A 57,671-nucleotide genomic window follows, 5' to 3' on the forward strand; every position below is an offset into this window, starting at 1 on the left:
TCTTAACATTACAGAGAAAGACGTTGAATCTAACTGGGCTGGTCTTCGTCCACTCATTCATGAAGAAGGGAAAGATCCTTCAGAAATTTCTCGTAAAGATGAGGTATGGACATCATCTTCAGGCTTAATCACGATTGCCGGCGGTAAATTAACAGGTTACCGTAAAATGGCTGAACACATTGTGAATCTTGTACGTGATGGACTGAAAGAGGAAACTGGAAAAGATTTCGGACCATGTAAAACGAAACATATGCCTATTTCAGGTGGGCATGTAGGCGGTTCGAAAAATATGGCATCCTTTGTTCAAGCGAAAACGGCAGAAGGAGCATCCGTTGGTTTGACAGAACCGATTGCACAAAAATTAGCTGAGAAATATGGCTCAAACGTCAGCAATGTCTTCAAGCGTGTAGAGCAGCTTCAAGGGGAAGCAGACAAACGAAACATTCCCGCATATGTGTTGGCTGAACTTGTCTATGCGATCGAAGAAGAATTGGCTGTAACACCTGTCGATTTCTTCTTGAGAAGAACAGGCAGCCTATTATTTAATATCAATTGGGCAAAAACGTATGCACAGCCTGTTGTTGACTATATGGCAGATCGTTTTGGCTGGGATGAAGCGACAAAACAGAAACATCAAACTGAATTAGACCGACTATTCCATGAAGCAGTCGTACCGCTTGATGCTGAATAAGTAAAAAGCCGATCGTGTATCGGCTTTTTTTATTTTGTTCATCGTTTTTTCATATGTTCATGATATAACATGACATGAAGGATAATTCCATATAAAATAACAGTAGATGTTATTTTATTGATGATAAGAGCTGGGAGGACGACCATGAGTTGGAATACGAATTATGAGCGTTGGATCAATGAGAAGCACCTGGATACTGAACTAAGGGAATGGCTGGAGGCACATCAAGATGATCATCAAGCACTTGAAGACTGTTTCTACAAAAACCTTGAGTTTGGTACCGGAGGAATGCGCGGAGAAATTGGTGCTGGAACGAACCGAATGAATGTTTACACTGTTCGAAAAGCATCCGCTGGTCTTGCTGCGTATATTGCAGCACATGGAGAGGATGCAAAAAAAAGAGGCGTCGCCATTGCCTATGATTCACGCCATAAATCTCCTGAATTTGCGATGGAAGCGGCCAAAACACTTGCTTCACATGGCATTCAAACATACGTATTTGACGAACTGCGTCCGACACCAGAACTCTCTTTTGCAGTTCGAGAACTGAATGCCTTTGCAGGGATTGTTGTGACAGCAAGTCACAATCCGCCGGAATATAATGGCTATAAAGTATATGGAGAAGATGGAGGCCAAATGCCCCCATTTGAAGCAGATCAAGTCATTAAAGAAGTAGATGCCATCGAAAATGAATTAGCCATTTCAGTGGAATCAGAAGAAGTATTGAAGCAAAATGGTTTGATCCGTATGATTGGTGGAGAAATCGATCAAGCGTATATGGAAAAATTAAAAACCATTCGTGTGCACCCTGAGCTTGCAAAAGAAGTCGATGTCAAAGTGGTGTTTACCCCGCTTCATGGGACGGCGAATAAACCTGTCCGAAACGGACTTCAGGCCTTTGGTTATAAGCATGTGACGGTTGTACCTGAACAGGAAAAACCAGATCCGCAATTCTCGACGGTTACGTCTCCAAATCCAGAGGAGCATGCCGCTTTTGAATACGCCATCAAGCTTGGCGAAAAGCAAAATGCTGATATGTTGATTGCGACAGATCCAGATGCAGATCGATTAGGTATCGCTGTGAAAAATCATGATGGTGAATTTACCGTTTTGACCGGCAACCAAACAGGCGCCTTACTACTTCATTATTTATTATCTGAAAAACAAAAACTAGGTCAGCTGCCGCCTCGCCCCGTTGTGATGAAAACGATTGTGACAAGTGAGCTTGGGCGTGCTGTTGCCTCAGCATTTGGAGCTGACACGATTGATACGCTCACTGGCTTTAAATTTATCGGAGAAAAAATCAAGCAGTTTGAAGAAAGCGGAGAATACACGTTTCAATTTGGCTATGAAGAAAGCTACGGCTATTTGATCGGTGATTTTGCACGAGATAAAGATGCAGTTCAAGCGGCGTTATTAGCAGTTGAAGTCGCAGCCTTTTATAAAAAACAAGGCAAGTCATTATACGATGCTCTTGTTGATATTTTTAAGGAATTTGGATTTTACAGAGAAGGGTTAAAGTCATTAACCTTAAAGGGGAAAGTAGGAGCGGAGCAGATTTCTGCTATTCTTCATACCTTTAGATCAAACCCACCAGCTTCTATCGCCGGTCAGCGCATTACGGTCATTGAGGATTATCAATCAAGTCAAAGGCACCTTGTGGCTGAAAAGAAAGAAGAAACGATTCATCTGCCGGCATCAAACGTCCTGAAATATTTCCTTGAAGATGGCTCATGGTTTTGTTTACGACCTTCTGGTACGGAGCCTAAAGTCAAATTTTATATTGCAGTCAAAGGCACATCGTTAACAGACAGCGAAGAAAAGCTGAAACACTTATCAGAAGAAGTCATGAAAGTCGTCTATGACATTGTGGAAGAAACAGCTAAATAAAATATCACAAAGCCATCATGTCATGCATGATGGCTTTTTCTCAGTCAAAAGGATGAGAAAAAATCATCCTTTTTGAGAAAGAGCCGCACAGATGCTCATGGTATAATCAACATATTGATCAGAGAGGCAGTAAAAGCCGGGGGTACACACGATGGGAGAATACCAAGAAAAAGTCAAAACATTAAAAACGTTAAAAGAAATTGCTGAAAAGCTAAATGAAGGGATGGAAATGAAGGAAACGCTTCATGAAGTGCTTCATATGCTTATGGAAGTGACAGGCTTTCAAACAGCATGGATTTATTTTATAGAAGAAGACGGATCGTATGAACTAATGGCAGAAGTATGCTTACCTGAAGCGCTAGCAAAGCATCAAAAAGAGCTCATGTGTCAAAACGATTGCTATTGCATCAACCGCTACACGAAAGGCTCACTGCAATCAGCGACCAATATCATCAATTGTAAACGGATTGAAACGGCGATTGAGCAAAAGCTTGGAGATACAGAAGGAATTACCCATCATGCAACCGTTCCGCTCCAAGCATGTAAGCGTACGTTTGGCTTATTAAATGTGGCGGCAAAAGGGAAGGTCACATTTACACAGGAGGAGCTGAATCTGCTTGAAAGTATTGCACTGCAAATTGGTACGGCTATTCAGCGTATGAAGCTTGTGCAAAATGAGCAGCAGCATGCACTGCTAGAAGAACGAAACCGGCTTGCGCAGGATTTACATGATTCTGTGAATCAAATGCTGTTTTCCGTGAGTTTGACTGCAAAGGCAGCGCGTCAAATGACAAGTGATCAAAAATTAGGTGAAATGATTGATTTTATTCAGCATTTATCACAAGATGCCCTCATTGAAATGCGATCACTCATCTGGCAGTTAAGACCAAAAGGACTTGAAAAAGGATTTACGACAGCGATTGAAGAGTATGCACAGCTTTTAGGTCTAAATTGTTCATTGTCTTTATCAGGCTGTATGGAAATAGATCATTCAAAGCACGAGACCTTATTTCGCGTATGCCAAGAAGCTCTAAATAATTGCCAAAAGCATGCGGGTGTTGAGAAAGTAGAGGTCAAACTGGAGCAATCAGGAGATACGTTTGGTATGAAAATCATCGATCAGGGAAAGGGATTTCAGTATGATGAACAAATGAGTCTTCCTTCACTTGGATTGAAAGGGATGGCTAAACGTATTCGTAGGGTGGGAGGTACATTATGTATCAACTCTGAGCTAGGGAAAGGAACCACGATTCATGTGAAAGTCCCATTTTCTCAAGAAAGGAAGGGATTGTCATGAGAGTAGTCATTGCAGATGATCATCATATTGTCAGAAAAGGGCTGGTCTTTTTCTTGCAAACCCAGCCAGATGTAGACATCGTTGGTGAAGCATCCAATGGAGAAGAGGCACTACAGGTAGTGAGGCAGACAAAGCCTGACATTGTCTTGATGGATCTCTCTATGCCTGTAATGAATGGGATTGAGGCAACAAAGCAAATGACACTCGACATGCCGGAAGTCCGCATTGTCATCCTGACAAGCTATGCAGATAAGGACTATGTCATCCCTGCTATCCAAGCGGGAGCGAAGGCTTATCAGCTCAAGGATGTAGCACCTGAAAAGCTTCTCACGACAATGATTGAGGTGCAAAATGGTACGTACCAGCTAGATGGTCATATTACAGCGTTTCTTGTCCAGCACCTAACAGAACCTAAAGAGCAAAAATGGACATTGATGAACGAACTGACCAATAGAGAACGTGATGTCTTATTTGAAATTGCGAAAGGGAAAAGTAACAAAGAAATTGCCTCATCGCTTTTTATTTCTGAAAAGACTGTGAAAACTCACGTGTCTCATGTGTTATCAAAGTTAGAGCTGGCAGATCGAACTCAGGCCGCTCTATATGCGGTAGATTATCAAAAAAATCAGCCGAAAGAGCTGTTGTAAACAGTCATGGTGGACATTCCAAAAGACTTCATGAGTATCTCTCGTGAAGTCTTTTCTTCTTTATGAAAGGCGGTTAGTAAAAGGCTGAAAAGAAAACAAAGAGCTAAAATAAAGTTCATTTTAGCCCTTTGTCAACATCGAAAATCAACCTTTTCCTTTATGTGTACATCGGTTCAGCATATGCTTCAGCAACGGCAGCCTCTGAAGCATGGTCGATATACTGCAGGAGCCCATATAAACATTTTTCAACATCAGCATCGTTCCGGTTAAATTGATACGCATGTAAGAAATGCTCAATACGTTTTGAGAGCAAATCATCTTGCGTACGGACCATAAGAATAAGTAAATTATCCCATTGCGAGCGATGCGTATAATAAAGTGCTTTATCATAATCCGCCACATTCATTAAACCTTCTCCTTTCCCTTGAGAAGTCCTCATTAGTTTGCTCGGATCAGGTCGACTTTTTCAGGGGAAAAGTTGGTGTCTGCATAAACAGGGTACCGGGAATTATAGGCTGAATAAATGCTTGATGTATGAAAAAGAACCAACCAGCAAAACCTAAACAAAATAGACATGAAAGTGAGAATATTGATATTATGCACCCGAAATTATGGATGCTTTTTGCAGCAGGAATTATTTTATTTGGCAGTCTGATGATTCATCCATCTTCACAAGCAGCTGTGCAGCCGGCAGAGAATTGGGAAAGACTTGCGTATACTGCCTTGCAAGATGAATATGAAGGCGCCGCTTTAAACGATTATCATTACATTGGACGTACACAAGTGAATGAAGATCAAACAAAAGATGTGTTTCGCGTGACCGTGAAGGAAGGATCCACACGATTTGCAGCACATGCAGAAATTTATTTTCATCCAGTGACGGGTCATTTGATTAGTATTAACGTATTTCGGCTATAAAAAAGCACCTCTTTTAAAAAGAGGTGCTCCAGCTGAAAAGAAGATTTATTTCATGCTTCCTTGAAGATATGAGCGAATATCCACACCGAGTGAATCCGCTAAACGCTGTCCATAATCTTCATCTGCACGATAGAAGTTACAGATCGCAAGTAATTTCGTTTTTTCATTTACGTCTTTCAAGTCAGCTGTCAAGTTTTTGATCAATGCTTGTTTCTCTTCTTCAGAGTAGCTTCGATATTTTTCTCCAGCTTGTTTGAAATCGTTTGGTTTTTCGATTTTTTGTCTCACCATACGGTCACCGTGAAGAACCGGTTCACTTTCTTTGTAGTGAGGGTTTTCTTTTGGCTGATCGTCATAACGGTTTGGTTCATAGTTAATATGACCGCTTGGACGAGTTGTTGTCATAAAGCCATCTTGTTGGTTATTGTGAACAGGCGCATAAGGACAGTTCACTGGGATGCGCATGTAGTTTGCACCTAGGCGGTGACGCTGCGTGTCAGGATAAGAGAACAGTCGGCCTTGAAGCAGTTTGTCTTCAGATGCTTCAATTCCTGGTACTAGGGCACTTGGCGTGAAAGCAGATTGCTCTGTTTCAGCAAAGAAATTTTCTGGATTGCGGTTCAGTGTCATGCGGCCCACTTTTTGCAGCGGATAATCTTCCTCGCTCCACGTCTTCGTCGGATCACATGGATCATAATCTAGTTCATCATAATCACTGAGCGGCATAAGCTGAACGTAAAGATCCCATGCTGGATAATTTCCTTTTTCAATACGATCATACAAGTCTCTTGTCGCATGCTGGAAGTCGTTTGCTTGGATTTCTGCAGCTTCTTCCATCGATAAATTGCGAATGCCTTCTGATGGTCTCCAGTGGTATTTCACATATTTTGTTTCTCCGTATTTGTTTACCCATCTAAACGTATGAACACCAGAACCGCGCATTTCAGCGTAGTTCGCAGGAATACCTTCGTCAGAGAAGAGCCATGTGAGCATGTGAGTGGATTCAGGTGTTAACGTCATAAAATCCCAATAACGGTCAGGATCTTGAATGTTGGTTACAGGATCTGGCTTGAGAGAGTGAACCATGTCAGGGAATTTGAGTGCATCACGAATGAAGAAGATCGGCAAGTTGTTCCCAACTAGATCATAGTTGCCTTCTTCTGTATAAAATTTGACAGCGAAACCACGAGGGTCACGTAATGTTTCAGGTGAACCTTTAGGGTGAATAACCGTTGAGAAACGGACAAAAACGTCTGTTTGTTTTCCTTCTTCACTTAAGAAGGCTGCTCTTGTATGTTTCTCCATGCTATTTTCTACTTCAAACACACCATAAGCGCCGGCGCCCCTTGCATGAACAACACGCTCTGGAATACGTTCACGGTCAAAGTGTGCAAGTTTTTCAATCAAATGGTAATCATCAAGAAATGAAGGCCCTCTGTGACCAGCAGTTCTTGAGTTTTGATTATCGCCAACTGGCACGCCTTGATTCGTCGTCAAATTTTTATGATTAGAATTTGTCATTCTTTTTCTCCTCCTGTAAACAAAAAATGGTTTCTAGCAATCTATATACCCTAATTATATTGAATCAAACATGATAGTCAATATTTATTTATAATAATTTTAAATAAATTATTATTACAAGGAGGTAAAGAAAAAGACGAAAGAAATAAATTCTTTCGCCTTAGAGCAGAAGCTCTCTTAGAGCATCTTTGTTTTGTGTTAAATCACTTAATGTGTATTGGTCAAGAACGCGTAAATAAGCAGTGAGAGCTTCATGAAGTACGTGCTTTAATGAACAAATCGGGGAGATAATACAGCTGTTTTTCTTCGGATCAAAGCATTCAACCATGACTAAATCATCCTCTGTATAGCGGACAACCTCACCAATATTAATGCTTTCTGGGCTTTTCCCCAGCCTAATCCCACCATTTCTTCCGCGGATCGTTTCTACATAACCACGTTTTCCAAGATGGTAAATGACCTTTGTCAGGTGATTTTTCGAAATGCCATAAATATCGGCAATCTGCTGAATATTTGACAGTTCATTGTTTTCTCTCGAAGCTAAATAAATGAGTACCCTTAATGAGAAATCTGTATAATTCGTAAGTTTCATTTGGACGACCTCTAAACCTAATAGAGTTTTGTATCATCGTAACACATTTTAGACAAAAACTGTTCGAGAAAGTACTAAATGTGACAACATTTAAAACATGCATTTTAAATATTGCTTTTATAAGCTGTCATCCATTACGATAAAGATGTATTTAAAATACATCTTTTGAAAGAAGGAATAACGATGTTATCCACAGATCAAATGAATGCCATAAAACAATCAGCCCCTCTTCTAAAAGCTGAGGGAACAAAACTTGTGACTGTTTTTTATCAAAATATGATTAGACAGTACCCAGAGCTACTCAATCAGTTTAATAAAACAAATCTCATGAATGGAAGCCAGCCAGAGGCGCTTGCCGCAACACTCTATCAAGCTGCACTGCACATTGATCGCTTGGCAGACTTGTTACCTGCTGTGAAACAAATTGCCCATAAGCATGTCAGTGTCATGGTGAAAAAAGAGCAGTACCCAATCGTCGGATATCACCTTCTTGAAGCAATGAAAGAGGTATTTGGGTTATCAGAGGAAGATGACACATTGTTGGCTTGGAAGGCTGCATATGACATCATTGCGAATATATTCATCACCATTGAGGCAGAAATGATGGCTGAAAATGTGAAACAAACGGGTGGATGGGCAGATGTCAAACCGTTTATTCTGAAGAAAAAGAAACAAGAATCTCCATCACTCATTTCCTTTTATTTCGTACCAGAGGATGAATCTGAGCTACCAATGTATGAAGCTGGTCAATACATTACGGTGCAGGTAGATATGCCGGGTGAAGCCTATGTATGCAGCAGACAATACAGTTTATCAGATCAATATCACCCATCTTACTATCGCATCACCGTGAAACGAGATGGGCATGTCTCCACATTCCTGCATGATGAAATGAGAGAAGGCGATATTCTTCACGTCAGTATGCCGCAGGGAATGTTCTGCTTGCAAGATGACACAAAAGAACCCGTTTATTTGATTAGTGCCGGTTCTGGTGTCACACCAATGATTGGTTTAGTGAAAACAGCGTCGCATAACAATCAGCCATTCACGATGATTCATGCAGACAGACTAGAGGATGTAACCGCTTTCGAACAAGAGTTTGAACACGTTCTCACTTCATCTCCAGAGGGGCGTATTATCCTTTGTAACGAACAATTTGAAAAGAGTGGAAAGAGTGAGCTGGTTGAGAAGGTGGCTACGCGGATTGACCGACCTTTCCTTCAATCAGTCATTGGTGAAGGAAAAGGCCAATTTTATGTTTGCGGTTCTCCAGCATTTACTCAAGAGATGATCCTTATTCTAAAAGCGATGGACATCCCAGAAGAGAATATCCATTTTGAAGCGTTCGGCGGGCAGTCCATGAAAGAAATGGAAGTCGTCTAAACAACTGGCTGAACATCATGTTTTTTTAGGTACGCTCATATAGTAGGGATAAGTCCGATGAGGAGGGATGGTTTCCTTGAGCGTAACTGAAAAGCGTCTTTTACAACGAGCCATTGATGAAATTACAGAAATTGCAGAAGGATTTGGTCTAGATTTTTATCCGATGAGGTATGAAATCTGTCCCGCGGAGATTATTTATACATTCGGTGCATATGGCATGCCAACACGATTTAGCCACTGGAGCTTTGGAAAGCAATTTCACAAAATGAAGCTTCATTATGATTTAGGATTAAGCAAAATTTATGAGCTGGTGATTAATTCAAATCCTTGCTATGCCTTTCTCCTTGATAACAATTCGCTTGTTCAAAATAAACTAATTGTGGCTCATGTCTTGGCACACTGCGATTTCTTTAAAAACAACTGCCGTTTCCAAAACACAAAACGAGATATGGTGGAAAGTATGTCAGCGGCAGCAGAGCGAATTAAAGAATATGAACATATCCACGGTACAAAAGAAGTCGAGTCTTTTTTAGATGCTGTATTGGCATTGCAGGAGCATATTGATCCGTCGCTTGTTCGTTCAAAATTAAGCTGGAATCTCGACGATGAAGATGAATATGAAGAGGACAAACCAAAACGTCAAACGCCATATGATGATTTGTGGGGAATGGATGAATCAAAAACACGTGAGAAAAAGAAAACGATCAAGCAATTCCCCCCAAAGCCAGAAAAAGATATTTTGCTCTTTATCGAGGCACACTCCCGGGAGCTAGAGCCTTGGCAGCGGGATGTGCTGACGATGCTGAGAGAGGAAATGCTCTATTTTTGGCCACAGCTAGAAACGAAAATCATGAATGAAGGCTGGGCATCGTATTGGCACCAGCGGATTATGCGTGAACTTGATTTAGATTCAAGTGAATCGATTGAATTTGCCAAATTAAATGCAGGTGTCGTGCAGCCATCTAAGACAGGAATCAATCCTTACTATTTAGGGCTGAAGATTTTTGAAGATATTGAAGAGCGCTACGATCATCCATGCGAGGAATTAAAAAAAGCAGGAGTGACGGAAGGGTCCGGTCGCAGCAAAATGTTTGAAGTGCGAGAAATTGAATCAGACATTTCTTTTATTCGAAATTACTTAACGAAAGACCTTGTGATGAGGGAAGATTTGTACTTGTTTCAAAAGCAGGGGAGAGACTATAAAGTCATTGATAAAGAATGGAAGGCAGTCCGTGATCAGCTAGTCAGCATGAGGGTCAATGGCGGCTTTCCGTATTTGACAGTCATCGATGGTGACTATTTAAAAAACAATGAACTCTATATTAAACATTGGTATGAAGGCATTGAGCTCGATCTCAAATACTTAGAAAAGGTACTTCCATATTTGCATCAGCTATGGGGAAGAAGTGTGCATATCGAGTCAGTTCTTGAAGGAAAAGAAGTGATGTTTTCATACGATGGAAAAGGGGTTCATAGGAAGTATCTCACTTAATGATCAAAAAAGATGTCTACGACTAGACATCTTTTTTTGTGATTAGCACTTTATTGGTTTTTCAGCAGTTTGAAAATGTGTTTCGCTTGATCTGTATTTTCCATGAGCCCTTTTAGCTGTTCGCTTGTTGGTCCATAAGCATAAAATGGTACTTCATCCCCTGTATGACCTGATGTGGTCCAGCCTGTATGAGACCTTGTATTGATGACTTTTTCGATGGCAACATCAATTTGAACAGGATCTTTTGTTTCAGCTGCCTTTTGAATAGAGGCGATTTCCTCTTTTGTGAAATCAAGGTCGATGTATTGTTTGAGCGCAGTCTCGACCGTCATACCCTCTACAATTTTGTTTGCAATGAAATCAGGTGTCTTTTTTGCTGCTTTGACAGGCTGATAATCCCAGCTGCCCGAGCCGTCTGCCCCGAAGGAAAGGCCGCCAGTTGAATGATCTGCGGTCGTGATGACTAATGTGTTTTTATCCTTTTTTGCGAAACGAATGGCTTCTTCAAATGCTTTTTCAAAATCCTTCATCTCACTCATCGCACTGACAATATCGTGGTCATGTCCAGCCCAGTCAATTTGACTGCCTTCAACCATGAGGAAAAATCCTTTTTTGTTTTTAGACAGCTGTTTGATGGCTGAGGATGTCATGTCTTGCAAAGAAGGGGTCGTTTTATCACGATCAATTGCTTTATCGAGACCACCGTCAGCAAAAATGCCTAACAATTTTTGCTGTTTGTTTTTTTGTAAGTCAGCTTTATTGGTTACGTAACGATAGCCTGCTTTTTGAAATTCTTTCGTCAAATCACGATCTTTGCGGACAAAATCGATCAGTCCTCCGCCAAGCATGACATCGACTGTATGCTGTTTGCCAATTTTCTCATCGAAGAAATCATCAGCAATGGCTGCTGTGTTTTTTCTAGACACATCGTGGGCGGCATACGCAGCAGGTGTCGCATTGGTTAATTCAGATGTGACGACGAGACCAGTAGACTTTCCTTTGCGTTTTGCTTCTTCTAATACTGTTTTTAGTTTTTTGCCATTTTTGTTTACACCAATGGCGTTGTTGTATGTCTTTTGACCAGTTGCCATGGCTGTACCAGCTGCTGCTGAATCAGTAATGTTACTTTTAGAATCATCAGGGTATGTTTTATGCATGCCAGTGAGGTAAGGGTCAAACGCTGTTTGCTTGGAAAGATCACCGTTGTGTTTAAATGAGCGGTAAGTTGAAAGGTAAGGTGTTCCCATGCCATCTCCAATGAGCACGATCACATTTTGTACGTCATTTTTTGGTTTCTTTTTAGCCTCAGCTTTGTCAGCCTGTCCAAATTCAATTCCTGAAAAAATACCAATCGATAACACTGATGCGGCTGCGATTGCAGCTATTTTCGTTTTCGAGCTTTTCAACACACTCATTCATTTTGCCTCCTCATTGTTTATGTATCGCTCTCACGTTTACAATGGTAGAGCAGAAGTGTGGATTCCAAATGACAGCACCGTAAAGTTCACTTTAAAATTGTAAAGGTCCACTTTACATAGAATGAACCAAAAAGAGAAATGAATGTATGATTTATCTATGACAAGATGCATTTGTTTTGTCATGATTGTGTAATAAAAATGAAATAAAAAGAACCCTAAAAAAAAATAATTTTTGCCGAATTAATAAGCATAATGTCGTAGGAAGTCAAGACTATTTCTTCTGGTATTCGATCCTTATAATAGAAAGTAGATAAAAATTCGGATCACGATAGATACATACAGGAGGAACAAATGAAAAAACAATTGATCACAGCTGCAAGTGCAGTTCTACTTGGGACGACATTATTTGCCGGAGCTGCCTCAGCACAATCAGTAAAGGTTCAAAAAGGTGACTCTCTTTCTGTTCTAGCGAAAAAATACAAAACAACCGTAAGTAAGATTAAATCAGACAATAAACTGAAATCTAACACGATTTATGTTGGACAAACTTTAAAAGTGAATGGTACTTCTTCAAAAAAGGTAACGAAAACATCAAAAACAACAACAAAAGTAAAAGCGTCTTCAGCGACAGCCACTCATAAAGTTGTCAAAGGTGATACTTTATCTAAAATCGGCAAAAAATATGGAATGACAGTGAAAGAGCTGAAATCGTTAAATAAACTCAAAACAGATCTGATTAAAATTGGACAAAAGCTGAAAGTGAAAAAGACATCCAAAGTGAAACCAACACCTGTCAAAGAAAAAACAGTTGCTACTTCTTCTTTAAACACGTCTAAACTCGTAGCAGATGCGAAAGCACAAAACGGTACACCATATAAATGGGGTGGAACGACACCGAAAGGCTTTGATTGCAGCGGTTTTATGTGGTATATCATTAACAAACAAACAAAGATTTCAAGACAAACAACTGAAGGTTTTTGGGGATCAATGAAAAGCGTCTCAACACCTAAAGTTGGAGATTTTGTCTTCTTTACAACCTATAAATCTGGCCCATCTCACATGGGTGTCTACCTTGGGAACAACAAGTTTATCCACGCTGCTTCTGATGGTGTGACGATCAGCGATATGACTTCAAGCTATTGGAAGCCAATTTACCTTGGCGCAAAGACATTTGTAAATTAATAATGGATCTTAAGAGACTGCTTACTAGGCAGTCTCTTTTTTTGTATATCGTTTGCGCAGCTCAATCAGTCCTTTATCATAGCTCTCTATGAGTCTAAAGGCTTTTAAATAAGCAAAAGTGAAGACAAGTTATCAAAAGAATAATTTTATTTTCACTTTATAAAAATTATATCAAAAAAGTATAATTTTGTATGTTGTATAATAAATAGAAGAAGCCAAGCTATGATTTGAATAAAGATTGAAGAAAATCTACCCTGATGATTGACAAATATTTTGTTGATAAATAAGAATTTTCACTCTATTTCGAAAAAAAGTGTTTTCATTTTTTAATTTTCATATATAATAATTTTACGCCACTAATTTATTGCGCTAAATTAAATCTAAATATTCAGAAAATAAAGTGAATTACGAAGTGGTGGCGTCTTTAGACGGATACTAAGTTTTGGGAGTGATGGTATGAGCAATTCGTTGTTTAGAAAGAAGAGCATTTCAGAGCTAATTGCGGCAACACAAGGGGAAAAAGCGTTAAGAAAGGAATTAGGTTCATTTGACTTAACGATGCTTGGTATTGGAGCGATTATCGGTACAGGGATATTTGTTCTGACAGGTACAGGCGCCGTCACAGCAGGACCAGGACTTGTTTTATCATTTGTGATTGCAGGTCTTGCATGTTTATTTGCGGCATTGTCATATGCGGAATTCGCTTCCACAGTGCCAGTATCAGGATCTGTTTATACATTTACGTACGCATCTATGGGAGAATTTTTAGCGTTTATCATTGGCTGGGATTTGATATTAGAATATATGCTAGCCGCTAGTGCCGTTTCAGCAGGCTGGTCAGGCTACTTTGTGTCGTTTTTAAATGGGATAGGGATTCATATACCGGTTGAATTAACAGCAGCACCAGGTGGTTTAAAGGGTCAAGTGACATATTTTAATCTTCCTGCATTTATTATTTTAATGATCATCACCTTCTTGCTGTACTTCGGTATTAAAGAATCAAAACGAGTCAACAACATTATGGTCATTATGAAAATTGCGGTGATTCTGCTCTTTATTTTAGTCGCTGTGAAATTTGTAAAACCTGAAAACTGGACACCATTCGTTCCTTTTGGAACTTCAGGCGTGTTAAGTGCAGCAGCTCTCGTATTCTTTGCATTTATCGGATTTGATGCAGTTGCTTCTGCGGCAGAGGAAACAAAAAATCCATCCCGCAACTTGCCAAGAGGAATCATCACTTCCTTATTGATTTGTACCATGTTGTATGTGGTAGTCAGTGCCATCATGACAGGCATTGTTCCATTTATGAACTTTGAGGGAGTATCCCATCCAGTGTCTCTTGTTTTACAAGTAGCCGGTCAAAATTGGGTGGCGGGTATTGTAGATGTTGGGGCGATTTTAGGGATGACCACGGTCATGCTTGTCATGCTGTACGGCCAAACACGTGTCATGTTTGCCATGTCTCGTGATGGCTTGGTACCAAAGGTTCTTTCAAAGGTTCATCCAAAACATAAAACACCTTATATCAATACTCTTTTCTTTGGGACATTGTCAGCATTAATGGGTGGATTCATTCCGCTTGATGAGTTGGCAAGTCTAGTGAACATCGGAACACTTTCAGCTTTCATTTTGATTTCAGTTGCTGTCATTGTCATGAGAAAAACACAGCCTGATTTACCGAGAGCATTCAGATGCCCTGCAGTGCCGCTCATTCCAATCTTGGCTATTCTATCTTGCGGACTGCTCATTTATAAGCTTGGCACCATCACATTTGTTCGTTTCTTAATCTGGCTTGCCATTGGGCTTGTTGTCTATTTCTTATATTCAAGAAAGCACTCCGAATTAAACAAAAAATAAGAGTGTACAGAAAAAGCCAGTCAAGTATGACTGGCTTTTTAGTATTAAAAACCTAATTGAAGATCGACATCAATGGAGACGATCGCATAGACACAAACGATGACAAAAATATTCAGAACGACGCCTAGGAAACCTGGTCCAGTGCGGCCTTTTTTAATGAACAGTTCAATCACACCGAATGGAACTGCGGCCATTGCAAAAGGAAGCATTTGAAACGAATAAAATGTCACATTGCTGATAATGGCGAGGTTCAGCATGAGCAGCGATAAAATAGCGGTGCCGACCGAAATCCAGCCAAACACATTATGCTCTTTAAAAATTCTTACCAATTCCATAATTCCACCTCGCTCACTTTGGCCGTTTTAATGCGTTTTGTCTTCACAAATTTCTCTATTTCTTTAGAAGGACCTGTGACAACAGAACCGTAAACCGTGACACCATTTTGATTGATGTAGCGTATTCGGTTAGAGAGGTCAAGTTCAGGTCTGCCAGAGATCGTTTTTGCCCAGGATGGATGCTGGTTGACATAGGCGAGGGCATCTTTGAACTGATCAACCTCTGTTTTTGATGTGTGCTGAAGCTCTTTTAAAAATTCAGAGTCTTTCCCGGGAAAACCGATTGGACGCTGATTTCCACTTAATGAATCTTCTGTTTTTATCGCATTCCAAAGCACTTTCATATCATATTTTTTAGCAAATGAATACACGTCTTTCGGTGTGTATGCTTTGTCATAGGATACATACACTTCACTCACTGTTCCTTCAGGCAGCTTGTCTAAAGTGGTGAGTGTTTGTTTTTTAGATGTATCTGCCTGAGACGAAGGGTGCGTAAAGAAATCCTCCGTATTACGTGCACTGTCGCCATAATAAGAGATCGTAGGCTGCTTTAATTTATCGAAAAACATTTCAATTTGTTCACTGCCGATGGCTTCTGTTTTATTGCCAATTTGTTTTTGCAGCTTAAGTTCTGTGTTCATACCAAACAGTTTGACTTGCCCTTTTAAATCCTTCATATCAATGGCGACATTCGGTTTTGTTAGGGCGACTGTTACAGCGGCCGTTTCCATAAAATGATTGCCTTTACTGTCTGCTCCGCCAACGCCGTAGTATAGATAACTACCTAGTGTACAAAGCGGTAAAATAATCAGTGTAGATATGACAGCAAGCACAGAAATACGTAAATAGGACTTTCTTTTTCCGTATTGTAAAATGGCTTTTTGTTTTTCAGGACTGATGGAGAAGTCTGTCCAATCTGAGTCATTCAGTTCTTGACTTAAGCGTTTTTCATTTTCTTCGAGCTCTTCTTCAAACGCCATCATTTCTTCTTCATTCATCTCGCCATTATTATATTGTTCCCATCGCTTATTAAACTCTTCATTCATCATTAACACCTCTGTTATATAGTGCTTTTAGGCGCTGCCTTGCACGAAATAAAACACTTTTAAAATTTGCTTCAGTAATATTCATGACCTTGGATGCTTCTTTGTAATTCAGCTCTTTTAAATAATACAATGTCAACGCTTCCTTGTAGTTATCTGGAAGCTGCTCCAAATACATGTTGAGGACTTCTTTTATTTCAATCTGTTCAGCGGGACTTTGTACAGACGTTTGTAAAAGGCCGCCAATGAGATCATCCGATATGGTCACTTCTTTTTTATGTTTCCTGACATAATCAATAAAAGCATTTCGTGCCACCTGAAATAACCAAGGTTTCACTTTGCTATGGTCGTAGGAATGAATATGTATATAAGCACGCATAAAGGTTTCCTGCAATAAGTCCTCTGCCAAATGTTTGTCTTTTGTCATGGAGAGCAGAAACCTGTAAACATCGTTCATATACATTTGATAAATTTCATCGATCGTCACTGATTTTTCTCCCCTCTATGTTATACACGCATAAGAAAGGCATAAAGTTGCACGAAACTTCTCATAGGCCGTACATTACTCATCTCTTTCGCCGAATCAAAATCATTTCTCCTTATCATAGCGAAATTTGCATCATTTATAAAGTGTTTTCAATAGAACAAATCAGGAAAAAAACTCAAAAAACGACAATTTTGGAGACATTTCTTCCTCTATTCTCTCCTAAAAACACATGCTTGAATACAGAAGGAGCAGTAATCTTAAGTGAAAAGATGATTTTAGTGAACCGTCTCTATTTTATCAGTAGGAGAAAATTTTTAGTACCAGGTAATAAAAAATTTGTTATAATAGAAACAAATCCTTCATTCTTCAAACAAAGGAAGTGCACTATGTATAAATTTTCAGGCTATACCGTCAAAGCATTTTTTGCTCTCCGAGGCGGAATCAAAGTATATCAAAAAGAGAATCTGCCAACAGACCGGGGGTTTGTCATTGCTTGTACGCATGAGGGTTTTGTGGATGTTCTTGCATTAGGCGCAGGAATTCTTCCGTTTGAGATCCACTACATGGCGAAAAAAGAATTGTTTGCAAATAAATGGATCGGCGGATTTTTAAAGAAGATTCATGCTTTTCCAGTTGATCGAGAGAATCCTGGGCCAAGCAGTATTAAAACGCCCATTAAATTATTAAAAGAGGGGAAAATCGTTGGGATTTTTCCAAGCGGAACACGTACAACAGAAGATGTTCCTTTAAAAAGAGGGGCCGTTACGATTGCGCAGCTCGGCAAATCACCAATCGTACCAGCAGCGTACAAAGGACCTTCTAATGCAAAAAGCCTTTTTAAGAAGGGGAAAATGCGCTTAATTATTGGTGAACCGATTGAGCTGTCTGAATTTGATCATCTGCCGCCAAAAGAAAGATTAGGTGCGATGACAGAAGTATTAAACACAAGAATCAAAGAACTTGAAGCTAAGTTAATCGAAAAGGGATAAAGAAAACGACCACTTGCTAAGGCAAGGGTCGTTTTTTTCTTAAGAAGCGCCTTCTTCAGCTGCTTCTAATAGTTGTTCGTTTAGTTTTTTGACTTCGATGTATGCCACATGGTGTCCATCGACTTCATTAATGATAAATTCATAGCCTTGTTCACGAATCGCGTCATTTTTCTCGACTTCATATTTTTGTGTAAGGAACCAGCCGCCGATTGTGTCGACTTCTTCGTTATCAAGCTGAATACCTAGTAGCAGGTTGACTTGATCCACAAGAACCTTTCCATCAAAGATATAGTGGTCTTCTCCCAGTTTACGCACTTCGTTGATTTCATCAATATCGAATTCATCACGAATTTCACCGACGATTTCTTCAAGGATGTCTTCAACTGTTACAAGTCCTGCTGTACCGCCATATTCATCTGATAAAATGGCCATGTGTACACGCTCACGCTGCATTTTAAGCAGTAGATCATGAACAGGAACCGTTTCAATTACATGAATAATTGGGTTTACAAAATGTTCGATCGTATCACTTGTGGAACATTCACCACTAATACATGCAGTGAGTACTTCTTTAATATTCACAACACCGATAATGTTGTCTTTATCGCCATCTTCAATTGGATAACGTGTATATTTCTCGACCTTGGTCACTTTCAGCATTTCCTCAATCGTAATATCATGCGGGAAGCTGACAACTTCGGTACGAGGAATCATAATTTCTTTCGCCAGACGATCATCAAATTCAAAAATTTTATTCACATATTTGAATTCAGACTGGTTAATCTCGCCGCTCTTATAGCTCTCAGATAAAATAATCCGCAATTCTTCTTCAGAGTGCGCCATGTCATGCTCAGATACTTGTTGAAGACCAAATGCTTTCGTTAATAAACGAGCAGATCCATTTAACACCCAAATGAACGGAAACATCACTTTATAAAATATCATAAGCGGTCTAGCAAATAGAAGGGACACTTGCTCAGCCTTTTGAATGGCGAGTGTTTTTGGTGCAAGCTCTCCAACCACGACGTGTAAAAACGTCATAATACTAAACGCAATAATAAAAGTGACAATATGACTGGCTGATTGAGGAATCGACAGCTCTACAAATAGTGGAGCAAGCATGTGCGCAATTGTTTCTTCCCCTAACCAACCAATCCCAAGGGCGGTAATGGTAATACCGAGCTGACAGGCCGACAGATACTCATCAAGGTGAGTCGTGACATGCTTGACAGCAACTGCTGTTTTATTACCTTCTGCGATTAACTGATCAATTCTTGAGCTTCTTAAGCGAATGATCGCAAACTCTGATGCAACGAAAAATGCGGTTAAAGCTATAAGCAAAGCAACTATGAGTAAATTCACTATGTCCAATTAAGGCCTTCGTTCTGACTTTGAGAACGAAGGTAACACCTCCTGTTTAGTAAAAATTTTAACTTAACAGCAGTAAAAATGATTGGACAGCCGTCATTTTTTCAGGAGTAAGCTGCTCTTTTAGTTTTTCACGTTGTTCTGGCTGAAGCTGCTTACAACGTGCCAAAATGCGGTCCATATGCTCATTCATCCGATCGATATCAGAGGTTAAATGGACAAGTTCATCAGGATCTTCCTTTTGAGAAGGGAATTGTTCATCTAATCTGGATTTGATGTCAGAAAGAGCCAATCTCTGCTGTTTGCAAAGAACGATTAATTGTAATCGTTTTAAAGCATGTTCATCGTAATAACGATAATTAGAGCAAGATCTAACAGGCGCAAGCAACCCTAGATTCGTATAATAATCTACAGTTCGTTTCGTCACCTGTGCAATCTGTGCTAGTTCACCAATACGATACTTTTTCTCAGCCCCATCTGAACATCTCCTCCTAACCGTCACGTTATAGTTTATGAAAATAGTTTAATATAATTCGAGTCTGAAATACAAGATAATTGTTCAGATTTCCTGCCAATATGAAGAAACAAAGGGCATTTCCATCAATTTAGGTTGTCATCTCTAAAATACTGTAGCGATACAGGAATTTTCAGATTATTTATGGTAAGATAAAATGAATACCGTTTCATATATATGTAGAGAGACGGATTTTACGTGAACCGGAGGTGGTTAAGTGGGGCCCTCAAAGTAGTCTTATTTAATCAGTTAACCGTTTTGCAAAAGACAACATCATCAATCAGGAGGTGACTCCTTGTTCTTCTAAGAAAGAGCAAGGTTAAATGGACGATATTGTTAATCTGAGTATAGTCGGAGTTTTGATTGCTTTAACAGCTTTCTTTGTTGCATCTGAATTTGCCATTGTAAAGGTGAGAAGTTCAAGAATTAATCAGCTTGTTGCCGAAGGGTCCAAAAAGGCTATCATGGCGAAAAAGGTGACATCAAGGCTAGATGAATATTTGTCAGCCTGCCAGCTCGGTATTACAGTGACATCCCTTGGTTTAGGGTGGATCGGTAAACCGGCAGTAAAAGAACTTTTAGTTCGAGGTTTTGGTTTGACAAACATTCCTGATTCAGCAATCAGCCTGATCTCAGCAACACTTGCGTTCTCTATTATTACCTTTTTGCATGTAGTTGTTGGCGAGCTTGCACCAAAAACACTTGCCATACAAAAGGCAGAAAAAATGACGCTTTGGCTGTCAGGACCGCTGCATGCATTTTATATCCTTATGTACCCTTTCATTTATGTGTTGAACGGGTCAGCCCGTGTACTAACGAAAATGATGGGTATCGATATGGGGTCTGAAAAAGAACATTCCCATTCCGAAGAGGAATTAAAGATTTTATTATCTGAAAGCTTAAAAAATGGGGAAATCAACTCATCAGAGTATAATTATATGAACAAGATATTCGATTTTGATAATCGAATCGCAAGAGAAATTATGATACCGCGAAGAGAAATTTGTGCGATTCCAGAAGATATGCCGTTAGACGAAATACTGGCGATCATGACAAAGGAAAAGTACACACGCTTCCCCGTGTTTTCAGGGGATAAAGACCATGTCATTGGCATGCTCAACAAAAAGCAGCTCTTTGCAGATATTGTGTATCAAGGAGAAAAAGATCAACTGAAGCTTCAAGATTATATTTATCCAGTGATTGAAGTGATTGACACGATTCCAATTCAAGAGCTTCTCGTCAAGATGCAGCGCGATCGAATGCATATGGCGATTTTAACGGATGAATATGGCGGGACATCTGGACTTGTCACAACGGAGGATATTTTAGAAGAGATTGTTGGAGACATTCGAGATGAATTCGATGAAGATGAGCAGCCGGTCATTCAAAAGAGAGCGGAGCATCATTATATATTAGATGGAAAAGTGAGATTAGAGGAAGTTCAAGATTTGATCGAAATGTCATATCATGATGAAGAAATTGATACGATAGGCGGGCTAATCTTAAATGAGAACATTGATATCCGAGAAGGACAATCCATTTATCTTGATGATATTCGGATGAAGGTCTTGGAGATGGATGGACGCTATGTGAAAAAGATCGACCTGAAAAAAGGCGTCACATCATCAGAAAAAGAAAATACACGCACAGGGCTTGATATAAAAGAGCCGCTGTTAGTAAATGAAATGACCTTGAGCGAAAAATAAGCTCAAGGTTTTTTTAGGTATTTAGCCTCTTTTTTAAGAATGTATGTTCGTATATAATAAGAACAAACGTTCGTGAAAGGGGGATGGACATGCTCTGGTATGAAACAGCAAGTATCACGGAGAAAAAAACCTCAATGAAACGTATTGAGTTTCATTTAAAAAATTTCAAGAACTATCAAGCAGCCATTTTAAATATTGAAAGACAGCTTGAAAAGCGAAGTTCTCTCCAACATCATCATATGGCACGTCAAAAATTAGAAGAGCAGAAAAATCAGTATGAACTGATTGTTGCTTGTATTGAAACGGCTTTAAAAGAATTGGATGAAATAGAGCAGCAGCTCATTGATTATAAGTATTTTCGAGATTGGCGCATGGCAAAATGTGCAATCGAAATCGGCTATAGTGAGAAGACACTATTTTTAATGAAGCGCCAGCTGATGGATCAACTGCTCATCAGCCTAGCAGCCATCACAGATATTTAAAACAGAAGTTGTCCTATTTGATAAAACGCCGCAAAAAGGCATAAAGAGCCGATAATTGTCACAAGTAAATAGGCAGCAAGCTTTCCTATTTGACGCTGCATCAGCATCGTCGCAGATTCTACACTAAACGTAGAGAATGTGGTAAAGCCGCCAAAAAAACCGGTTCCTATGATCACTAGCAGTGGATGATTGGACGTTACAGCGCCTGTGAGAAAACCTAAACCGGCTGCACCTAATAAATTAATGAAAATAATACTGTACGGTAAAAGGGCATGGGATGGAGTTTTCTGGATTGTTTGGCTGATGAAGAAACGACATGCACTGCCGATCCCTCCAGCTACAGCTGTATAAAAAACAATCATTTATCTGCTTCCTTTCTGCTGCTTATTTTGATGAAAGAGCCGTTCAGCAAGGATCAGGCCAGCTAAAGCAGCGGCTACTCCAGCAATGACTGAGAGCAGGATGTACATCATACTTAAATTGAACTGCCCTGCCTGTAACAGAAGAACTGTCTCTTTAGAAAAGGTGGACATGGTCGTAAACCCGCCGCAAAACCCTGTTCCAATCAAAGCTGCAAGATCTTTTTTTCCTTTCTGAAATAGAAAGTATCCTGTCGCAAAACCAAGAAGCAGGCTGCCAGAAATGTTTTCAATCATCGTTGCATAGGGGAATGTCTGGCTGATGACAGTTTGGCTTAGTTCATATCTGCAAAGTGTACCAATCAATCCACCGATAAAAACGGCGAAATAAGTTTTCATCTGCATCATTTCTCCTTTTGAAAAAATAGCGGGTTATCCGTTACCACACCATCAATTGGATATTTTTTGATTCGATCCGCTGTTTTTTGATCTTTTACAGTCCATATGAATACTTCCATTCCGAATGAATGAATACGATCTATCCACCATTTATTGATCATCGTTTTCTTCATATTAAGACAATTTGCAAACGAGCTGTATGTCGTTAACTTTCGTTTCGTTAGTTTAAATGCATCAGGCTTGATAATCAAAGCTGTGCGAAGAGAAGGGGCGAATGCTTTGATTCTTTGCAGTGCATGAACATCAAAAGATTGAATCATGATATGACGAGAATAGGCAAACCGATTGATGATGCGGGCAACGGCCTTTTCGATTCCTATCTGCCGTTTTGGGTGTTTGATCTCGATCAATATCCCAATCCGCTGACTGTATCTTTCAAGAATTTCTTGTAATGTTGGAATTCGTTCATTCGTATACTGGTGGTCAAACCAGCTTCCTGCGTCCAATTTTTTCAACTGATCAAGTGTATAGCTTTTGACTAAACCGTTTCCGTTCGTCGTTCGATCAACGGTATCATCATGGATGACGACGACGTGCTGATCCATTGTCATTTGTACGTCTAATTCAATATAATCTGCTCCTTGCTCGACAGCTACATCAAACGCAGCGATTGTATTTTCTGGGGCTGCGCTTGATGACCCTCTATGTGCGATAATATACACTTGCTCCAGCTCCCTGACATAAGTTCTGGTCTTATCATATCAAATGCTTTGTTGGTTTTCCTTCTTTACTATATGGAGAAGAAGAGCGCCGTATTATCATGGAACCTCAGTACTGAAAAAGCTTGATGTATCATTTTGAAAAGTTTACAGGAATAGAGCAAGCTTTGATTGAGTAAACCTGAATTACATCAATTTTTCTTCGATCAATTTTGTCCAAATCGTCAGCGTTCGTCAAAATATTAGTGCTTTCGTCATGTTGACTGAAAATTCTGATGTTTTATAATGATGAAAAGGAGGCGAGATGATTGGGTAAAGGGAGAATTAGAGTGGAAGAACGTATTAAGGCCGAAACGGATGCTGAAATGTTTAAAGCGACTCTCCTTGATCAGGCTCAGAAGAAAAAGTAGTTTGCTGCCCGTCGATATGTCTCAAGCCAAAATTTCATAATTGAACATCATGCCTCGGGATAGGTCCCGAGGCTTTTTATATAGAGGTCAGACATTTAAGAGAGGACATAAACGAAGGTTATATTATAAACTAGAGAGGATTGTTTTAAAGGAGAGAGACAGAGATGTTTACACAAAAATGGATGGATACATATTTTACAGTCGATATTGCGATCCAAATAGGCATTAGCCTTTGTATTTTATTGCTTTTTTTATTACTTCGAAAAGTATTTACGAAATACTTGTTTCACCTGCTCTTTAAGCTGACAAACCGGTCTAAAACCGAAGTCATTAACCAAATTGTCGTGGCGTTTGAAAAACCTGCGAGGCTGTTTTTTGTGGCGCTAGGTTTATATTTTGCGTTAAGACAAGCCCCATACTTTGAGCACCATATGGATGTCATTGTCAAATTGTATAGATCCTCTATTATTTTGATGCTGACGTGGGGACTTTGTAATCTAACCGCAGCTTCTTCCTTCTTATTTCAAAAAGTGAATTCAAAATTTGAATTAGAGATGGATGATATTTTAGCGCCATTTTTATCAAAGGTTCTTCGTTTTATGATTATTGCACTGAGTATTAGCGTCATTGCACAAGAGTTTAATTATGATGTGAACGGACTTGTGGCTGGGCTTGGTCTAGGTGGTCTTGCTTTTGCGCTCGCTGCGCAGGATACAGTGGCGAACTTTTTTGGAGGAATTGTGATTATTACAGAGAAGCCTTTTACAATGGGCGATTTTGTAGAGACTCCAAGTGTACTTGGAACTGTAGAGGACATTACCTTCCGAAGCACAAAATTTAGAACACCTGCTGAAGCGGTGGTGACCGTGCCAAATTCGACCCTTTCAAAGGAGCCGATCACAAATTGGACGAGAATGAATAAACGTCAAATTACGTTCTCTGTTCGCGTATCGTACAATACACCGAAAGAAAACATTGATAAGTGCATCAAACGTCTGAAACAAATGCTTTATGAGCATGATGGGGTTCATAAGGAAACGATAATGGTGAATTTCGATGTGCTGGCAGACAGCTATTTAAACTTATTCTTTAACTTTTATACAAACACAACGGCTTGGTCTGAAAACCTGGATATTAAGCAGGATATTAACTATCGCATTATTGATATTTTCCATGAAGAAGGGGTAGAATTTGCTTTCCCTGGACAGACCATTTATATGAAACAAAAAGGTGAGAAACAGCTCGGTGAATAAAGGAGGAATGGTGGTTGGATCAAACAAAAGTGGCAGCGCTAAGAGAGAGATTATCAAAGGCCTCACATATTACGGTCCTTTCAGGTGCTGGGATGAGCACAGAATCGGGAATTCCCGATTTTAGATCAACAGGTGGACTATGGACAGAAGATACCTCTCGCATGGAGGCAATGAGCCGGTCTTACTTTTTATCACATCCTCATCAATTTTGGCCGAAATTCAAAGAATTGTTTCAAATGAAGATGAGTGGAGAGTACGAGCCAAATGCTGGACATGCTTTTTTAGCCAATTTAGAAAAGCAAGGAAAACGCGTGGATATTTTCACGCAAAATATCGATGGTCTGCATAAAAAAGCGGGAAGCCAGCATGTGTATGAACTGCATGGTTCCATTCAAACAGCTACATGTCCATCATGCGGGTCAACATACGAACTGCCTTATTTATTACAAGAAGAGGTGCCGGTTTGTGAGCGGATTTCATCAGACGGCCGCACATGTGGACGAGTACTTAAAACAGATGTTGTCCTTTTTGGAGACATGGTGAAGCACTTTGATCAAGTGGAGAAATCGCTCCAGCAAACGGACATGCTGCTCGTCATGGGAACTTCCTTAGAAGTGGCACCAGCACGATATATTCCAGAAGATGCTGCTCATCATCCTTCCATCTTTAAGGTCATGATGAATTTAAGTGAAACGGAATTCGATCCGCTGTTTGATCTTGTCTTTCACGAACGAATTGGCGAGCTTGTGAATGCTTTATAAATCATAAAAAACCCGCATCCAACAGGTGCGGGTTTGCTTTATTGCTGTAGTGGCTTCATTGTTTCATCAAGGACTTCAAACGTGTAGCCCTTCGCCTTTAATTGTGTGATCAGACTGTTTAAGTATTTTGCGGTAGCTGGTTGATCATGCATTAAGATGATTTTTGGCTCTTTCGGGTACTTGGTTTCAAGCACTTGCAGCTGATTTAATACTTCTGGTACATATTTTGAGCTTTTATATTTCCAGTCAAGACTGTCAATGGTCCAGTCCCAGTATACAAAGCCTTTTTGTTTTAAACGTGTTTTTTGCTGGTCTGTTAAGTTTGGAGAACTGCCATAAGGTGTTCTCACAAGATGTGTATATTCACCAGTAACAGAAGCCAATATACGTTGATCTTCTTTCATCTCATTTACAGGAGAATCACTTTTTTGATAAAAGCGTTTCACATCATGCGTGATGCCATGAAGTCCTAATTGATGACCTTCTTGATGAAGTCTTTTCACAGCTGTTGGGTGTTCTTTGATTTGCGGCCCGAGCATAAAGAATGTGGCCTTCACTTGCTGTGATTTTAGCACATCTAACAGCTGATTTGATGTAGCAGAAGGGCCATCATCAAAGGTCAAAAAGATCGTTTGATCCGTTACATGTTTGTTTGGATTGATCTTAAAATGTGCATCTAATGTTTTTGGCGAATCATCTTTTGCTTTCAGACTTGTACTTGTGTCTCGAAATGGACTGCTCGCAGACACTTCATTCGGTTGATCTGCTGCCTGCATATTGGTTTTAGATATATCCCAAATGAAAAAAAGGATCAATGTCAGAATGACTAGACCAATTGCCTTTGAGAGCAGCATCGTGTTTGAAGGTGTCTGTTTTTTCGTAACCCGTTGCATTACAATCGCTCCAATAAATCAGTAGTTTGTGTCGAATCATGTAGTGGATTCTGTCTTTTTTCGCTGTTTTTTGTCGTGCTCATATGGAGTAAGTATACAGGAAAAAAGAGCCTATGAATATAGAAGATGCTAAAAAATTGGAATCTTTTTGGTTATGAATCTATATTTGTTACAATAGAAGGTTATCCAGTCAAATGGATATGAAATAATTCTGAATAATCATTGAAACGTTTACATTTATCCGCTAAGATAGCATCAGATTCAACCATTAAGCAAAGCGAAGGGGAGATTCCATATGAAAGTATTGTACAATGGGGATTTTATTGAAAAAAAAGATGCACATGTTGATATTGAAGACAGAGGCTATCAATTTGGCGACGGAGTCTATGAGGTCATCCGCGTATATAATGGAACTTTGTTTACATTAAAAGAGCATACTGAGCGTCTATTCAAGAGTGCAAAGGAAATCGGCATTCATCTGCAAGGTACAGTATCGGATATGGAAGAGAATTTGAAGAAGCTAGTCGCAGATAATCAAGTGATTGATGGCGGCGTGTATATTCAAGTCACGCGAGGCGTCGCACCTCGTAAACATCAATATGGTGCACTTACCCCTCAGATTACGGCATATACATTTCAAGTGAAAAAGCCTATTCAAGAGCAGACAGCTGGTGCGAAAGCTCTATTGTCTGAAGATCTTCGCTGGTTAAGATGTGATATTAAAAGCTTAAACCTTTTATATAACGTCATGGAAAAGCAGAAAGCGTCTGAAGCTGGTGCGTTTGAAGCGATTTTAATAAGAGACGGCTTTGTGACAGAGGGGACGTCCTCGAATGTGTATGCCGTCATTGACGGTGTCATTCGTACACACCCAGCAAATAACCTGATTTTAAACGGCATTACACGTAGAAAGCTGCTAGAGGTTTGTCAGGAAGAAGGATGTCGTGTGGAAGAAACCCGCATGAGTAAAGACGAACTTTTGCATGCGCAGGAAATTTTCATTAGTTCAACGACAGCTGAAGTGATTCCAATTGTAGAGATAGATGGTCAGCCAGTTGGGGAAGGTGTTCCAGGGGAGATCACGAAGCGTGTCCAGGAAGGGTTCCAGAAAAAAATTAAGCATGAAAGCGAAGCATCTATTTCTTCGTAAAAGGAAAAAGGCTGTAAACCAATGTTTACAGCCTTTCAGCGTGTAGACAAACCCTCGCATTCGGTGTCAGTCCTGCGTGCTGGTGCTCACGAATGTCAAATTCGCTCCGCGCCAGTACTCGTCCTTCCTAGGGCTGCAAAGGTTTTCTATCACGCTGAAAAGAAGACAAAGGGCTAAAATAAAGTTCATTTTAGCCTTTTGTGATGACATTTATTTCACGATCAGTACAGGTATATCTGATTTGGACGATAACTTTTCACTCACACTGCCAAAGAGCATTTTTTTCAATCTGCTTTGGTCACGTGCTCCCATGACGATGAGGTCTGCTGAAATCTCTTCAGCGTATTCGATAATCGCTTCTGCAGGCTCCCCTTCAACAATTTCAATTGCAGCTTCAAACTGCTCTTCATTTAACAGCATTCTTGCTTCTGCAACGACCTCTTCTGTATGATCTTCAAAAATCAAGGGACTTTGCTGTTCATCATGAGGTACATACACAGGGGGTGTTTGAAGGTCTGCCATGCCGCCTCCGATATAAGCGCCGCCAGTCATTGGGCGAGGTGCATCAAACACCTGTCTGCTGGATTTCCCATCATGAGCGTAGGCAACGGTTAGCTTGGCATGCAACGTTTTGGCTAAAGCGATTGCCTTCTTTAATGCTTTCTTACTGTCTTCATGTCCATCAAACGCAACGACCATCCGATCAGCTTGAAACAATGTCCTCATTCCTTTCAAAAGGAGTCTATACGTTCATGGTATACCCGATATCTGAAAAAGATACACATAAAGGGTGTGAACTTTTTGTTAGAAAATTTCATTTATTGAAAAATATTTATTGACAAAATAGTGACAGCCACTATAAGATAAAAAAAGATTCAAGAGCCAAAAGGAGGAAATGTCATGTGCAACATCATTGGAAGAATGAAATCAAACTGCATGAATGGGTTGATTCACGTGACAATTACACCTTCATTGGTCATTGAAAAGGGACTCGTATGTTCCAATTGATCGGATGAATCAAGGCGTATGTTGCGTATTTGTCAACATGCGCCTTTTTATCATGTATAAAAGAGGCGTACCAGTCAGCTGGTTGCCTCTTTTTTTGTTGTATACATTTCGTATCTCGAAATAATGGAATGCATCAACAACTAAATGAAGAGGAGTGAAAGCATGTGAACATGCCAAAGGCAAGACAAATGACAAAAGCTCAAAAAACGAAACAAGGTGACAATCAGGAAAATATAGAAAGCGGCTAGCTTTAAAAGGAGAGACAAACATGTTTTCAGTATTTGTGAAATTAGGCTGGTTCTTTAAACAAGAGTGGAGGCGCTATACAATCGCCATTACGCTGCTACTCATTGTGAATGTGCTTGAAATGCTGCCACCGAGGTATCTAGGTCAAGCAGTTGATGACATTCGGTCTGGTCAATTTACAACATCCAGTATCTTATTTTACGTAACCATTTTTTGCTTACTTGGTGTCAGTGTCTATGCGCTCACCTACTTTTGGATGTATCAGTTATTTGGCGGCGCAAATGTCATGGAGCGTGTGATGCGCGGAAAATTAATGCGCCACTTACTTAAGATGACACCCACCTTTTATGAAAAGAAAAAAACCGGAAATTTAATGGCGTTAGGTACAAATGATTTGAATGCTGTGGCTTTAACAACAGGCTTTGGCGTTTTAACATTAGTCGATTCCACTGCTTACATGCTGATGATCTTTTTTACGATGGGACTGACGATCAGCTGGAAATTAACTTTAATGGCCATTATTCCAATGCCACTGATGGCGATTTTGATAGCGTTTTATGGCAGTAAAATTCATGAACGCTTTACAGTCGCTCAAGATGCATTTGGTGATATGAATGATCGTGTATTAGAATCAGTTGCCGGCGTTCGGGTGATTCGGTCTTTTGTACAGGAAAAACAAGATGTGAATCGCTTTCGAGAAATGACAGATGATGTCTTTCAAAAAAATATGAGAGTGGCGATCATTGATTCATTGTTTGAGCCGACGGTGAAATTGCTTGTGGGGATCAGTTATTTAATCGGTATCGGTTACGGCGCATATCTTGTGTTCCAAAGTGATTTAACCATTGGTGAGCTTGTCGCATTTAACGTCTATCTGGGGATGATGATCTGGCCAATGTTTGCCATTGGTGAATTGATTAATATCATGCAAAGAGGAAATGCCTCATTAGACCGGTTGAATCATACACTCAGTTATCAACCGGATGTAACTGACGCAACCAAGCCAAAAACATTACAAGAGCCTGGCGATATTCAATTTGAACATGTGACATTTAGGTATCCAACTTCCTCTAAAGATAATCTAACGAATGTCTCCTTTACTGTACGAAAAGGGCAAACGATTGGTATTACAGGAAAAACGGGAAGCGGAAAAACAACGATTGTCAAACAGCTTCTTCGTCAGTATCCGACAGGTGATGGAAAGATCTTGTTTTCAGGTGTTCCAATTGAGGACATTGAATTGGATCAACTGTTCCAATGGATTGGCTATGTTCCGCAAGATCATGTCCTTTTCTCAAAAAGTGTAGAAGAGAATATGCGTTTCGGTCATAGAGACGCGAGAGAAGCTGAATTAGCACAAGCGATTAAAGATGCTTACTTTGAAAAGGATTTACGCCTTTTACCAGAAGGCTTGGAAACCATGGTTGGAGAAAAGGGAGTGGCGCTGTCAGGAGGACAGAAGCAGCGGATTTCCATTGCACGTGCTTTATTAATTGATCCAGACATTTTGATTTTGGATGACTCGTTATCTGCAGTTGATGCAAAAACAGAAACGGCTATTTTAGAGAATTTAAGACAAAATCGTCATGGGAAAACGACATTTATTACAACCCACCGTCTATCAGCTGTAGAGCATGCGGATCTCATTCTTGTCATGGAAGAAGGACGTATTGTTCAAAAGGGAACCCATCAAGCGCTTATTCAGCAAGATGGATGGTATAAAGAGCAATTTCTGCGTCAGCAGCTGACAAATCAGCTGGAAGGAGGGGATGAGGCATGACAACCGGGAGAAGACTTCTTGCCTATGCACTCCTATATAAAAAAGTATTGTCTGTTGCTTTGATCTTTCTGATCATTGCAGTTGGTGCTGAGTTAACAGGACCTTTCATTGGGAAAAAAATGATTGATGATCATATTTTAGGTGTAGAAAAACCGTATGTTGAGGTAAATGAAAAAACAGATAAAACGGTTTATTACCAGGGAAATAACTATATAAGAAGTGACCGGCTACAGAATCAAAATGAAGATGGAAAGCAAATCAATGTCGTGCAAGTCGGATTTGGGTACTATTTTGTGAATGAACCGATTCGATTTGACGGGAGCCGGACAATAGAAGGGGATCAGCTCACCATTGAAAATGGGAGCGAGCGTGAGACGTATCAGGTACAGCGTTTATCCAAAGAGGAAATCTTCGCTTTTTATCAGCCGGAAATCAGTGGTTTGGTGCAGCTTGTTCTATTTTATTTTGGGATGCTCGTCATTGCGATTTTCTTTCAATATGGGCAGCACTATTTACTCCAGCGTATTGCAAATCGCATTATTCAAAAAATGCGAGTGGACGTATTTGAACATATTCAAACGCTTCCGATTCGGTATTTTGATAATTTACCGGCTGGAAAGGTTGTCGCACGGATTACCAATGACACAGAAACCATTCGTGATTTATATGTCACAGTACTAGCGAATTTCGTCACAAGTGCCATTTACATGATTGGCATTTATATCGCCATGTTTTTATTAAATGTGAAGCTGGCGCTCATTTGTTTAGTGGCTGTTCCGATTATTTTCCTATGGTCGATGACTTACCGAAAGTTTGCGTCGGTTTACAATCACCGCATTCGATCCATCATCAGTGAAATTAATGCCAAGCTAAATGAAGCCATTCAAGGAATGACGATTATTCAAGCATTTCGACATGAACAAGCAACGAAAGAAGAATTTGATGAGCTGAATAACAATCACTTTCGATATCAGCGAAAGATGCTTCATTTAAATTCACTGCTCTCACATAACTTGGTGAATCTGCTTCGGAACTTAGCATATGTCGCACTCATTTGGTATTTTGGCGGTGCGTCCTTAAGTGCGACGGGCATTGTATCCATTGGGGTGCTCTATGCATTTGTCGATTATTTAAATCGTTTGTTCCAGCCGATTACAGGCATTGTGAATCAATTTTCTAGATTAGAATTAGCAAGGGTTTCATCTGAACGGGTCTTTCGATTATTAGATGAGCCTGGTACTGAAGTGGAAGAACCGGTTCAGAAGAAAATCGAGGGGCACGTTCAATTTCAGGATGTTACCTTTGCGTATAATGAAGGGAAAAATGTATTAAAGAACATCACCTTTGAGGCGAAAAAAGGTCAGACGGTGGCACTCGTTGGACATACCGGTTCTGGGAAAAGTTCGATCATGAATTTGCTGCTGCGTTTTTATGATATTCAGCATGGGGATATCCTCATTGATGGAAAAAGCATCTATGATCAGTCGCGCCAAACGTTGCGTAAGCAAATGGGCATTGTACTACAAGATCCTTATTTGTTCTCTGGAACGATTGCGTCCAATGTCAGTTTAGGAAATGAAGACATTAAAAGAGAAACGATTGAAACATCGTTAAAGCAAGTGGGCGCAGCAGAACTGTTAAAGCATTTGCCTGAAGGTTTTGATGAACCAGTTGTTGAAAAAGGGAGTACTCTTTCCTCTGGGGAACGTCAATTGATTTCATTTGCCCGTGCACTGGCATACGATCCAGCGATCTTAATTCTAGATGAAGCGACGGCTAACATCGATACAGAAACAGAAGCCATCATTCAGCGGGCACTGGATGTCGTCAAAGAAGGACGAACCACTTTTGTCATTGCACACCGATTATCTACTATTAAGAAAGCTGACATGATTTTGGTGTTAGAAAAGGGTGAAATTGTCGAACGCGGCAGCCACGAAGAGCTCATGGAGCAAAGCGGACTGTATGCGCAAATGTACGAATTACAAAAGGGAGCTGTGACGAGCAGCTGATAGGATGAGTAGAAAAAGCCTCTTTCAATTTGAAAGAGGCTTTTTTCATGGCAATGAAAAAAGTCGAGGCTTCATGAAATGATCTCGACTTTTACTGGTTGTATATCATTTACACGAACTAAATGGTCAATAAGCGATACCGACGCGTTGATGCACAAATTCTTTTGAGTTTAACTGCTGATACAAAAAGTGTGCGGTATCTTCAACTGAGATTTTCTGTCCATCTATAGGGAGAAAATTCTTTTCATAGCGATATGACCGTGTCACTTCTCCATCTGGTAAATAGGTTGGACAAATGATTGTCCAATCTAGTTCAGTTGATTGAAGAATTTCAAATGCTTTGGCATGTTCTTTAGCAGCTCGGGAAGTGGTTCGCCTTGATTCATTTGTTTCAAAGCGGTAAAGCTCAGGCTGCTGCCTTGCTTTCAAAATCCCTGCTGTACCAATCGTTATAATTCTTGATGTTCCTGTTTGCTTCATGGCTTGTACGATATGCTCCATTGAAACAGATAAAGTATCATCACCATCTGTTGATAGACAGCTCACGACAATATCTGATCCTTTAATTGTTTCAAGAACATCCTCTTGATTTCTGGAATTGCCGGTGACTTGAAACATACCCGCAAGCATTTCTTCCCGGTTTGTCCGAATTAACGAGCGAACCATGTAACGATCATCTTCTTTTACGAAACGAAGAAATGCTTGTCCTACACGTCCATGAGCACCGAAAAGAGCTATTTTCATCTGATCGATCCCTCCACTACATACTATAAGTGAAAAGAACTTAAAATGGTACAGTTTTATGTCATGCTTTTTTTATAAAGATGAAAGGACCGAATACTATGAGCATATTCACATAATAGAGAGAGACCGACAAATTGTAGAAGTTCAAAATTCATACCTGAAATAATGTCCATGAAGATCCGCTCCTTTCTAATACATCATATGAATTCAAAAGGAATCGGTGAGGGATAAAACCAAAAAAAGAAGACACCATAAGAGGTGCCTTCTATGATCCAGATATGAAATTAAGCTTTTGTTCCGCCAAGGTTTTGCTGAGCGTAAGATACAAGACGTTTCGTGATTTCTCCACCAACTGAACCGTTAGCACGAGCTGTTGTTTCTGCTCCAAGGTTTACACCAAACTCAGAAGCGATTTCGTATTTCATTTGATCGATTGCTTGCGCTGCTCCAGGAACTAGTAATTGATTTGAACTATTAGAATTTGCCATGATGTGAATCTCCTTTTTATATATGATTTTTTTGGTTGGGTTTGCTGGAGTCGCACCAGCGAAATGACCAAGTCATTTGCCACTTGGCGAAACCCAATGCGGTAACTGCTTTGTACTAAATATTATGGTTCGCTACGAAAAAAACATACGGAAAAAGAACATGGTAAATGTTGTTTTCATATACAAAAAACCACCACCCAATGGTGATGGTTTGTGGAACGTCTTCTTATTCAGCTGAGCGGATACGCAACTCAGTCTCTGTATCAAAGAAGTGCGCTTTATTCATATCAATGGCAAGAGGGATCGTCTGACCTGCCTGAATATCTGTGCGAGAATCAACACGTGCAATAAACGTTTGACCAGCGAGAGAAGAATAAAGCATCGTTTCGGCTCCCATTAATTCAGCCACTTCTACGTTTGCTTCAATTTTTGTTCCTTCAGAAGCCTCTATAAACACAGGCTCATCATGGAAATCTTCTGGTCTTATGCCTAGAATCACATCTTTTCCGATATAGCCCTGACTGCGTAATACTTTCATTTTTCCTTCTGGTACACGAATGTGCGTATTCCCAATGGCAATGGCTCCGTCAGACAGTTTTCCTGTAAAAAAGTTCATCGCTGGAGAGCCAATAAATCCTCCTACAAAGACATTCTCTGGGTTTTCATACACATCCTTTGGTGCGCCAACCTGCTGAATAAAGCCATCTTTCATGACAACAAGCCGAGTAGCCATTGTCATGGCTTCTGTTTGATCGTGTGTGACATAGATGAATGTCGTCTGCAGCCGCTGATGAAGTTTAGAAATTTCGGCACGCATCTGAACTCGAAGTTTAGCATCTAAATTAGAGAGAGGTTCATCCAAAAGAAAGACTTTTGCATCGCGCACAATGGCCCTTCCAAGTGCAACACGCTGTCTTTGACCTCCAGACAATGCCTTAGGTTTTCGATCTAAGTATTGTTCAAGCCCTAATATTTTTGCAGCGTTTCGTACCCGCTCATCAATTTCTGTTTTAGGAAATTTTCGAAGCTTTAATCCAAAAGCCATATTATCGTACACATTCATATGAGGGTATAAGGCATAGTTTTGGAAAACCATCGCAATATCCCGATCTTTTGGTGCCACATCATTCATTCGCTTGCCGTCTAATAGAAAATCCCCTTGTGAAATTTCTTCAAGGCCTGCAATCATGCGGAGGGTTGTTGATTTTCCGCACCCAGATGGACCAACAAACACAATAAATTCTTTATCCTCAATATGTAGATTAAAGTTATCTACTGCTGTTACTTTGTTATCGTACACTTTATAAATTTGATTCAGCATCATTTCAGCCATAGGTGGTAGCCTCCCAGTCCTTTTTTTGAAAGCGCTTTACTTATAAATGAAGTGTATAAAAAGGAAGGGTGTCTGTAAATGGACAACGTGCACAACATCTTATTTTCATTTTTAGGCAAGGTGCTCATGATAGGATCATTTAAGAAAGATCGAGAAGATTCATCATGAAATAGGCAGCTGACGCTTCTTGAAAATGCCGTATATCTAGTCCTGTCCGTTCAATAAATTTATCAATCCGATACTGAAGGCTGTTTCGATGAACATATAAAGCTTTTGCTGCCTGCGATGCATTTAAATTACACTGCATATAGGTCGTGAGAGTCCGGTAAACGTCCCGATCAAAGATTGTTTCTATAAATGCATCTGAAATAGCGGCAGAAACCATGTCTGTATCATGGCGAATGAAAGCAGGTAGACATTGATAAAATGTTGCAACCCCTGACCTAAGTTTTCCTTGCTTCAGATGCCATAAGAAGAGCTGATGTTCATTTAATAATCTCTTTTTTAAATTTTCATTTGGCAAATGCAGCTGTCCTTGCATGAAGACAACGTCTGTTAAAAAATCACTTGTGATGGCTTGAGACAAATCATGTAGCTGTTCAAGTTGGCCATTTTCTGATGTAGCGTTTGTTTGAATGAGCATAGCTGTTTCAGTGCCTGTCCATATGAAATGAATATGTTCGAGGCTGCTGTTCACAGCCTCTTTTATTTGCTGCCTTTGTTCTGCTTGGTGATCCATTTTGAAAAAATGAACACGGACGGATTGATCGATGGTGATTGATTTGTTTTCAAAGAGATAGCTGTACCATTTCTGTTCTTCTTCCGTTTCCTGCGAATGAGGTACATCAATTGGTGTGAGGAATGAATTGAGAAGAAGCGTTTCTCTTTCTGTTAGCTCCGTTTTGTTTACTCCGAAAATTTCGCCTTCGTCTGTTTGATACCAGAGAATTTGTTTATCATTTGTTGGTGAACTGATGATATGGTGTCCGTAAACAAGTTTTAGTTTTTCTAACATGGCGAGGCTCCTTAAACAGTTTAATCATACACATGGAATAGCATTAATTCGTGGATTTCTTCTTTTAAGGTTGGTTCAACTTCATGAGGCGGAAGCTGAGAGCCCCATTCAATATCACCCGTTTTGTGATAAATGCCTTCATAGTGTGAACCATTATGAAAAAAGGATATTTTCCAGCCAGGTAATTGCGCTTTTTTAAAGAGAGGTTTCCATTGAAAATGAGAAATCATATCATCATTGCCTCCTTGCTTTTATTGATGAAACAATAAATACACACGACAATCCGGAAACAACCTTGAACTTGGTTTTATTGTATCTCATCTGATGAAAAGAGCATAGGGAAAGCACAGATTTCAGAGACATGAAAAGAAAACATCAGTAGGCGTTTGCATGGTCTATAGGAGTAAGAGCCATTTGTGTTAGGTAAGATGCGTATTCAACGATTCTTTTCCCAATCAGCCATTCTGAGTTTTTCAATGGTGCATGCAGAAAAATCTCGCGGCCTGGACGAGAATTGGCTTCAAACATCCAGATAGCACCCAAGTGATCAATACCTAAGTCAAAGCCAATTTCCCCAATCAGACCAGGCATTTTTTCATCTATCACACGACTAAGTGCTAGGGCAGTATCAGAGAGCTCTTGCAAAATCTTCAAACGTTTCTCTGCATCAGGAAAGATATCATACAGTGTTTTTACTGAACCACCATGCAGTTGATGGGTTGTGACAGTGTGATCTCCTGAAACTTTTCCAGCAACGGCTGTAACAGTCCAATGACCATACTTATTTTTATTCGTATGAATTCTGAAATCCAGTGGTTGATTGTCTATTTGAAGAAGCTCAATGCCTTGTTGTGCAATCAAGTCTTGCATTGCACAATCTTTTCGCAGTTTTTTCACGAAATGGTCTACAGAATGATATGAAGTGGATTTCCCTTTATTTGAGCAGACAGTGATCCCGTTTTCCGTCTTCTTTAACTGATAAATACCGTCTCCGTGACTGCCGTTTGTTGGTTTTAAATAAATGACATGATGCAGATGAAGGAGTGTTTCTATTTTAATTAAAGCATCAAAAGGATCTAATCGTATGGAATGTGGTAAGAAAAAGCTTGTTTTTTCATCTGTTAATAGCTGTTCATGAATGTCCCATTTATTAAAAAAATAAGGGTTGAACCAAGGGATATCGTAGTCTTGAATGAGTTTTCGTTTTGTTTCTTGAATGAATGCCGACTGAGCAGCCTTTCTATTAGGCAGCCGGTCATAAACAACGGATGGGAGGGGCATCTGCTTTTTTACCCAGCGCTCCTCTTGGTAAAGCAAACCGTCTACTATTCCTTTATCCCAATCGATAGAATGAGTACCAAAAAGATATGCAAAACCAGCATGCTGCCTGCAAGATTGCAGCAGTTTTATAAAATAGGAAGATCTTGCGCCTAAAGGTGCTGTATTTTGTTCGAATCCTGCAGTGAAAATGCCGATGAGAGGTCCTATATAGAGTGTATGTTGAACTAATATGACATCAGCTTTCGTTTTGTATGGAATGAGTAAAGCGCGATAAAGGTCTTCTGATAATAAAATCCTTTGTGATTGATGATGATAGGAAATGGTGAAATCATCTACTAAACAAGAACCTAAAGCAATAGATAAAATTGCCCCCTGCTCTTTAAACTGAGCAGGGAGATGTACTGTTTTTTCACTTGCTGAATGAGGAGCGATGATGTAGCGTTTTCTCTTCATAAGGAACCTCCTTTTCTTCAGCCATCATCGATTTGGCATGTTCAAGTATGGTCTGAATCAATTGATTCTCCCTCTCAGGGTAAGCTTTTAAAAAAGAGGATCGTCCTGGCTTTGATCTTACATTTGAGATGAAAAGTCTGCCTTCATTTGTATGAAGCAAGTCTATAGCGAATTCAATACACGGTGAGAAAGTTTTGTCTATAAACGCTGGAAGAGATGACTGAATGGAGGCAACATCATCTAACAGCAGCTCCTTGATGTGTGGCTTTAATGAGTTTAAATAGTGATCAAAGGCTACCACATGAATGGAATTTTGTGTATTGCTTAAAAGGCTGTTTTCTACTGATGGTTTTGTATGAATCCCCATGCTATTCCATTGATTTTGTGAATTTTTTATAAGAAAAATCCTAATTTCATTGAAAATAACGTCTTTTTGATCATTCGTGTTAAAAAATTGAAGGAAAGATCGGCCGATATACTTTTTGCACCAACGCTCAACCTCTTCTGAATGTGAAAAGGTGATGATTTGCTTAGCGTTTAGCTGCACAGTAATGAGTGATTTGTCTCTTAAAGAAATGAAGCAAGAGGGTGCTGCGTGCTGTTGAGAAAGCGGCTGTATTTTACAATATCCGCCCTTTCTGACCAAGTTGAGAAGGTCTGAAGGCTCTGTCAATAGAGAGCAGACAGGTAAGTATGGTTGTAAAGAAGGGAGGAGACGGAGCTGCTCGAATAGCCGCATTTTATTTGAAATTCCAGTATTCAAAAAAACGGTTTTTGGATACTTTTTTAACCAATTCATGATAGGTTTTGCTTTTTTTGATTGTGCGTCATGCTGATAAAGACAACGATCATAAATCAAGTCAGGAATCTGAAATTCTGACGCTTCAAATCCTTTGCCAGTCTTAAATTTTTGACCGTGAATGATATTTGAAGCAGGCTTTAAATCTAGAGGTGAAAAACGAACAACTTCTAAATCAAAAGAAGAGGCTGCTTTGGCAAGCTGAAGTGTGAATGCCTCTTCATGCTTCGGAGAAAGAGTGACAATGCCGAGCGTTGACGTCATGAAACAACACCTACTTTTCAAATTCTTTTTTTAACATCTGAAAAACACTTTTTGTTGATTTTACATAAACTTGGCGTTCCTATATCATTACGACAGATCGTTGTCTCATATGTCACATTGAATGCTTCATTTGCTTGGGCTCTTGACAACAACTATAATACGTATAGATAAAAACAATAAACTTCAGGTGTTGTTTGAAAGGTAGATGACGACTTTGGATATATTCACAACGTTTATCTTTATGATTGTGATAGGTGCAGTTATAGGGGCAGCAACAAACCATCTCGCAATTAAAATGCTCTTTCGTCCGTATAAGCCATATTATTTATTTGGGAAGCAGCTCCCATTTACACCGGGTCTTATTCCTAAAAGGAGAGATGAAGTAGCCAAGCAGGTTGGCGTCATGGTGATGGAGCATTTACTAACGCCAGAGGGTATTCAAAAACGATTTGAATCATCGGAGGCAAGGCAAGAGATATTGCAGACAGTGCACCGATATATTGATAAAGGTGCTGATATGGAAATGACGGTTTTCTCCATGTTAGAAAGATACGGTTTTTCACAGGCTGACGTTAAAGCTGACGCATGGCTTCATCAGTGGACTGATCATAAGCTCCACTCACTGCTTGAAAAGTATGATCAGCAAACGTTGTCTGAGCTGCTGCCACAGGATGTAGAAAATAAGCTTGCATCCAAAATTCCAGATGCCGCAGATTATATTTTAAAGAGAGGCATTCATTATTTTGAAAGTGATGAGGGAAAAGCAAGACTCGGTCATATGATAGATGATTTCTTAAAAGAACGAGGAATGCTTGGCAGTATGGTCCAAATGTTTTTAGGGAATTCAAGCTTAATTGATCGCGTACATCCTGAAATGATGAAGTTCTTAAAGAATGCAGAGACAAAAAGGTTTTTATCAGATTTACTTGTTCAAGAATGGGACAAGGTAAAGCAATTTTCTTTACATGAGCTTGATAAAAAATGGAATGTGAAAGAGCTTCTATTTAGTGTGAAAAAGCAATTGCTTTCACATTTTTCTACAAAGGTGCTGTTAGATAGACCAGTAGGAGTTTACATCAGTGCAGTAGCGGATGATCTTAAGACCAAATTTGCTCCGTCTCTCATTGATAAAGGGATTGAAGCCGCATCTAATGCGCTTGAGGGACTGCTCGCAAAGCTCCAATTTGAAGAAATTATTCGTGAACAAATTGAACTTTTCCCGCTTGAAAAAATGGAAGAGCTTGTGATCAGCATATCTAATAAGGAGCTGAAGATGATCACATTTTTAGGCGGTCTTTTAGGTGGATTGATCGGTGCTGTCCAAGCGATTTTTGTCACCTTATTCTAAGGCAAGATCGAGAAATTTCGATGAATTTATTGTATATATGTGAAACGAAAGCCATAGTTTGTTATAGTGGAGTGGTGTCCGCCGATCCATATCGGTGATAACGGATAGAAAGGAGACATAACATGTCTGTAAATCTTTATGATGTTGCATATGACCTTGAAAAAGCACTGCGTCATAGCGAAGAATATTCAGCGTTAAGAAATCTTTATGATGAGGTAAATGGGGATGAGTCCTCTAAAAGAATGTTTGAGAACTTCCGTGACATTCAAGTAAACCTTCAGCAAAAACAAATGACTGGGCAAGAGATTACACAAGAAGAAGTAGAGCAAGCGCAAAAAACGGTTGCACTTGTGCAGCAGCACGATAAAATCTCTCAGTTGATGGAAGCAGAACAACGCGTAAGTGTTCTCATCGGTGAATTAAATAAAATTATCATGAAGCCTCTTGAAGAGCTTTATGGAAATGCAGAAGAAAATTAATTGAAAGGGCGATCATATTCGCCCTTTTTTTCATTCATATCGCCACTTGTATATCTTTAAAAAAAGGGTTGTCGAAGCTCGTAAATTCTGCGATAATACTTATTGAAAGTGCTTTCAAAAAGCGCTATCGTGATGAATTGGGTGCGTTCCACTTTGGATTTACGGCGATGAGCCAAATGAGAGAGAAGCGCTTCTGGGAGAAAAGCAAAGCATAAGGGGATATGATATAAGCAATGCTTTGGTGTGTGAAAGATGAGGGGATCATGGGGAGCTTCATCACGCCATTGTTACGCATCCAAACCATACATAAAAAAAAAGCCTAGGGGTAGGCTTTTTTTATTTGCGATTAGACATAAAACAAGGGCTGCTTCAACTGCATGTTCTAAAGCGATAAGCTAGGGCATATCCTCATCGTAAGTACAGTCATCAAGAAGGGGGATGCCTCAGTGTCAAAAAAGCTACTTGCACTCAATATAGATGGAACGTTACTTCGTTCCAATGGGAAAATCCATTCCGCTACAAAAGAAGCTGTGGAATATGTTAAGAAAAAAGGGGTTTACGTGACGATTGTCACCAACCGTCATTTTCGATCCGCGCAAAAAATTGCCAAGGCGTTGAAAATACCGACTTCAACTCTTGTGACGCATAGTGGTGCATTTATCGCTGATAAGCTTGATGAGCCGCTCCATGTGAAGAAATTAACGGAAGAGAAAACATTTAATCTTGTGCAGATCCTTGAAAGCTTTGATTGTAATGTTCGCTTGTTACATGAAAAATTCTCAATCGGCAATCGGAAAAAAACACAGTCTCAATTGATGGGAAAAACGTTGATTCATCCGTCTGATCCCATTTTCTATCCCGTTCAATTTGTTGAATCATTAAGTGATATGCTCATGGATGAACCGGTTAGCACACCTGTCATTGAAGTGTATTCGACGGCAGCACTTCAGCCTGAAATCCACACAACCATTCAACAAGCATTCCCATCTGTTGATCTGATTAAGATCAGTGATGAGAAAATGAACATTGTATGCAAAGGGGTATCGAAAGAGGCAGGACTTTCTCTTTTAACCTCAGCATTAGGTTTTACATTAGAAGATACGGTCGTGATCGGTCACGGGACAGACGACATCCCGATGCTTGAGTTAGCTGGCTTAGGCGTTGCGATGGGGAATGCACCTCATTCGGTCAAACGTAAAGCCGATTGGGTGACACGTTCTCATGATGAACAGGGTGTTGCTTATATGATCAAAGAATACTTTAGAATGCAGCAAAGGGAAGGTTTTTTACATCAATTTGATATTAAACGATAATATAATGAAGGCCCTGTCTATTAAGAAATGGCAGGGCCTTCGTCTGTTCTCTTCATTGCTTTTCCTAGATGAATTTTGTAAAATGAAACAAGTTTGAAGATAAAGGTGATACGATGCGAATTTTAGTTAAAGGGCTGTCTGATGAACGATTTCATCGACCGCTTGTCAATATAGCCAATTTATTTGAAGAAGATAGTGAAGTGCTGTTTGATTCCGGTGAAGCAAACGATGGCCTAGTGATGGTGTTTGATTGGAAAGAAAATGGCGGTATGGTGGAGGCTTCTGGCCATATTGCTGGATCAGATATGACGAGTCGTTTTACAAGAGAGATGCCAGAGAGCTTGAATGAAAAAGAGCGCTGGAAGCAAATCAAAAACACTGTGTTGTCTGTTTATTTACATCTGCTTCAGGAATATACAGGAATGACGCAAAAATGGGGGATTCTTACGGGGATACGCCCTACGAAATTACTTCATAAGATGCTAAGAGAAGGCATGACAAAGGAAGAAGCACATGCAGCGTTAAAGCGCGATTACTTGATTCATGATGAAAAGATCCATTTGATGCAGGAGATTGTTGATCGTCAAATCAAAGCTATTCCAGATCTGTACGATCTACAGGAGGAAGTGAGTATTTATATCGGTATTCCTTTCTGTCCAACAAAATGTGCTTATTGCACGTTCCCTGCTTATGCCATTCAAGGACAAGCTGGAAGAGTGGGAACGTTTCTTTTTGGGCTGCATTATGAGATGCAAAAAATGGGCGAATGGTTAAAGGAACATGGGATTAAAGTGACGACTGTTTATTTTGGCGGAGGTACTCCAACGAGTATTACAGCAGAAGAAATGGATTTGCTGTATGAGGAGATGTATCGCTCTTTTCCAGATGTGAAACATATTCGGGAAGTCACTGTAGAAGCGGGACGACCTGATACGATTTCACCTGATAAGCTGGAAGTGCTCAACCGTTATCATATTGACCGGATTAGTATCAATCCGCAATCATATGAGAATGAAACATTGAAAGCGATTGGCCGGCACCATAGTGTGGAAGAAACGATTGAAAAGTATCATTTATCAAGGCAGTATGGCATGAATAATATTAACATGGACTTAATCATCGGGCTGCCAGGAGAAGGGCTAAAGGAATTCCAACATTCCTTGTACAAGACAGAAGAACTGAAGCCCGAATCTTTAACGGTGCATACACTTTCCTTTAAGAGAGCGTCTGAAATGACCCGCAATAAGGAAAAGTATCAAGTGGCAGACCGAGAAGAGATCACACGTATGATGGATGAAGCGGTTGCTTGGACAAAGGAACATGACTATCATCCGTACTATTTATACAGACAAAAAAACATTTTAGGGAATCTCGAAAATGTCGGGTATTCGTTAGATGGACAGGAAAGTTTGTATAATATTATCATCATGGAAGAGGTGCAGACGATCATTGGCATCGGATGCGGTGCTGCGAGTAAATTCATTGATCCGCGAACTGGAAAAATTACGCAATATGCCAATCCAAAAGATCCAAAGTCTTATAATGATCGTTATGAGCACTATACGGAAGAGAAGATTCAATTCCTTGAGTCATTATTTGTTTCTCACATGTAAACACTGCGGTGACGCAGTGTTTTTTTCATTTGTAAAAGGGTATATAGGGGGTAAAAAGATAAAGCAGGTGTACATATGATGGATGTGATCGGAATTGGGATTGGGCCAGCAAATTTAGGATTGGCCGCTTTATTAGAGGAGTATGAAGATGTGACATGCTGTTTTTTTGAACAGGAAACCGAATTTGCTTGGCATCCTGGTATGCTCATCAAAGGAACAGACTTACAAGTTTCCTTTCTAGCGGACCTTGTGACAATGGCTAATCCAAGGAGCAAGTATACATTTTTAAATTATTTACATGAATCAAACAGGCTTCACCGCTTTTATACATTTGAACAATTTGATATCCCCCGGAGAGAATTCAATGAGTATTTATCATGGGTTGCAGGTGAATTAGATAGCTGTCAGTTCGGGATGAAGGTGGAAGAAGTGACCGACTGTGAAGACGGGTATCTTGTAAAAGTTCGGCGGTTGAAAGATGGGGCGCTTTCTGAATATCGTGCAAAACATGTCGTTCTTGGAACGGGAAGCAAGCCGATGATTCCTGTCGATGTGCCAGAAGCTGCGTTGCCGCATGTGACCCATAGCAGCCGTTATGTGGATCAACAAAAAGAACTTCATGAAGCTGAAACGGTGGCGGTGATTGGTTCAGGTCAGAGTGCAGCTGAAATTTTCTTAGACCTGCTTCAGCATCAGAAGAAAGGACAGCAGCTTTCATGGTTTACACGTTCAAGTGAATTTAGAGAACTAGAGACAGCGGAGCTTGGTCAGGAGCTATTTACACCTAAGTATGTTGAATATTTTCATTCCCTTCCTTATGAAGAACGGATGAACACATTGCCTAGACTGGCAGGATTAAGGAATGGCATAGATGCATCGACGCTTTCTCACATTTATCAGGAATTGTACCATCGCTCCGTTTCAGGAGAAGAGCCATCTGTACTCATTCAGCCAATGACGGAGCTTGAAGCGATACATATGGAGGATGAGCAGCAGGTAGAGCTGCATTTGAAACAATGGCAGCTCAAGAAAGAAAAGAAAATCACAGCCGATCATGTGGTATTGGCTACAGGATATACGCCTAATATTCCGGAATGGTTTAGCGCATATGAACCATTGATTGAATGGGAGAGCGATAAGCATTTTAAAGTGACAGACGACTTCAGGCTTGTGTTTAAAGACAAACGGTCTCATCATTTCTTTACATTCACGAACCTCGATCACTCTCATGGAACAGCGGCGACCAATTTAAAACTATCGATCTACCGCAATCAGAAAGTCATCCGAACCATTCGCGGGGATACGAAAGAACAAGTGAAGCAAGAAACAGCATTTCAGCAATTTGAATAGATATAAAAAAGGGCCCCTGCACAGGGCCCTTTTCAATTAAATGGTTGTTTCTCTTTTTACTTTTGGTTTTTCAGTTTTCCATTTGAAGATTTTGTTTAGGATTTGATAGATACGCTTTGATTCTTTCGTCACTAGCGGTCCTAAAATCGCAAGGATTAATACATATAATGCAGCAAATGGCTTCAATGTAGCGGCAAGCCCGCCTGCAATCCCAAGTTCGGCTACAATGATGGAAAACTCTCCTCTTGATACGATGGTTAATCCAATATTAGAAGAGGCTTTATGAGAGAAACCGGCTCTTCTTCCAGCAAACATCCCGGCGGTGAAGTTCCCGATCAAGGTGAGAATGACAGCACCGATCGCAAGCCAGAAGGCATCTCCTAATGTAAATGGATCAATACTTAGTCCAAAGCTGAAGAAGAACATGGCGCCAAAGAAATCTCTAAAAGGAACAACGAGATGTTCAATGCGGTCTGAGTGCTCTGTTTCTGAAAACACAAGACCGAGTAAGAGAGCGCCAATGGCCTCTGCGACATGAATCGTCTCTGAAAAACCAGCCACGAAGAACAAAGCGGCAAAAATGACAATGATAAATACTTCATTTGAACGGATATCGAATAGTTTGTTTAATAGTTTTGGCAGCTTACGCGCGATGATAAAGAAAATCATCATGTAACCAAAAGCGATTAAAATAGATAATAAGGCACCGCCAACGGATGTGGCATCTCCAAGGACAAGACCTGATACGACAGATAAATAAACGGCGAGAAAAATATCCTCAAACATAATAATCCCAAGAATTAACTCTGTTTCAGGGTTCGCTGTCCGTTTTAAATCGACAAGGACTTTGGCGACAATGGCGCTGGATGAAATGGTGATAACGCCTGCCATAATGAGAACTTCGAGGAATCCAAAGCCTGTGATAAACCCATAAAGCAATCCTAAGCTAAAGTTGATCAAAATATAAATAGATCCGCCGACTGCAATGGATTTACCCGATTTTATGAGTTTGCCGACAGAGAACTCAAGCCCCAGGTAGAATAGAAGGAACAGGACACCCATTCTACCAAAAAACGAAATAATCTCGGTGCTCTCGATAAACTTCAAATCAATGATCCCGATGGTTGGTGCATGCGGACCAACAACCATCCCGAGGACAATGAGAAAAGGAATGATAGAAAATTTAATTTTATTGGCGATTAAGCTGGCAATGGCGATGAGAATAAGCGCCGTTCCAACTTCAAAGACTAAATGATCCATTCATCACTCTCCCCCTCTAGAAAGAAAATCACGTATCAATCGCTTCAAGTGTTTTCTTTCGCCTGAAATGATCATCGTATCATTTGCTTGAATAATCGAATCGGCACCGGGGTTGAGTAATTTTTCATTTGTATGTTTAATGATCGCAATGACGGTGACTTCATAATTTTGTCTCACATCTAAATCGCCGAGTGTATGTCCAACCGCTTTTGCGTCTTTTTCTACCTTAAACCATTCAATGATCAAATCATTGAACGCCATTTCAATCGTTTCAAGTGCTTGCGGCTTATACACCATACCGCCAATAATGGCCGCAATTTGTCGGGCTTCAGCATCATCGAGAGAAATGGTGGACAGTACTTCATCTGGATCTTCATCGTCGAAACGATAAATCTCCCGTCTGCCATCATCATGAATCACAATCGTCATCTTTTCTCTATTTCTCGTTTCAATTTCAAATTTCTTTCCAATCCCAGGAAGATCATTTTCTTTAATGTTCATTTTATCCCTCCGAATATGATAGGTTTTGTTTTTCATATAGTGAGTACGGATGAAATAAAATGAATCAGTCGAGGTAATTTGATTGGTACATAATGGGGATCGCACACTTCATTTCTAAAAAACATAAATCAATAGATAACGCTGTGGTTAAAGCAATCTTTACAAGAAAAGCTTTTGAAGCGCCCATTGATAACCTCTGTTTTAACAGAAGAGATGCGGCATGTTTTTTTGAAAACGGAGGTGTCTTCACAGCATTGATTTCTTCATCATAAATCGATGGAGAAATCAGGCTGAGTGTGCTCGCTTCTGCTTGTGAAGCAAAAACGACATTTGAAAAGGGAGAAAACATGACGATGCAGCTAATCAATATACATATGGAACTTCTTATCAATCATTCTCCCCCTTTCATATGATGTTTTATTTCTTATTTTACTATATAAAAATATATTTCTCGTTTCAACAATTATGCTTATTTTAGTATCAGTTGATCTTGAAATTTTTTGTGTAGAGGAAAAGGAATTGTTTGATGGAAATTGAAGTAAGTGATGAGCTTGAAAAGAAAGAGGGGGAATGGATGATGACATATATCAATTGTCAGGTAGACGGGGATATTTTTGAAATCGTTTTCAATAGGCCTGAAGCGTATAATTCGTTTCATGTTGACATGTTTGCTGAATTGAAGGAAGCGTGTGATAGAGCGAGTGAGAGCAGTGCGAAAATTGTTGTACTCAAGGGGATGGGCAAAGGGTTTTCAGCAGGCGGAGATATTGGCATGATGCTAAAGCAAGATCGTGAAGAAGATTTTCATCGCGTGATGGATTTGATCGAAGGAATTACACTTTCTTTAGCCAGTATGAAAAAAGTGACGATTGCACTTGTCCACGGGGCAGCGGCTGGTCTTGCTTTTAGCTTTGCCCTTAGCTGTGACTATTTGTTTATGCATCAAGATGCTAAACTTGCCATGAACTTTAATGGAATCGGGTTAATCCCAGATGGCGGAGGGCATTTTTTCCTCACCAAAAGAGTTAGTGAACAAACCGCTAAACAATTGATTTGGAGCGGGCAAAAGCTGCCGGCTGAAGAAGCGCTCAAGCTTCGCCTTGCAGACGGCGTGTTTCAAGATGAGGTAGATACTTATCAGAAAGCGTGCGTCAAGCCATTTTTAAATATGCCACTTCAAGCCTTTGTTGAAACAAAGATGATTTATTTTCAGCAGTCAGAATCACAGCTGTTAGCCGTTCTTCAAAAAGAGCGTGCTGCACAAGCTAGACTGAGACAAAGCCGTGATCATCAGGAGGGTGTTCAAGCGTTTTTGGAAAAAAGACGTCCTGTGTTTCATTAAATAGAAGAATGAATGGCCGGCGGATGCCGGCTTTTTTAACGTTCAAATAAAAGAAGTTTACCTGCATCATTGACGAGCCGGTGAGAATGCTTTGTGTATTGTTGTTCGATTAAACGATGACGTCCTAATTCTTTTGCTTTTTCATCACTATCTGTGGTGATTTTTTCGTTTAATAAGGTTTCACCTGACGAATCAAATACAGTCAAATAGTAGGTTTTCTCCATCTCTGATCTTCCCTTTCTTCTTGTTTTTTAATGAATTATACAAGGAGGAAGTTAAAACCTCTTTTTTTACCCCTAAAAATGTGTTTTTTAGAATAAGAGCGATAGAACGTGCATTCGTAAAAACGGCGTGATAAAATATGGACAACTACAGTAACGTACAAGGAGATAGACGTTTGACGAAGCTCACTTTTATTCATGCCGCAGATCTTCATTTAGATAGTCCGTTTGCGGGAATGTCCAATATACCGAACCGAATTTTTAAGAGGTTGAAAGAAAGTACATTTCAAAGTGCCAAGAACATGTTTGAACTTGCAATTGATCGAGAAGTAGACTTTATGCTGCTTAGCGGAGATCTATTTGACGAATCGAATCGCAGCCTAAAAGCACAGCTTTTTTTAAGAAATCAGTTTCTTCAGCTACAATCACACGGGATTGAAGTGTTTGTTATTTATGGTAATCATGATCATTTAGGTGGTGAATGGACACCAATTGAGTGGCCAGAGAATGTTCACGTTTTTTTGAGCAGTACGCCAAGTGAGCAAGCCTTTTATAGAGATGGTCAGCTTGTGGCAAGTATTTACGGGTTCAGCTACAAAGAGCGAGCTGTCCATGAAAATATGACACCTTATTATGAAAAAACAACAGATGCCCCCTATCATATTGCCATGCTTCACGGCACATTAGCAGGTCAAGAAGGGCATGATGCGTATGCACCATTTCAGCTTCAGCAGCTTCTAGCGCGGGATTTTGATTATTGGGCGCTTGGACATATTCATAAGCGGACTCTTCTGCATGAAGACCCAATGGTGATCTATCCTGGAAACGTGCAAGGAAGACATATAAAAGAAACAGGAGAGAAAGGCTGTTATGTCGTTTACCTATCTGAAGATGCTCAAAGAGCGGAGTTTATGAGCTGTTCAGATGTCATCTTTGAGACATTGACAATAGATATCACACATACCGCTCATATGACCGATCTTGTGACACTTGTGGACAAAAAGATGAGTGGACTGAAAGAGAGAGGTGTTCCTTATTTTGTGAAAATCGTACTAACTGGCGATGCTCCTGCTTATATGGAGCTCACGCAGCTTGAAGTGCTTGAGGAGCTGATGGCTGTTCTTCATGAACAGGAGGAAGATGAAGACTTGTTCGTTTGGGTGATGTCGATTGACTGCCGGACACATGAAGATGCCGTCTATCCAGAAGATTCTTTTTTGACAGAACTAACAGCAGAAATTGCCGAGTTTGATGCGTATGATGAGCTGCTTTCACCGATCAAGCGTCATCCAACCTATAGAAAGGCAGGAAGAGCTTTTACAAAAGAGGACGAGATCGATATTAAAGAAGAGGCACAAAGGCTGCTGGCAGAACAGCTGAAGCATTTATGAGAAAAGGAGAGGCATGATGAAAATACGTTCACTCCATATTGCGAATTTCGGGAAATTTTCCAATCAAACCTTCCACTTTTCTGATGACGGTTTTCAGTTAGTTTATGGCCTGAATGAATCGGGGAAAACGACATTGAAGGCGTTTATTGAATCGATATTATTTGGTTTTTCCAAAAGCCATATGTATAAGCCAAAGCATGGCTCATTTTATGGCGGGTCTCTTACATGTTTAGATGAGGAATTAGGTGTGATTCATATTGAAAGAACATCTGATCATGGCGGACAAGCTCAGGTGTTGCTGCCAAATGGTGAAGTGAAAGATGAAGCGTTTCTACATGCGATGTTAAAGGGAACGGATCGCAGATTATACCAATCGATCTATTCTTTTGACGTGTTTGGTCTGCAAAATGTACAAGCATTAAATCAAGATCAAATAGGGGAATTTCTACTCTTTTCAAGTTTGTTTGGCTCAGATGCGGCATCCAAAATGGACAGCAGGTTACTAAAACAGCAGGAGCAGCTTTTTAAACCGAATGGACGTAAGCCTGAATTAAATCAGCAGCTTGATCATGTAAAAGAGCTGTCAGGTAAGTTAAAACAGGCCAAATTGGTAGAAAGTCGTTATACCGCAAAGAAAAAAGAACAAGCTGAATTAACCGAAAAGGTAGAAATGCTTCAGCATGAAATGAGACAGACTGAAGAAGAGATTCAGCTTTTGACGGAACATATTCGACTTTATCCTATGATAGAAAACAAGATAGAGTTAAAAAAAGATTTGGCTAGTTATCCAGAACGAGTCAAACGGTTTAGACCGGAAACCGCGCATGAACTTGATAAATTAGAATCACACCTTCACCCAAAAAAGGCGCAAGTGACGGCACTGAAACAAAAATTAGATCATTTGCAAACGTCGCTCACGCAAGTTCAGCCACTCTATGACAAGGATACGGTATTGGAGATGAAGCGAGTCATAGCTGAATCATCTGATGCTGAACTTGTGAAGAAACGCTTAGCAGCAGGGAAAACAGAGCAGAATTCTTTGAAACAAAAAATAGAAGAAGCATCAGCGAAGCTGAAGTGGCATCGTCCAATCAAGCTTGACCAGCTGGATGATTCACTTGACTTTGAGTGGGAATTAAAAGAGGCTGTGAGCCAATACGTTCGTTTAATGGATAGGAAAACGCAGCTCGATGACCGGTTTGATCATGCAAGACATGAGCTGGAAGAAGCGGAAATCGCTCTAAAAGGATTAAAGGAGCAGCCCGTTAAACAGCAAGATGCAGAAGATGTCAGGGGCACAAGGGCTACAGTGAAACAGAATCATTCCAGAGTGTGGTTATTCCCGCTGATGTTCGTGCTATGTGCTGTCATTCTCACGGTCTTATTCGTTTTAGCAGAGAGCTGGGTGACGTTACTGTTTGCAGGATTTTCCGTATTTATCTTGATCGCTATTTATCCAGTGCTTAAACAGACTCAGATGAAGGAAGCAAACGACAGTAAGGCCTATCATTCCTTTCAAGTTCAAACAGCTTCAGCTGAAACGCTAGTGAAGCAAAAGGAGCTTTTATACGAAAGAATGATACAGCAATATGAAGACTGGGAGCGGGAACTGGAACCTGTACAGCAACAAGTAGAAGATATGAGAAGGCAGCTGGGTTTGTCCTCAGAGCTCTCATTCCTTGTGGAAGCTTTCCATATCTTGAAACAATTAAAAGCGAATACAGCGGCATATGAGGCGCTTAACAAGGAAATAGAGATGCTCACACAGCAACAATCGACCTACGAGCAAAGAGTTTCAGCGCTCATGAGTCTCCTTCAAAGAAAAGAAGGGACCATTCAAGAGAATATCTCAGCCTTTCAAGAGATATTGAAAGATGAGGAAAAAAGAGAAAAAGAACGTCAGACATTGCACGTATCCATTCAACATGTAGAGCAGCAGCTGACAACATTAGAAGGAGAAGTTCAATATTATAAAAAACAAACGGACGAGCTTTTTCAAAAAGTAGAAGCAGCGTCAAAAGAAGATTATCATGTCCTGTCTCATCTATCCAAAGAATACCGGGAGCGACTGTACAATTTGCAGCAGCTGAACCAAGAGCTGCACAGAAGCGGTTATGTAGATGAGGAAGAGGTCATTGTCCGTAAAGGTTTGCGCACCCTTGAGGAGCAGTGTGCACAAGCAAAAAGACGTCTGAATGACATGCAAGAGAATGTGACGAATATGAAAAAGCGCTTGGCAGAATTAGCAGTAGAAATACGCCAAATAGAAGCATCAGGTACGGTGTCTGATTTGACTCATCAGCTTGCTGTAGAGCAGGAGCATGCAAAGCACCTAGCGAAAAAATGGGCGGCTATTCAGCTCGTTCGTTCCGTCATTCGAGAGAAACTCAATGAGCATAAAGAAACGAGGCTACCAGCACTCCTCCAAACAGCTTCCCGATTTATTCAGCCGTTAACGAATGATCGATATGAAGTGATTTTATTTTCTGCCGAAGATGACCGGCTGATTGTGAAACGGAGGGATGGACGCCTATTCCGCCCGGAGGAGCTTTCACAAGCAACATGTGAGCAGATTTATCTCTCGATTCGTTTTGCACTTGCTTTGTCCCACCAGCAAGATTGTCAGCTCCCATTTATGATGGATGACAGTTTCGTTCACTTTGATCATGTCCGTCTAGAAAGGGTACTGGAGCTGATGAATGAACTCACTCGTTTTGAAACACAGCTGTTTTATTTCACTTGTCATCATTATATGAAACAAGCAGCGGAAAACGGGCAGATTACGAGTTTAGCAGTGGAATGATTGACAAATTATGACTTATGTTATACTTATATGAGCAGAAACATGGAAGGAGCATTTATTGAATGGCTAAAGGGATCATGACCTATGACGTCGGCGAACAAGTTGACCTGCATTTATTAATTAAATCATCTACTAAAGGGATTGCGAGTAATGGCAAACCATTTTTAACGTTAATTCTTCAAGATCAAAGTGGAGATATAGAGGCGAAGCTATGGGATGCAAAGCAGAATGATGAACTCACATATGCCGCACAAACCATTGTGAAGGTAGTAGGTGATATTCATCATTATCGCGGAAGGAATCAGCTGAAGCTTAGGAATATACGTCCTGTTGCTGAAAACGAGCAAATCCGCATTGATGATTTTCTAGAAACAGCTCCTATTCCAAAGCACGATATGATGGATACCATCATGCAATATATTTTTGATATGAAAAACCCTAATATTCAGCGTGTCACAAGACATTTGCTGAAGAAATATGGACAGGAATTCGCTGATTACCCAGCAGCTACGAAAAACCATCACGAGTTTGTTTCGGGTCTTGCCTATCACGTGGTATCGATGCTTCATTTAGCGAAATCCATTGTTGATCTATACCCATCACTAGATCGAGATCTTTTATATTCAGGGATCATTCTACATGATTTAGGGAAAGTCAAAGAGCTTTCGGGTCCTGTCTCCACCACATATACAGTAGAAGGGAACTTAATTGGCCACATTTCTATTATGGTGACAGAAATTGCGAAAGCCGCAGAGGAGCTTGGCATTGATTCTGAGGAAATTCTGATTCTGCAGCATTTAGTGCTGAGTCATCATGGAAAAGGGGAGTGGGGCAGTCCTAAACCACCAATGGTGAAGGAAGCCGAAATTCTCCACTATATAGATAATTTAGATGCAAAAATGAACATGATGGATCGTGCGCTTGAGCATGTGAAGCCAGGAGAATATACAGAGCGTATTTTTGCACTAGAGAATCGTTCGTTTTATAAACCAACCTTTCACAATGAATCATCATGATAAAACGCCCGTTTGATGCGGGCGTTTTTTTTCATAACTTGTCTTCTTTTCGCATAAGCATGTAACACAAAGGAAGAGAGATTAGTCCTGAAAAAGGAGGGGAAGACAATGTTATTTTTTCCATGGTGGGTATATGCATGTATCATTGGTATTATTTTTTGTGCCTATAAATTAATGACGACAGCCAAAGAGGAGCAAGAGATTGATCAATCCTTTATTGAAAAAGAGGGAGAAATCTTTATCGAACGAATGGAGCAGGAGAGAGAGCGTAGACGTCAAGGACAGCAAATGAAACGATCACAGGAAACGGCGAAGCATGAGGACCATTCGATTGCATAATCAATAAGAATAAAAAAACCCCTCTACAAGTTCATGTAGAGGGGTTTTTCGTTCATTATTGGTTTGTTGTTTGTTGTGTGGTTTGCTCAGATTTTTCTTTGAATGTATTTTCAAGTTCTTTATCTTTTACTTTCACATCAGCATCTTTCACCAATTTGTTTAAGATCGTCTGAATTTCATTGTTATCTGCTTGTTTTTGATCAAGCAGTTCTTTTTTCAAGTCTGCTTTCATGTCATCGTATTTACCGCGTTCTTCGGTCTTTTTAATGATATGGTAACCAAATTGAGATTTTACTGGTTTGCTGATTTCATTTACTTTTAGTTTGAAGGCAGCTTTACTGAAGTTCTCATCCATTTGGCCATCTTTTGCGAACCAGCCTACATCGCCGCCTTGTGCTGCTGAAGCAGTGTCAGTTGAATATTCAGATACAAGGTCATCCCATTTTTCGCCTTTATCTAATTTCTTTTCTACTTCATCTGCTGTTTTCTTGTCAGCAACTAAAATGTGGCTTGCACGGATTTTCCCTTTTAGGTCATCATAATACGCTTTTACTTCTTTGTCAGTGATTTTGATGTTAGCTTTGGCAGCCTTTTGAGTCAGCAGCTCATATTTTACTTGATCTTTGATGTAATCTTTTCCGAATTCATCTTGAAGTTGTTTTAAACGATCTTCACCAAGTGTCTTTTTATATTCTTCCAATTTCTTATCAATTTCTTTATCTGATACTTTGTATTTGTCAGCAAGAACCTTTTGTTGAACAAGTAGGTTTAAAGCATCTCCACCTGCTTGTTTTTTAAGTGTTGTGTAAAGCTCTTCTTTTGTGACATCTCCTGATTTTGTTGTTGCGATCACTTCTTTGTCACCGCTACTGCATGCGCCAAGAGTTAAAACACTTACTGCTGTTACAGCTGCTAAAGCCATTTTTTTCATTCAAAAAACACTCCTAATCTTTCCAATTTATTTATCATTGCTTGTATCATAACATATTGTGACATGCTGTAAAAAGAAATGCAAATGGGAGGGCATTCGTCTAGTCAAATTTTTGCGACCAACATACACATATATTGATCACAAAAAGGAGGCTGAATTATATGGGAGCAGGATATTCTAATGGGTTTGCTTTATTGGTCGTGCTATTCATTTTGCTGATCATCGTTGGTGCAGCATATCTTTATTAATTAAATCGCTGTTACAGAAAGGAGCCGTCCTGCCATGCGTGCGGGCGGTTCTTTTTTAAAACGATGACAAGTGCCTAAACGTTTTAAAATTTTCTGCATACACTGAGCTTAGAACAGAGGAAGAACTGGCAGGAGGTGTTTTCACATGGGAGGAGAAGTCTTTGCTGGCGGTTTTGCACTAGTCGTCGTATTATTCATCTTATTGATCATTATCGGTGCATCTTGGATTTGCTAATAGATCATCATACACAAAAAGCTGCCATCAAACAGGCAGCTTTTGCTTTGATCTTAAATAGATATGGTAATTTCAACAAATGATGAGATCAGTAAGATCAGTATCGATACATTGATAAAGCGAAACACCTTATCTTGCCGTTCTTCAGGAATCTCTCTGACAAGGCATAATGTATTAGTAAGCCTGTTTATTGAATACACAATAAACGCGGCAAAGACGATGAAGTAAAATAAAACTATCGGAGATCCCCCCTCTCTATGCTATTTCCATACTACATTACCAAATTTTTTATGAAAAAGATAGAAGTTGGCTTTAAAAACCTCATGATGAGGAAGTTGGGTCAACTAAAATATCAAACTCGTCTTGGGCTTGATCAATGATGCATGATTTTGGCGCTTTTAGCAGTTTCCAAGCAAATAAAAAGTCAGGCAAACAATAGCCTGCATGAATACTTGCGATCATAATAAAATAGTGTGCGTACATTGGAAATGCCATTCCTAAAACAAAGTAAACAGGTGAGATGACACAAAACGGGCTGAGCAGTGAGAAAAGCATCACTCTCTTAGGCACGCGCTGCCAGCAATTTCGTTTAAATAACGTCATTTTTTTCTTATGTTTCATGACTGGGATCAAGTGAACCACGCGGTGGACAAGCAATGTCGCAAGTAAAAGCACGACAAAAAGTGGTGCATTGTGACTGCTGAGTCTCGTTTCAGGATGAGTCAGTTGAAAACATAAAAATGCCATAATGAAAAAAAATACAGTAAGACATATGGCTGAAATCATCATTCTCGTATAACCATAATCCTTTTCAAGATTAATGGTCTTCCAACAATTCATTTTTCATCCTTCCAATCTCAAAAAAACTAATTGAATATCTCAAGATAATTTACTCTTCCTGAGGATAAAAATCAATGGTTTTCATGAAAAAAAATAAATTGTTACATTCATATGGAATAAAGAGAGGAAACTTTGGGTTTTTCAAGAAAAAAAGACATAAGAGGGAGGTTCGTCTCTTTCGTCAATGAGTAATTTCGGCTAAAATAGAGTGACTAAGAGAAAGAGGGAACGTACATGAGTATTGAGGAACGAATGAGCCAGCTCGAATATTATATGGAACTGTTACTGACGGCGACAGATATGAGCCGTTATCCATATTATGCGCTATTGATCCGGCAGCGTGTATCGAAAGAAGAGGCAAAGGACATTGAGCGTATTTGTGCTGAGCTCTCAGATGAAATGGACAAGCAAAAAGCACAAGGCTACGTCATGTTCGACGATCTCCTTGCGCTGTTTGCGGGACAGTTAATTGAAAAGCTGGATGTTCATGAGACGATTTTTGCTTTGCATGATCAAGGGCTGTTTCAGCCGTTAATGAATGAATTTATAAAGATCATTAAACAATTTGATTTGCTTTAGCCGCTTTTTCCTCCGCTGAGTCTTCAAGTTCTTCAGGCTTTTTCGTGACTTTCCCACGTTCATTCAAAAAGTCCTTCTCAATGTTTGAAAACGATTTCTCAAAAATCTCCATGAAGTCCTCACCATAAATGTTTCGGATAATACACATCATTTCTAAAATTTCAGGGAACTTTCCGTAAATGTCATGAAGCGGCTGTGCGCCTTTGACAATACCAGTTCGGGCCGGGTCGTAATCTTCGAGTAGTTTATGGAATGTCTCTTCGCCTTTTGGCGTTAGTTCAATATACGTATTGCGTTTATCGTTTAACTTTTTAGAAAATTTTAAAAATCCTCTTTCCTCTAATTTTTTAGAGAAGTTAAACGCCGTTGATACATGCATGACGCCAAACTTTGCAATTTCTGATATTGAAGCTCCTTTTAATTGATACGCAATCCACAAAATATGATGTTCATTGATATTTAGGTTATACGGTTTGATCCACTGCTGCCAGTCCTTTTCAATGGATTTCCAAAGAGCTTTGCTCAATTGGGCCATTCTTTGACTGAATAAAAGTGCTTCTTTTACATCGAAAGGCTGTTCCGAATGATTCATCCATTTCACCTACTTCTCTTTTTCTTGTAATTCTATTATGCCAATAAAATAAAGATTAATAAAGCTGAAAATTCAAGAATTTTTAAAAGTC

General features: G+C 39.9%; 60 protein-coding genes (1 of these 60 only partly in view). 31 read left to right on the top strand and 29 right to left on the bottom strand.

Annotation, left to right across the window (positions count from 1 at the left end; all coding sequences use genetic code 11):
• The 4 genes from glpD to ES896_RS18120 all read left to right on the top strand — a co-directional run.
• Nucleotides 1–691, top strand: the 3' end of a protein-coding gene (gene glpD / locus ES896_RS18105) for a glycerol-3-phosphate dehydrogenase (RefSeq protein WP_017360355.1). Its footprint begins 971 nt before the window's first position; 691 of the gene's 1,662 nt are visible here — the last part of the coding sequence; the start codon falls outside the window, past its left edge; it ends in the stop codon at nucleotides 689–691.
• Nucleotides 692–835: 144 nt separating this feature from the next.
• On the top strand, nucleotides 836–2,581 hold the full coding sequence (locus tag ES896_RS18110; protein ID WP_081114740.1) for a phospho-sugar mutase: 1,746 nt from the start codon (nucleotides 836–838) through the stop codon (nucleotides 2,579–2,581).
• 151 nt (nucleotides 2,582–2,732) lie between these two features.
• A complete protein-coding gene (locus tag ES896_RS18115) occupies nucleotides 2,733–3,878 on the top strand; it encodes a GAF domain-containing sensor histidine kinase (protein ID WP_135227136.1) in 1,146 nt (381 codons plus the stop codon).
• Nucleotides 3,875–4,525, top strand: coding sequence for a response regulator (locus ES896_RS18120; RefSeq protein WP_048001774.1), 651 nt, complete (start codon nucleotides 3,875–3,877; stop codon nucleotides 4,523–4,525). The genes ES896_RS18115 and ES896_RS18120 overlap by 4 nt, the downstream gene beginning before the upstream one ends.
• A 157-nt stretch (nucleotides 4,526–4,682) precedes the next feature.
• On the opposite strand, the gene ES896_RS18125 is transcribed toward ES896_RS18120, so the two are convergent.
• Nucleotides 4,683–4,931, bottom strand: a complete 249-nt coding sequence (locus ES896_RS18125; protein WP_008349000.1) for a YhdB family protein — start codon at nucleotides 4,929–4,931, stop codon at nucleotides 4,683–4,685.
• A gap of 191 nt (nucleotides 4,932–5,122) precedes the next feature.
• Between ES896_RS18125 and ES896_RS18130 the strand changes: the two genes are divergently transcribed.
• Nucleotides 5,123–5,443, top strand: coding sequence for a YqzG/YhdC family protein (locus tag ES896_RS18130; protein ID WP_375803965.1), 321 nt, complete (start codon nucleotides 5,123–5,125; stop codon nucleotides 5,441–5,443).
• Nucleotides 5,444–5,488: 45 nt separating this feature from the next.
• Here the strand turns inward: ES896_RS18130 and ES896_RS18135 are convergent, their stop codons facing one another.
• A complete protein-coding gene (locus tag ES896_RS18135; RefSeq protein ID WP_035703421.1) occupies nucleotides 5,489–6,964 on the bottom strand; it encodes a catalase in 1,476 nt (491 codons plus the stop codon).
• A 160-nt stretch (nucleotides 6,965–7,124) separates the two neighbouring features.
• A complete protein-coding gene (locus ES896_RS18140; protein ID WP_007497090.1) occupies nucleotides 7,125–7,556 on the bottom strand; it encodes an Rrf2 family transcriptional regulator in 432 nt (143 codons plus the stop codon).
• A gap of 183 nt (nucleotides 7,557–7,739) precedes the next feature.
• Here ES896_RS18140 and ES896_RS18145 point away from each other — a divergent pair, with 183 nt between their 5' ends.
• Both ES896_RS18145 and ES896_RS18150 read left to right on the top strand, forming a co-directional pair.
• Nucleotides 7,740–8,939, top strand: a complete 1,200-nt coding sequence (locus ES896_RS18145) for a globin domain-containing protein (protein ID WP_135227137.1) — start codon at nucleotides 7,740–7,742, stop codon at nucleotides 8,937–8,939.
• A 67-nt stretch (nucleotides 8,940–9,006) separates the two neighbouring features.
• Entirely contained in the window at nucleotides 9,007–10,431 is a 1,425-nt protein-coding gene (locus ES896_RS18150) for a SpoVR family protein (RefSeq protein ID WP_428004183.1), read from the top strand.
• 50 nt (nucleotides 10,432–10,481) lie between these two features.
• Here the strand turns inward: ES896_RS18150 and ES896_RS18155 are convergent, their stop codons facing one another.
• Nucleotides 10,482–11,846: an alkaline phosphatase gene (locus ES896_RS18155; protein ID WP_135227139.1), complete on the bottom strand. Its 1,365-nt coding sequence runs from the start codon at nucleotides 11,844–11,846 to the stop codon at nucleotides 10,482–10,484.
• Nucleotides 11,847–12,200: 354 nt separating this feature from the next.
• Between ES896_RS18155 and ES896_RS18160 the strand changes: the two genes are divergently transcribed.
• Entirely contained in the window at nucleotides 12,201–13,031 is an 831-nt protein-coding gene (locus tag ES896_RS18160) for a C40 family peptidase (RefSeq protein ID WP_008348987.1), read from the top strand.
• A 456-nt stretch (nucleotides 13,032–13,487) separates the two neighbouring features.
• Nucleotides 13,488–14,888: a branched-chain amino acid transporter BcaP gene (gene bcaP, locus ES896_RS18165; protein WP_135227140.1), complete on the top strand. Its 1,401-nt coding sequence runs from the start codon at nucleotides 13,488–13,490 to the stop codon at nucleotides 14,886–14,888.
• 44 nt (nucleotides 14,889–14,932) lie between these two features.
• Here bcaP and ES896_RS18170 read toward each other — a convergent pair whose 3' ends face one another.
• The 3 genes from ES896_RS18170 to ES896_RS18180 are packed head-to-tail and all read right to left on the bottom strand — an operon-like array spanning nucleotide 14,933 to nucleotide 16,753.
• On the bottom strand, nucleotides 14,933–15,223 hold the full coding sequence (locus ES896_RS18170; RefSeq protein WP_008348984.1) for a hypothetical protein: 291 nt from the start codon (nucleotides 15,221–15,223) through the stop codon (nucleotides 14,933–14,935).
• Nucleotides 15,211–16,269, bottom strand: a complete 1,059-nt coding sequence (locus ES896_RS18175; RefSeq protein WP_024719964.1) for an anti-sigma factor — start codon at nucleotides 16,267–16,269, stop codon at nucleotides 15,211–15,213. The genes ES896_RS18170 and ES896_RS18175 overlap by 13 nt, the downstream gene beginning before the upstream one ends.
• A complete protein-coding gene (locus ES896_RS18180) occupies nucleotides 16,262–16,753 on the bottom strand; it encodes a sigma-70 family RNA polymerase sigma factor (protein WP_008348979.1) in 492 nt (163 codons plus the stop codon). Before ES896_RS18180 ends, ES896_RS18175 begins: the two co-directional genes overlap by 8 nt.
• Before the next feature lie 386 nt (nucleotides 16,754–17,139).
• Here ES896_RS18180 and ES896_RS18185 point away from each other — a divergent pair, with 386 nt between their 5' ends.
• Nucleotides 17,140–17,742: a lysophospholipid acyltransferase family protein gene (locus tag ES896_RS18185; RefSeq protein WP_017360344.1), complete on the top strand. Its 603-nt coding sequence runs from the start codon at nucleotides 17,140–17,142 to the stop codon at nucleotides 17,740–17,742.
• Between the two features lie 39 nt (nucleotides 17,743–17,781).
• Here the strand turns inward: ES896_RS18185 and ES896_RS18190 are convergent, their stop codons facing one another.
• Entirely contained in the window at nucleotides 17,782–19,113 is a 1,332-nt protein-coding gene (locus tag ES896_RS18190; protein WP_007497105.1) for a hemolysin family protein, read from the bottom strand.
• Between the two features lie 58 nt (nucleotides 19,114–19,171).
• Entirely contained in the window at nucleotides 19,172–19,612 is a 441-nt protein-coding gene (locus tag ES896_RS18195; RefSeq protein ID WP_008348973.1) for a MerR family transcriptional regulator, read from the bottom strand.
• 335 nt (nucleotides 19,613–19,947) lie between these two features.
• Between ES896_RS18195 and ES896_RS18200 the strand changes: the two genes are divergently transcribed.
• Nucleotides 19,948–21,330, top strand: coding sequence for a hemolysin family protein (locus ES896_RS18200; protein ID WP_017360343.1), 1,383 nt, complete (start codon nucleotides 19,948–19,950; stop codon nucleotides 21,328–21,330).
• A gap of 89 nt (nucleotides 21,331–21,419) precedes the next feature.
• On the top strand, nucleotides 21,420–21,812 hold the full coding sequence (locus tag ES896_RS18205) for a hypothetical protein (RefSeq protein WP_046343072.1): 393 nt from the start codon (nucleotides 21,420–21,422) through the stop codon (nucleotides 21,810–21,812).
• Here ES896_RS18205 and crcB (ES896_RS18210) read toward each other — a convergent pair.
• Genes crcB (ES896_RS18210) through ES896_RS18220 form a run of 3 tightly spaced genes read right to left on the bottom strand, consistent with a single transcriptional unit; the run spans nucleotide 21,809 to nucleotide 23,292 of the window.
• Complete coding sequence (gene crcB / locus ES896_RS18210; protein WP_135227141.1) at nucleotides 21,809–22,174, bottom strand: fluoride efflux transporter CrcB; 366 nt, start codon at nucleotides 22,172–22,174, stop codon at nucleotides 21,809–21,811. The two genes, ES896_RS18205 and crcB (ES896_RS18210), sit on opposite strands and share 4 nt — an antisense overlap.
• Nucleotides 22,175–22,576, bottom strand: a complete 402-nt coding sequence (gene crcB / locus ES896_RS18215) for a fluoride efflux transporter CrcB (RefSeq protein ID WP_017366925.1) — start codon at nucleotides 22,574–22,576, stop codon at nucleotides 22,175–22,177.
• On the bottom strand, nucleotides 22,576–23,292 hold the full coding sequence (locus ES896_RS18220; RefSeq protein ID WP_135227142.1) for a glycerophosphodiester phosphodiesterase: 717 nt from the start codon (nucleotides 23,290–23,292) through the stop codon (nucleotides 22,576–22,578). Before ES896_RS18220 ends, crcB (ES896_RS18215) begins: the two co-directional genes overlap by 1 nt.
• Before the next feature lie 305 nt (nucleotides 23,293–23,597).
• Here ES896_RS18220 and ES896_RS18225 point away from each other — a divergent pair, with 305 nt between their 5' ends.
• The 3 genes from ES896_RS18225 (at nucleotide 23,598) to ES896_RS18235 (ending at nucleotide 25,713) form a co-directional block, all read left to right on the top strand.
• Nucleotides 23,598–23,699: a YhdX family protein gene (locus ES896_RS18225; protein ID WP_017360338.1), complete on the top strand. Its 102-nt coding sequence runs from the start codon at nucleotides 23,598–23,600 to the stop codon at nucleotides 23,697–23,699.
• 164 nt (nucleotides 23,700–23,863) lie between these two features.
• Nucleotides 23,864–24,952, top strand: a complete 1,089-nt coding sequence (locus ES896_RS18230) for a mechanosensitive ion channel family protein (protein WP_024719970.1) — start codon at nucleotides 23,864–23,866, stop codon at nucleotides 24,950–24,952.
• A 29-nt stretch (nucleotides 24,953–24,981) separates the two neighbouring features.
• Complete coding sequence (locus tag ES896_RS18235; protein ID WP_026050067.1) at nucleotides 24,982–25,713, top strand: NAD-dependent protein deacylase; 732 nt, start codon at nucleotides 24,982–24,984, stop codon at nucleotides 25,711–25,713.
• Between the two features lie 38 nt (nucleotides 25,714–25,751).
• Here the strand turns inward: ES896_RS18235 and ES896_RS18240 are convergent, their stop codons facing one another.
• Nucleotides 25,752–26,606: a polysaccharide deacetylase family protein gene (locus ES896_RS18240; RefSeq protein ID WP_008348955.1), complete on the bottom strand. Its 855-nt coding sequence runs from the start codon at nucleotides 26,604–26,606 to the stop codon at nucleotides 25,752–25,754.
• 295 nt (nucleotides 26,607–26,901) lie between these two features.
• On the opposite strand from ES896_RS18240, the gene dat reads away from it, so the two are divergent.
• Nucleotides 26,902–27,756: a D-amino-acid transaminase gene (dat, locus tag ES896_RS18245; protein WP_008348952.1), complete on the top strand. Its 855-nt coding sequence runs from the start codon at nucleotides 26,902–26,904 to the stop codon at nucleotides 27,754–27,756.
• A gap of 210 nt (nucleotides 27,757–27,966) precedes the next feature.
• On the opposite strand, the gene ES896_RS18255 is transcribed toward dat, so the two are convergent.
• Complete coding sequence (locus tag ES896_RS18255; RefSeq protein WP_017366927.1) at nucleotides 27,967–28,473, bottom strand: universal stress protein; 507 nt, start codon at nucleotides 28,471–28,473, stop codon at nucleotides 27,967–27,969.
• 559 nt (nucleotides 28,474–29,032) lie between these two features.
• Here ES896_RS18255 and bmrC point away from each other — a divergent pair.
• A complete protein-coding gene (gene bmrC / locus ES896_RS18260; protein WP_135227143.1) occupies nucleotides 29,033–30,790 on the top strand; it encodes a multidrug ABC transporter ATP-binding protein BmrC in 1,758 nt (585 codons plus the stop codon).
• On the top strand, nucleotides 30,787–32,802 hold the full coding sequence (locus tag ES896_RS18265) for an ABC transporter ATP-binding protein (protein ID WP_135227144.1): 2,016 nt from the start codon (nucleotides 30,787–30,789) through the stop codon (nucleotides 32,800–32,802). The genes bmrC and ES896_RS18265 overlap by 4 nt, the downstream gene beginning before the upstream one ends.
• A 126-nt stretch (nucleotides 32,803–32,928) precedes the next feature.
• On the opposite strand, the gene ES896_RS18270 is transcribed toward ES896_RS18265, so the two are convergent.
• From ES896_RS18270 to ES896_RS18300, 7 genes are all read right to left on the bottom strand, one after another.
• Nucleotides 32,929–33,546, bottom strand: coding sequence for an NAD(P)-dependent oxidoreductase (locus ES896_RS18270; protein ID WP_008348943.1), 618 nt, complete (start codon nucleotides 33,544–33,546; stop codon nucleotides 32,929–32,931).
• A gap of 284 nt (nucleotides 33,547–33,830) precedes the next feature.
• Nucleotides 33,831–34,034, bottom strand: coding sequence for an alpha/beta-type small acid-soluble spore protein (locus ES896_RS18275; RefSeq protein WP_008348940.1), 204 nt, complete (start codon nucleotides 34,032–34,034; stop codon nucleotides 33,831–33,833).
• Between the two features lie 226 nt (nucleotides 34,035–34,260).
• Nucleotides 34,261–35,367, bottom strand: a complete 1,107-nt coding sequence (locus tag ES896_RS18280; protein WP_008348937.1) for an ABC transporter ATP-binding protein — start codon at nucleotides 35,365–35,367, stop codon at nucleotides 34,261–34,263.
• A 139-nt stretch (nucleotides 35,368–35,506) separates the two neighbouring features.
• Nucleotides 35,507–36,382 (bottom strand): helix-turn-helix domain-containing protein, encoded by an 876-nt coding sequence (locus tag ES896_RS18285; RefSeq protein ID WP_017366931.1) that lies wholly within the window; start codon nucleotides 36,380–36,382, stop codon nucleotides 35,507–35,509.
• Nucleotides 36,383–36,402: 20 nt separating this feature from the next.
• Complete coding sequence (locus ES896_RS18290) at nucleotides 36,403–36,612, bottom strand: YheE family protein (protein ID WP_008348933.1); 210 nt, start codon at nucleotides 36,610–36,612, stop codon at nucleotides 36,403–36,405.
• Between the two features lie 145 nt (nucleotides 36,613–36,757).
• Complete coding sequence (locus ES896_RS18295; protein ID WP_046343082.1) at nucleotides 36,758–38,116, bottom strand: YheC/YheD family endospore coat-associated protein; 1,359 nt, start codon at nucleotides 38,114–38,116, stop codon at nucleotides 36,758–36,760.
• The gene (locus tag ES896_RS18300; protein ID WP_135227145.1) at nucleotides 38,073–39,179 is read right to left on the bottom strand and encodes a YheC/YheD family protein; all 1,107 of its coding nucleotides are present in this window, start codon (nucleotides 39,177–39,179) and stop codon (nucleotides 38,073–38,075) included. The genes ES896_RS18295 and ES896_RS18300 overlap by 44 nt, the downstream gene beginning before the upstream one ends.
• 214 nt (nucleotides 39,180–39,393) lie before the next feature.
• Between ES896_RS18300 and ES896_RS18305 the strand changes: the two genes are divergently transcribed.
• The 5 genes from ES896_RS18305 (at nucleotide 39,394) to ES896_RS18325 (ending at nucleotide 45,282) form a co-directional block, all read left to right on the top strand.
• Complete coding sequence (locus ES896_RS18305) at nucleotides 39,394–40,527, top strand: DUF445 domain-containing protein (RefSeq protein ID WP_017360325.1); 1,134 nt, start codon at nucleotides 39,394–39,396, stop codon at nucleotides 40,525–40,527.
• Nucleotides 40,528–40,649: 122 nt separating this feature from the next.
• Entirely contained in the window at nucleotides 40,650–41,006 is a 357-nt protein-coding gene (locus ES896_RS18310; RefSeq protein WP_007497132.1) for a YlbF/YmcA family competence regulator, read from the top strand.
• 446 nt (nucleotides 41,007–41,452) lie between these two features.
• Nucleotides 41,453–42,319 (top strand): Cof-type HAD-IIB family hydrolase, encoded by an 867-nt coding sequence (locus ES896_RS18315; protein ID WP_008348923.1) that lies wholly within the window; start codon nucleotides 41,453–41,455, stop codon nucleotides 42,317–42,319.
• Between the two features lie 113 nt (nucleotides 42,320–42,432).
• Nucleotides 42,433–43,932 carry a coproporphyrinogen III oxidase gene (locus tag ES896_RS18320; RefSeq protein ID WP_081114748.1) on the top strand — a complete coding sequence of 500 codons (1,500 nt, stop codon included), beginning with the start codon at nucleotides 42,433–42,435 and terminating at the stop codon, nucleotides 43,930–43,932.
• A 75-nt stretch (nucleotides 43,933–44,007) separates the two neighbouring features.
• Complete coding sequence (locus tag ES896_RS18325; RefSeq protein WP_098681045.1) at nucleotides 44,008–45,282, top strand: lysine N(6)-hydroxylase/L-ornithine N(5)-oxygenase family protein; 1,275 nt, start codon at nucleotides 44,008–44,010, stop codon at nucleotides 45,280–45,282.
• 36 nt (nucleotides 45,283–45,318) lie between these two features.
• Here the strand turns inward: ES896_RS18325 and ES896_RS18330 are convergent, their stop codons facing one another.
• From ES896_RS18330 to ES896_RS18340, 3 genes are all read right to left on the bottom strand, one after another.
• The gene (locus ES896_RS18330) at nucleotides 45,319–46,542 is read right to left on the bottom strand and encodes a cation:proton antiporter (protein WP_048001733.1); all 1,224 of its coding nucleotides are present in this window, start codon (nucleotides 46,540–46,542) and stop codon (nucleotides 45,319–45,321) included.
• A gap of 3 nt (nucleotides 46,543–46,545) precedes the next feature.
• The gene (locus tag ES896_RS18335; protein ID WP_073415427.1) at nucleotides 46,546–47,043 is read right to left on the bottom strand and encodes a cation:proton antiporter regulatory subunit; all 498 of its coding nucleotides are present in this window, start codon (nucleotides 47,041–47,043) and stop codon (nucleotides 46,546–46,548) included.
• A 64-nt stretch (nucleotides 47,044–47,107) separates the two neighbouring features.
• Nucleotides 47,108–47,434, bottom strand: coding sequence for a potassium:proton antiporter (locus ES896_RS18340; RefSeq protein WP_234799397.1), 327 nt, complete (start codon nucleotides 47,432–47,434; stop codon nucleotides 47,108–47,110).
• Between the two features lie 135 nt (nucleotides 47,435–47,569).
• Between ES896_RS18340 and ES896_RS18345 the strand changes: the two genes are divergently transcribed.
• Nucleotides 47,570–48,385: an enoyl-CoA hydratase gene (locus ES896_RS18345; protein ID WP_081827003.1), complete on the top strand. Its 816-nt coding sequence runs from the start codon at nucleotides 47,570–47,572 to the stop codon at nucleotides 48,383–48,385.
• Between the two features lie 35 nt (nucleotides 48,386–48,420).
• Here the strand turns inward: ES896_RS18345 and ES896_RS18350 are convergent, their stop codons facing one another.
• Nucleotides 48,421–48,609, bottom strand: a complete 189-nt coding sequence (locus ES896_RS18350) for a YhzD family protein (protein WP_024719988.1) — start codon at nucleotides 48,607–48,609, stop codon at nucleotides 48,421–48,423.
• Between the two features lie 173 nt (nucleotides 48,610–48,782).
• On the opposite strand from ES896_RS18350, the gene ES896_RS18355 reads away from it, so the two are divergent.
• The 4 genes from ES896_RS18355 (at nucleotide 48,783) to ES896_RS18370 (ending at nucleotide 54,155) form a co-directional block, all read left to right on the top strand.
• Nucleotides 48,783–49,997, top strand: coding sequence for a metallophosphoesterase family protein (locus ES896_RS18355; protein WP_135227146.1), 1,215 nt, complete (start codon nucleotides 48,783–48,785; stop codon nucleotides 49,995–49,997).
• Between the two features lie 16 nt (nucleotides 49,998–50,013).
• Nucleotides 50,014–52,800 carry an ATP-binding protein gene (locus ES896_RS18360; protein ID WP_135227147.1) on the top strand — a complete coding sequence of 929 codons (2,787 nt, stop codon included), beginning with the start codon at nucleotides 50,014–50,016 and terminating at the stop codon, nucleotides 52,798–52,800.
• A gap of 62 nt (nucleotides 52,801–52,862) precedes the next feature.
• Nucleotides 52,863–53,816 (top strand): 3'-5' exoribonuclease YhaM, encoded by a 954-nt coding sequence (gene yhaM, locus ES896_RS18365; RefSeq protein WP_007497151.1) that lies wholly within the window; start codon nucleotides 52,863–52,865, stop codon nucleotides 53,814–53,816.
• Between the two features lie 108 nt (nucleotides 53,817–53,924).
• Nucleotides 53,925–54,155: a sporulation YhaL family protein gene (locus ES896_RS18370; protein ID WP_017360318.1), complete on the top strand. Its 231-nt coding sequence runs from the start codon at nucleotides 53,925–53,927 to the stop codon at nucleotides 54,153–54,155.
• A 55-nt stretch (nucleotides 54,156–54,210) separates the two neighbouring features.
• On the opposite strand, the gene ES896_RS18375 is transcribed toward ES896_RS18370, so the two are convergent.
• On the bottom strand, nucleotides 54,211–55,086 hold the full coding sequence (locus ES896_RS18375) for a peptidylprolyl isomerase (RefSeq protein WP_007497153.1): 876 nt from the start codon (nucleotides 55,084–55,086) through the stop codon (nucleotides 54,211–54,213).
• 161 nt (nucleotides 55,087–55,247) lie between these two features.
• On the opposite strand from ES896_RS18375, the gene ES896_RS18380 reads away from it, so the two are divergent.
• Together ES896_RS18380 and ES896_RS18385 are read left to right on the top strand one after the other, a co-directional pair.
• Nucleotides 55,248–55,334, top strand: a complete 87-nt coding sequence (locus ES896_RS18380) for a YjcZ family sporulation protein (RefSeq protein ID WP_008361129.1) — start codon at nucleotides 55,248–55,250, stop codon at nucleotides 55,332–55,334.
• Between the two features lie 145 nt (nucleotides 55,335–55,479).
• On the top strand, nucleotides 55,480–55,569 hold the full coding sequence (locus ES896_RS18385) for a YjcZ family sporulation protein (protein WP_017360317.1): 90 nt from the start codon (nucleotides 55,480–55,482) through the stop codon (nucleotides 55,567–55,569).
• 53 nt (nucleotides 55,570–55,622) lie between these two features.
• Here the strand turns inward: ES896_RS18385 and ES896_RS20345 are convergent, their stop codons facing one another.
• The gene (locus ES896_RS20345) at nucleotides 55,623–55,808 is read right to left on the bottom strand and encodes a hypothetical protein (RefSeq protein WP_072368131.1); all 186 of its coding nucleotides are present in this window, start codon (nucleotides 55,806–55,808) and stop codon (nucleotides 55,623–55,625) included.
• A gap of 82 nt (nucleotides 55,809–55,890) precedes the next feature.
• On the bottom strand, nucleotides 55,891–56,409 hold the full coding sequence (locus ES896_RS18395; protein ID WP_007497155.1) for a DUF3267 domain-containing protein: 519 nt from the start codon (nucleotides 56,407–56,409) through the stop codon (nucleotides 55,891–55,893).
• A gap of 234 nt (nucleotides 56,410–56,643) precedes the next feature.
• Between ES896_RS18395 and ES896_RS18400 the strand changes: the two genes are divergently transcribed.
• Complete coding sequence (locus tag ES896_RS18400) at nucleotides 56,644–56,988, top strand: YhaI family protein (RefSeq protein WP_007497157.1); 345 nt, start codon at nucleotides 56,644–56,646, stop codon at nucleotides 56,986–56,988.
• Here ES896_RS18400 and ES896_RS18405 read toward each other — a convergent pair.
• The gene (locus ES896_RS18405) at nucleotides 56,966–57,580 is read right to left on the bottom strand and encodes an HTH-type transcriptional regulator Hpr (protein ID WP_008348891.1); all 615 of its coding nucleotides are present in this window, start codon (nucleotides 57,578–57,580) and stop codon (nucleotides 56,966–56,968) included. The genes ES896_RS18400 and ES896_RS18405 overlap by 23 nt on opposite strands.
• Nucleotides 57,581–57,671: the final 91 nt, after the last annotated feature.

Source organism: Bacillus sp. 005/A4HT-01/001 (assembly GCF_004634445.1).
Lineage (GTDB): Bacteria > Bacillota > Bacilli > Bacillales > Bacillaceae > Bacillus > Bacillus altitudinis.

Bases quoted from the DNA above. Each gene is read 5' to 3' on its own strand.
- ES896_RS18270 (WP_008348943.1), bottom strand. From the start codon at position 33,546: ATGAAAATAGCTCTTTTCGGTGCTCATGGACGTGTAGGACAAGCATTT.
- bmrC (WP_135227143.1), top strand. From the start codon at position 29,033: ATGTTTTCAGTATTTGTGAAATTAGGCTGGTTCTTTAAACAAGAGTGG.
- ES896_RS18140 (WP_007497090.1), bottom strand. From the start codon at position 7,556: ATGAAACTTACGAATTATACAGATTTCTCATTAAGGGTACTCATTTAT.
- ES896_RS18295 (WP_046343082.1), bottom strand. From the start codon at position 38,116: ATGAAGAGAAAACGCTACATCATCGCTCCTCATTCAGCAAGTGAAAAA.
- crcB (WP_135227141.1), bottom strand. From the start codon at position 22,174: ATGATTGTTTTTTATACAGCTGTAGCTGGAGGGATCGGCAGTGCATGT.
- yhaM (WP_007497151.1), top strand. From the start codon at position 52,863: ATGGCTAAAGGGATCATGACCTATGACGTCGGCGAACAAGTTGACCTG.
- ES896_RS18375 (WP_007497153.1), bottom strand. From the start codon at position 55,086: ATGAAAAAAATGGCTTTAGCAGCTGTAACAGCAGTAAGTGTTTTAACT.
- ES896_RS18395 (WP_007497155.1), bottom strand. From the start codon at position 56,409: ATGAATTGTTGGAAGACCATTAATCTTGAAAAGGATTATGGTTATACG.
- ES896_RS18280 (WP_008348937.1), bottom strand. From the start codon at position 35,367: ATGGCTGAAATGATGCTGAATCAAATTTATAAAGTGTACGATAACAAA.
- ES896_RS18350 (WP_024719988.1), bottom strand. From the start codon at position 48,609: ATGGAGAAAACCTACTATTTGACTGTATTTGATTCGTCAGGTGAAACC.
- ES896_RS18130 (WP_375803965.1), top strand. From the start codon at position 5,123: ATGCACCCGAAATTATGGATGCTTTTTGCAGCAGGAATTATTTTATTT.
- ES896_RS18155 (WP_135227139.1), bottom strand. From the start codon at position 11,846: ATGAGTGTGTTGAAAAGCTCGAAAACGAAAATAGCTGCAATCGCAGCC.
- ES896_RS18360 (WP_135227147.1), top strand. From the start codon at position 50,014: ATGAAAATACGTTCACTCCATATTGCGAATTTCGGGAAATTTTCCAAT.
- ES896_RS18335 (WP_073415427.1), bottom strand. From the start codon at position 47,043: ATGAACATTAAAGAAAATGATCTTCCTGGGATTGGAAAGAAATTTGAA.
- ES896_RS18345 (WP_081827003.1), top strand. From the start codon at position 47,570: ATGGAAATTGAAGTAAGTGATGAGCTTGAAAAGAAAGAGGGGGAATGG.
- ES896_RS18285 (WP_017366931.1), bottom strand. From the start codon at position 36,382: ATGTTAGAAAAACTAAAACTTGTTTACGGACACCATATCATCAGTTCA.
- ES896_RS18170 (WP_008348984.1), bottom strand. From the start codon at position 15,223: ATGGAATTGGTAAGAATTTTTAAAGAGCATAATGTGTTTGGCTGGATT.
- crcB (WP_017366925.1), bottom strand. From the start codon at position 22,576: ATGCAGATGAAAACTTATTTCGCCGTTTTTATCGGTGGATTGATTGGT.
- dat (WP_008348952.1), top strand. From the start codon at position 26,902: ATGAAAGTATTGTACAATGGGGATTTTATTGAAAAAAAAGATGCACAT.
- ES896_RS18320 (WP_081114748.1), top strand. From the start codon at position 42,433: ATGCGAATTTTAGTTAAAGGGCTGTCTGATGAACGATTTCATCGACCG.
- ES896_RS18160 (WP_008348987.1), top strand. From the start codon at position 12,201: ATGAAAAAACAATTGATCACAGCTGCAAGTGCAGTTCTACTTGGGACG.
- ES896_RS18275 (WP_008348940.1), bottom strand. From the start codon at position 34,034: ATGGCAAATTCTAATAGTTCAAATCAATTACTAGTTCCTGGAGCAGCG.
- ES896_RS18145 (WP_135227137.1), top strand. From the start codon at position 7,740: ATGTTATCCACAGATCAAATGAATGCCATAAAACAATCAGCCCCTCTT.
- ES896_RS18265 (WP_135227144.1), top strand. From the start codon at position 30,787: ATGACAACCGGGAGAAGACTTCTTGCCTATGCACTCCTATATAAAAAA.
- ES896_RS18120 (WP_048001774.1), top strand. From the start codon at position 3,875: ATGAGAGTAGTCATTGCAGATGATCATCATATTGTCAGAAAAGGGCTG.
- ES896_RS18370 (WP_017360318.1), top strand. From the start codon at position 53,925: ATGTTATTTTTTCCATGGTGGGTATATGCATGTATCATTGGTATTATT.
- ES896_RS18385 (WP_017360317.1), top strand. From the start codon at position 55,480: ATGGGAGGAGAAGTCTTTGCTGGCGGTTTTGCACTAGTCGTCGTATTA.
- ES896_RS18175 (WP_024719964.1), bottom strand. From the start codon at position 16,269: ATGAATGAAGAGTTTAATAAGCGATGGGAACAATATAATAATGGCGAG.
- ES896_RS18205 (WP_046343072.1), top strand. From the start codon at position 21,420: ATGCTCTGGTATGAAACAGCAAGTATCACGGAGAAAAAAACCTCAATG.
- ES896_RS18110 (WP_081114740.1), top strand. From the start codon at position 836: ATGAGTTGGAATACGAATTATGAGCGTTGGATCAATGAGAAGCACCTG.
- bcaP (WP_135227140.1), top strand. From the start codon at position 13,488: ATGAGCAATTCGTTGTTTAGAAAGAAGAGCATTTCAGAGCTAATTGCG.
- ES896_RS18125 (WP_008349000.1), bottom strand. From the start codon at position 4,931: ATGAATGTGGCGGATTATGATAAAGCACTTTATTATACGCATCGCTCG.
- ES896_RS18230 (WP_024719970.1), top strand. From the start codon at position 23,864: ATGTTTACACAAAAATGGATGGATACATATTTTACAGTCGATATTGCG.
- ES896_RS18185 (WP_017360344.1), top strand. From the start codon at position 17,140: ATGTATAAATTTTCAGGCTATACCGTCAAAGCATTTTTTGCTCTCCGA.
- ES896_RS18135 (WP_035703421.1), bottom strand. From the start codon at position 6,964: ATGACAAATTCTAATCATAAAAATTTGACGACGAATCAAGGCGTGCCA.
- ES896_RS18240 (WP_008348955.1), bottom strand. From the start codon at position 26,606: ATGCAACGGGTTACGAAAAAACAGACACCTTCAAACACGATGCTGCTC.
- ES896_RS18330 (WP_048001733.1), bottom strand. From the start codon at position 46,542: ATGGATCATTTAGTCTTTGAAGTTGGAACGGCGCTTATTCTCATCGCC.
- ES896_RS18405 (WP_008348891.1), bottom strand. From the start codon at position 57,580: ATGAATCATTCGGAACAGCCTTTCGATGTAAAAGAAGCACTTTTATTC.
- ES896_RS18290 (WP_008348933.1), bottom strand. From the start codon at position 36,612: ATGATTTCTCATTTTCAATGGAAACCTCTCTTTAAAAAAGCGCAATTA.
- ES896_RS18380 (WP_008361129.1), top strand. From the start codon at position 55,248: ATGGGAGCAGGATATTCTAATGGGTTTGCTTTATTGGTCGTGCTATTC.
- ES896_RS18400 (WP_007497157.1), top strand. From the start codon at position 56,644: ATGAGTATTGAGGAACGAATGAGCCAGCTCGAATATTATATGGAACTG.
- ES896_RS18200 (WP_017360343.1), top strand. From the start codon at position 19,948: ATGGACGATATTGTTAATCTGAGTATAGTCGGAGTTTTGATTGCTTTA.
- ES896_RS18325 (WP_098681045.1), top strand. From the start codon at position 44,008: ATGATGGATGTGATCGGAATTGGGATTGGGCCAGCAAATTTAGGATTG.
- ES896_RS18150 (WP_428004183.1), top strand. From the start codon at position 9,007: ATGGTTTCCTTGAGCGTAACTGAAAAGCGTCTTTTACAACGAGCCATT.
- ES896_RS18115 (WP_135227136.1), top strand. From the start codon at position 2,733: ATGGGAGAATACCAAGAAAAAGTCAAAACATTAAAAACGTTAAAAGAA.
- ES896_RS18300 (WP_135227145.1), bottom strand. From the start codon at position 39,179: ATGACGTCAACGCTCGGCATTGTCACTCTTTCTCCGAAGCATGAAGAG.
- ES896_RS18310 (WP_007497132.1), top strand. From the start codon at position 40,650: ATGTCTGTAAATCTTTATGATGTTGCATATGACCTTGAAAAAGCACTG.